This is a genomic window from Methylobacterium sp. J-070 (assembly GCF_022829385.1).
Taxonomy (GTDB): domain Bacteria; phylum Pseudomonadota; class Alphaproteobacteria; order Rhizobiales; family Beijerinckiaceae; genus Methylobacterium.
On the sequence record NZ_JAKSXX010000053.1, the window covers coordinates 1 to 52578 of the forward strand.

General features: G+C 68.8%; 63 protein-coding genes and 2 tRNA genes (1 of these 65 only partly in view). 30 read left to right on the forward strand and 35 right to left on the reverse strand.

The window, feature by feature from the left end:
- Positions 1–677: 677 nt before the first annotated feature.
- On the reverse strand, positions 678–944 hold the full coding sequence (locus MKL01_RS02985) for an Rmf/CrpP family protein (protein ID WP_409566190.1): 267 nt from the start codon (positions 942–944) through the stop codon (positions 678–680).
- Positions 945–1472: 528 nt separating this feature from the next.
- On the opposite strand from MKL01_RS02985, the gene MKL01_RS02990 reads away from it, so the two are divergent.
- Positions 1473–1637, forward strand: coding sequence for a Flp family type IVb pilin (locus MKL01_RS02990; RefSeq protein WP_243903750.1), 165 nt, complete (start codon positions 1473–1475; stop codon positions 1635–1637).
- A gap of 172 nt (positions 1638–1809) precedes the next feature.
- Here MKL01_RS02990 and MKL01_RS02995 read toward each other — a convergent pair whose 3' ends face one another.
- Together MKL01_RS02995 and MKL01_RS03000 are read right to left on the reverse strand one after the other, a co-directional pair.
- Positions 1810–4281 carry a hypothetical protein gene (locus tag MKL01_RS02995; RefSeq protein ID WP_243903751.1) on the reverse strand — a complete coding sequence of 824 codons (2472 nt, stop codon included), beginning with the start codon at positions 4279–4281 and terminating at the stop codon, positions 1810–1812.
- 120 nt (positions 4282–4401) lie between these two features.
- A complete protein-coding gene (locus MKL01_RS03000) occupies positions 4402–4992 on the reverse strand; it encodes a hypothetical protein (protein WP_243903752.1) in 591 nt (196 codons plus the stop codon).
- 201 nt (positions 4993–5193) lie between these two features.
- Here MKL01_RS03000 and MKL01_RS35610 point away from each other — a divergent pair, with 201 nt between their 5' ends.
- Positions 5194–5316: a hypothetical protein gene (locus MKL01_RS35610; protein ID WP_279604373.1), complete on the forward strand. Its 123-nt coding sequence runs from the start codon at positions 5194–5196 to the stop codon at positions 5314–5316.
- A gap of 10 nt (positions 5317–5326) precedes the next feature.
- Here MKL01_RS35610 and MKL01_RS03005 read toward each other — a convergent pair whose 3' ends face one another.
- The 4 genes from MKL01_RS03005 to MKL01_RS03020 form a co-directional block, all read right to left on the reverse strand.
- Positions 5327–5518, reverse strand: a complete 192-nt coding sequence (locus tag MKL01_RS03005; RefSeq protein WP_243903753.1) for a hypothetical protein — start codon at positions 5516–5518, stop codon at positions 5327–5329.
- Positions 5519–5747: 229 nt separating this feature from the next.
- A complete protein-coding gene (locus tag MKL01_RS03010) occupies positions 5748–6017 on the reverse strand; it encodes a hypothetical protein (protein WP_243903754.1) in 270 nt (89 codons plus the stop codon).
- Complete coding sequence (locus tag MKL01_RS03015; RefSeq protein WP_243903755.1) at positions 6004–6669, reverse strand: hypothetical protein; 666 nt, start codon at positions 6667–6669, stop codon at positions 6004–6006. The genes MKL01_RS03010 and MKL01_RS03015 overlap by 14 nt, the downstream gene beginning before the upstream one ends.
- Positions 6670–6680: 11 nt before the next feature.
- A complete protein-coding gene (locus tag MKL01_RS03020) occupies positions 6681–6872 on the reverse strand; it encodes a hypothetical protein (RefSeq protein ID WP_243903756.1) in 192 nt (63 codons plus the stop codon).
- Between the two features lie 232 nt (positions 6873–7104).
- Here MKL01_RS03020 and MKL01_RS03025 point away from each other — a divergent pair, with 232 nt between their 5' ends.
- From MKL01_RS03025 to MKL01_RS03035, 4 genes are all read left to right on the forward strand, one after another.
- Complete coding sequence (locus tag MKL01_RS03025; RefSeq protein ID WP_243903757.1) at positions 7105–7410, forward strand: hypothetical protein; 306 nt, start codon at positions 7105–7107, stop codon at positions 7408–7410.
- A 104-nt stretch (positions 7411–7514) separates the two neighbouring features.
- Complete coding sequence (locus MKL01_RS03030; protein WP_243903758.1) at positions 7515–7757, forward strand: hypothetical protein; 243 nt, start codon at positions 7515–7517, stop codon at positions 7755–7757.
- Positions 7758–7861: 104 nt separating this feature from the next.
- Complete coding sequence (locus tag MKL01_RS35615) at positions 7862–7990, forward strand: hypothetical protein (protein ID WP_279604374.1); 129 nt, start codon at positions 7862–7864, stop codon at positions 7988–7990.
- 192 nt (positions 7991–8182) lie between these two features.
- The gene (locus MKL01_RS03035) at positions 8183–8590 is read left to right on the forward strand and encodes a hypothetical protein (protein WP_243903759.1); all 408 of its coding nucleotides are present in this window, start codon (positions 8183–8185) and stop codon (positions 8588–8590) included.
- 402 nt (positions 8591–8992) lie between these two features.
- On the opposite strand, the gene MKL01_RS03040 is transcribed toward MKL01_RS03035, so the two are convergent.
- The 6 genes from MKL01_RS03040 to MKL01_RS03065 form a co-directional block, all read right to left on the reverse strand.
- The gene (locus MKL01_RS03040) at positions 8993–9670 is read right to left on the reverse strand and encodes a DUF3102 domain-containing protein (protein WP_243903760.1); all 678 of its coding nucleotides are present in this window, start codon (positions 9668–9670) and stop codon (positions 8993–8995) included.
- A gap of 160 nt (positions 9671–9830) precedes the next feature.
- Positions 9831–11333: a YfjI family protein gene (locus MKL01_RS03045; protein ID WP_243903761.1), complete on the reverse strand. Its 1503-nt coding sequence runs from the start codon at positions 11331–11333 to the stop codon at positions 9831–9833.
- Positions 11330–11623: a hypothetical protein gene (locus tag MKL01_RS03050; protein WP_243903762.1), complete on the reverse strand. Its 294-nt coding sequence runs from the start codon at positions 11621–11623 to the stop codon at positions 11330–11332. The genes MKL01_RS03045 and MKL01_RS03050 overlap by 4 nt, the downstream gene beginning before the upstream one ends.
- A 207-nt stretch (positions 11624–11830) precedes the next feature.
- Positions 11831–12046, reverse strand: coding sequence for a helix-turn-helix transcriptional regulator (locus MKL01_RS03055; RefSeq protein ID WP_243903763.1), 216 nt, complete (start codon positions 12044–12046; stop codon positions 11831–11833).
- A gap of 85 nt (positions 12047–12131) precedes the next feature.
- The gene (locus tag MKL01_RS03060) at positions 12132–12719 is read right to left on the reverse strand and encodes a hypothetical protein (protein WP_243903764.1); all 588 of its coding nucleotides are present in this window, start codon (positions 12717–12719) and stop codon (positions 12132–12134) included.
- The gene (locus MKL01_RS03065; protein WP_243903765.1) at positions 12716–13960 is read right to left on the reverse strand and encodes a tyrosine-type recombinase/integrase; all 1245 of its coding nucleotides are present in this window, start codon (positions 13958–13960) and stop codon (positions 12716–12718) included. Before MKL01_RS03065 ends, MKL01_RS03060 begins: the two co-directional genes overlap by 4 nt.
- A 412-nt stretch (positions 13961–14372) precedes the next feature.
- Here MKL01_RS03065 and hpt point away from each other — a divergent pair, with 412 nt between their 5' ends.
- The 7 genes from hpt to MKL01_RS03100 all read left to right on the forward strand — a co-directional run bounded on the left by hpt (position 14373) and on the right by MKL01_RS03100 (position 17880).
- Positions 14373–14939 carry a hypoxanthine phosphoribosyltransferase gene (gene hpt / locus MKL01_RS03070; RefSeq protein ID WP_243903766.1) on the forward strand — a complete coding sequence of 189 codons (567 nt, stop codon included), beginning with the start codon at positions 14373–14375 and terminating at the stop codon, positions 14937–14939.
- A 166-nt stretch (positions 14940–15105) separates the two neighbouring features.
- Positions 15106–15471 carry a response regulator gene (locus tag MKL01_RS03075; RefSeq protein ID WP_007567202.1) on the forward strand — a complete coding sequence of 122 codons (366 nt, stop codon included), beginning with the start codon at positions 15106–15108 and terminating at the stop codon, positions 15469–15471.
- A 125-nt stretch (positions 15472–15596) separates the two neighbouring features.
- Positions 15597–15947, forward strand: a complete 351-nt coding sequence (locus MKL01_RS03080; RefSeq protein ID WP_243903767.1) for a hypothetical protein — start codon at positions 15597–15599, stop codon at positions 15945–15947.
- 116 nt (positions 15948–16063) lie between these two features.
- Positions 16064–16441, forward strand: coding sequence for a hypothetical protein (locus tag MKL01_RS03085; RefSeq protein WP_243903768.1), 378 nt, complete (start codon positions 16064–16066; stop codon positions 16439–16441).
- 68 nt (positions 16442–16509) lie between these two features.
- A tRNA-Thr gene (locus MKL01_RS03090) sits at positions 16510–16584 on the forward strand.
- A 451-nt stretch (positions 16585–17035) separates the two neighbouring features.
- Complete coding sequence (locus MKL01_RS03095; RefSeq protein WP_243903769.1) at positions 17036–17281, forward strand: NepR family anti-sigma factor; 246 nt, start codon at positions 17036–17038, stop codon at positions 17279–17281.
- A gap of 2 nt (positions 17282–17283) precedes the next feature.
- Complete coding sequence (locus MKL01_RS03100; protein WP_243903770.1) at positions 17284–17880, forward strand: sigma-70 family RNA polymerase sigma factor; 597 nt, start codon at positions 17284–17286, stop codon at positions 17878–17880.
- A 21-nt stretch (positions 17881–17901) separates the two neighbouring features.
- On the opposite strand, the gene MKL01_RS03105 is transcribed toward MKL01_RS03100, so the two are convergent.
- The 9 genes from MKL01_RS03105 to chpT form a co-directional block, all read right to left on the reverse strand.
- A complete protein-coding gene (locus MKL01_RS03105) occupies positions 17902–18435 on the reverse strand; it encodes an isochorismatase family protein (protein ID WP_243903771.1) in 534 nt (177 codons plus the stop codon).
- A 5-nt stretch (positions 18436–18440) separates the two neighbouring features.
- Positions 18441–19457: an asparaginase gene (locus tag MKL01_RS03110; protein WP_243903772.1), complete on the reverse strand. Its 1017-nt coding sequence runs from the start codon at positions 19455–19457 to the stop codon at positions 18441–18443.
- Positions 19458–19599: 142 nt separating this feature from the next.
- A complete protein-coding gene (locus tag MKL01_RS03115) occupies positions 19600–20175 on the reverse strand; it encodes a hypothetical protein (RefSeq protein WP_243903773.1) in 576 nt (191 codons plus the stop codon).
- 210 nt (positions 20176–20385) lie between these two features.
- Positions 20386–21249, reverse strand: a complete 864-nt coding sequence (locus MKL01_RS03120; RefSeq protein ID WP_243903774.1) for a CheR family methyltransferase — start codon at positions 21247–21249, stop codon at positions 20386–20388.
- On the reverse strand, positions 21246–22439 hold the full coding sequence (cheB, locus tag MKL01_RS03125; protein ID WP_243903775.1) for a chemotaxis-specific protein-glutamate methyltransferase CheB: 1194 nt from the start codon (positions 22437–22439) through the stop codon (positions 21246–21248). Before cheB ends, MKL01_RS03120 begins: the two co-directional genes overlap by 4 nt.
- Before the next feature lie 73 nt (positions 22440–22512).
- Positions 22513–22905 (reverse strand): response regulator, encoded by a 393-nt coding sequence (locus MKL01_RS03130; protein WP_243903776.1) that lies wholly within the window; start codon positions 22903–22905, stop codon positions 22513–22515.
- An 11-nt stretch (positions 22906–22916) separates the two neighbouring features.
- On the reverse strand, positions 22917–23411 hold the full coding sequence (locus MKL01_RS03135) for a chemotaxis protein CheW (protein ID WP_243903777.1): 495 nt from the start codon (positions 23409–23411) through the stop codon (positions 22917–22919).
- 45 nt (positions 23412–23456) lie between these two features.
- Positions 23457–26171 (reverse strand): hybrid sensor histidine kinase/response regulator, encoded by a 2715-nt coding sequence (locus MKL01_RS03140; protein ID WP_243903778.1) that lies wholly within the window; start codon positions 26169–26171, stop codon positions 23457–23459.
- A 104-nt stretch (positions 26172–26275) separates the two neighbouring features.
- Entirely contained in the window at positions 26276–27004 is a 729-nt protein-coding gene (gene chpT / locus MKL01_RS03145) for a histidine phosphotransferase ChpT (RefSeq protein WP_243903832.1), read from the reverse strand.
- Between the two features lie 332 nt (positions 27005–27336).
- Between chpT and MKL01_RS03150 the strand changes: the two genes are divergently transcribed.
- Together MKL01_RS03150 and MKL01_RS03155 are read left to right on the forward strand one after the other, a co-directional pair.
- Complete coding sequence (locus MKL01_RS03150) at positions 27337–30339, forward strand: bifunctional [glutamine synthetase] adenylyltransferase/[glutamine synthetase]-adenylyl-L-tyrosine phosphorylase (protein WP_243903779.1); 3003 nt, start codon at positions 27337–27339, stop codon at positions 30337–30339.
- Entirely contained in the window at positions 30336–31211 is an 876-nt protein-coding gene (locus tag MKL01_RS03155) for a 3'(2'),5'-bisphosphate nucleotidase CysQ (protein ID WP_243903780.1), read from the forward strand. Before MKL01_RS03150 ends, MKL01_RS03155 begins: the two co-directional genes overlap by 4 nt.
- Here the strand turns inward: MKL01_RS03155 and MKL01_RS03160 are convergent.
- On the reverse strand, positions 31192–31701 hold the full coding sequence (locus MKL01_RS03160) for a YHS domain-containing (seleno)protein (RefSeq protein WP_243903781.1): 510 nt from the start codon (positions 31699–31701) through the stop codon (positions 31192–31194). The genes MKL01_RS03155 and MKL01_RS03160 overlap by 20 nt on opposite strands.
- Before the next feature lie 182 nt (positions 31702–31883).
- Here MKL01_RS03160 and MKL01_RS03165 point away from each other — a divergent pair, with 182 nt between their 5' ends.
- The 9 genes from MKL01_RS03165 to msrA all read left to right on the forward strand — a co-directional run bounded on the left by MKL01_RS03165 (position 31884) and on the right by msrA (position 37626).
- The gene (locus MKL01_RS03165; protein WP_243903782.1) at positions 31884–32504 is read left to right on the forward strand and encodes a DUF1134 domain-containing protein; all 621 of its coding nucleotides are present in this window, start codon (positions 31884–31886) and stop codon (positions 32502–32504) included.
- 94 nt (positions 32505–32598) lie between these two features.
- A complete protein-coding gene (locus tag MKL01_RS03170) occupies positions 32599–33321 on the forward strand; it encodes a hypothetical protein (RefSeq protein ID WP_243903783.1) in 723 nt (240 codons plus the stop codon).
- 143 nt (positions 33322–33464) lie between these two features.
- A complete protein-coding gene (locus MKL01_RS03175) occupies positions 33465–33767 on the forward strand; it encodes a 3',5'-cyclic-nucleotide phosphodiesterase (RefSeq protein ID WP_243903784.1) in 303 nt (100 codons plus the stop codon).
- A gap of 130 nt (positions 33768–33897) precedes the next feature.
- The gene (locus MKL01_RS03180) at positions 33898–34251 is read left to right on the forward strand and encodes a lipoprotein (RefSeq protein ID WP_243903785.1); all 354 of its coding nucleotides are present in this window, start codon (positions 33898–33900) and stop codon (positions 34249–34251) included.
- 129 nt (positions 34252–34380) lie between these two features.
- Positions 34381–35649: a diaminopimelate decarboxylase gene (gene lysA, locus MKL01_RS03185; RefSeq protein WP_243903786.1), complete on the forward strand. Its 1269-nt coding sequence runs from the start codon at positions 34381–34383 to the stop codon at positions 35647–35649.
- Entirely contained in the window at positions 35646–36503 is an 858-nt protein-coding gene (locus tag MKL01_RS03190) for a glycosyltransferase family 2 protein (protein ID WP_409566191.1), read from the forward strand. The genes lysA and MKL01_RS03190 overlap by 4 nt, the downstream gene beginning before the upstream one ends.
- Positions 36504–36515: 12 nt before the next feature.
- A tRNA-Ser gene (locus MKL01_RS03195) sits at positions 36516–36607 on the forward strand.
- A 9-nt stretch (positions 36608–36616) separates the two neighbouring features.
- Positions 36617–36958: a hypothetical protein gene (locus tag MKL01_RS03200; RefSeq protein ID WP_313901435.1), complete on the forward strand. Its 342-nt coding sequence runs from the start codon at positions 36617–36619 to the stop codon at positions 36956–36958.
- Positions 36959–37101: 143 nt separating this feature from the next.
- Positions 37102–37626, forward strand: coding sequence for a peptide-methionine (S)-S-oxide reductase MsrA (msrA, locus tag MKL01_RS03205; RefSeq protein ID WP_243903787.1), 525 nt, complete (start codon positions 37102–37104; stop codon positions 37624–37626).
- A gap of 162 nt (positions 37627–37788) precedes the next feature.
- On the opposite strand, the gene MKL01_RS03210 is transcribed toward msrA, so the two are convergent.
- From MKL01_RS03210 to MKL01_RS03250, 9 genes are all read right to left on the reverse strand, one after another.
- Entirely contained in the window at positions 37789–39189 is a 1401-nt protein-coding gene (locus MKL01_RS03210; protein WP_243903788.1) for an FAD-dependent oxidoreductase, read from the reverse strand.
- An 11-nt stretch (positions 39190–39200) separates the two neighbouring features.
- Positions 39201–40583, reverse strand: a complete 1383-nt coding sequence (locus tag MKL01_RS03215) for an FAD-containing oxidoreductase (RefSeq protein ID WP_243903789.1) — start codon at positions 40581–40583, stop codon at positions 39201–39203.
- A complete protein-coding gene (locus tag MKL01_RS03220) occupies positions 40583–41044 on the reverse strand; it encodes a DUF4126 domain-containing protein (protein ID WP_243903790.1) in 462 nt (153 codons plus the stop codon). The genes MKL01_RS03215 and MKL01_RS03220 overlap by 1 nt, the downstream gene beginning before the upstream one ends.
- A 195-nt stretch (positions 41045–41239) precedes the next feature.
- Entirely contained in the window at positions 41240–41755 is a 516-nt protein-coding gene (locus tag MKL01_RS03225; protein ID WP_243903791.1) for a DUF1993 family protein, read from the reverse strand.
- A gap of 444 nt (positions 41756–42199) precedes the next feature.
- Positions 42200–42748 carry a carbonic anhydrase gene (locus MKL01_RS03230; RefSeq protein ID WP_243903792.1) on the reverse strand — a complete coding sequence of 183 codons (549 nt, stop codon included), beginning with the start codon at positions 42746–42748 and terminating at the stop codon, positions 42200–42202.
- A 40-nt stretch (positions 42749–42788) separates the two neighbouring features.
- On the reverse strand, positions 42789–43274 hold the full coding sequence (locus MKL01_RS03235) for a hypothetical protein (RefSeq protein ID WP_243903793.1): 486 nt from the start codon (positions 43272–43274) through the stop codon (positions 42789–42791).
- Complete coding sequence (locus MKL01_RS03240) at positions 43271–44161, reverse strand: alpha/beta fold hydrolase (RefSeq protein WP_243903794.1); 891 nt, start codon at positions 44159–44161, stop codon at positions 43271–43273. The genes MKL01_RS03235 and MKL01_RS03240 overlap by 4 nt, the downstream gene beginning before the upstream one ends.
- 47 nt (positions 44162–44208) lie before the next feature.
- Positions 44209–44679, reverse strand: coding sequence for a MarR family winged helix-turn-helix transcriptional regulator (locus tag MKL01_RS03245; protein ID WP_243903795.1), 471 nt, complete (start codon positions 44677–44679; stop codon positions 44209–44211).
- A gap of 89 nt (positions 44680–44768) precedes the next feature.
- Positions 44769–46103, reverse strand: coding sequence for a DHA2 family efflux MFS transporter permease subunit (locus MKL01_RS03250; protein WP_243903796.1), 1335 nt, complete (start codon positions 46101–46103; stop codon positions 44769–44771).
- Positions 46104–46259: 156 nt separating this feature from the next.
- On the opposite strand from MKL01_RS03250, the gene MKL01_RS03255 reads away from it, so the two are divergent.
- Together MKL01_RS03255 and MKL01_RS03260 are read left to right on the forward strand one after the other, a co-directional pair.
- A complete protein-coding gene (locus MKL01_RS03255; protein WP_243903797.1) occupies positions 46260–46736 on the forward strand; it encodes a MarR family winged helix-turn-helix transcriptional regulator in 477 nt (158 codons plus the stop codon).
- Positions 46737–46820: 84 nt separating this feature from the next.
- Positions 46821–47825, forward strand: coding sequence for a nitrilase-related carbon-nitrogen hydrolase (locus MKL01_RS03260; protein ID WP_243903798.1), 1005 nt, complete (start codon positions 46821–46823; stop codon positions 47823–47825).
- Positions 47826–47978: 153 nt separating this feature from the next.
- Here MKL01_RS03260 and MKL01_RS03265 read toward each other — a convergent pair whose 3' ends face one another.
- The gene (locus MKL01_RS03265; RefSeq protein WP_243903799.1) at positions 47979–48890 is read right to left on the reverse strand and encodes a LysR family transcriptional regulator; all 912 of its coding nucleotides are present in this window, start codon (positions 48888–48890) and stop codon (positions 47979–47981) included.
- Positions 48891–49055: 165 nt separating this feature from the next.
- Here MKL01_RS03265 and MKL01_RS03270 point away from each other — a divergent pair, with 165 nt between their 5' ends.
- The 4 genes from MKL01_RS03270 (at position 49056) to MKL01_RS03285 (ending at position 51858) form a co-directional block, all read left to right on the forward strand.
- Positions 49056–49802 carry an SDR family NAD(P)-dependent oxidoreductase gene (locus MKL01_RS03270; RefSeq protein ID WP_243903800.1) on the forward strand — a complete coding sequence of 249 codons (747 nt, stop codon included), beginning with the start codon at positions 49056–49058 and terminating at the stop codon, positions 49800–49802.
- Positions 49803–49837: 35 nt separating this feature from the next.
- Positions 49838–50239: a DUF427 domain-containing protein gene (locus MKL01_RS03275; RefSeq protein ID WP_243903801.1), complete on the forward strand. Its 402-nt coding sequence runs from the start codon at positions 49838–49840 to the stop codon at positions 50237–50239.
- A 126-nt stretch (positions 50240–50365) separates the two neighbouring features.
- Positions 50366–51112: an SDR family NAD(P)-dependent oxidoreductase gene (locus MKL01_RS03280; RefSeq protein WP_243903802.1), complete on the forward strand. Its 747-nt coding sequence runs from the start codon at positions 50366–50368 to the stop codon at positions 51110–51112.
- Between the two features lie 191 nt (positions 51113–51303).
- Positions 51304–51858 carry a hypothetical protein gene (locus MKL01_RS03285; RefSeq protein WP_243903803.1) on the forward strand — a complete coding sequence of 185 codons (555 nt, stop codon included), beginning with the start codon at positions 51304–51306 and terminating at the stop codon, positions 51856–51858.
- Positions 51859–51893: 35 nt separating this feature from the next.
- Here MKL01_RS03285 and MKL01_RS03290 read toward each other — a convergent pair whose 3' ends face one another.
- The gene (locus tag MKL01_RS03290) at positions 51894–52295 is read right to left on the reverse strand and encodes a hypothetical protein (protein ID WP_243903804.1); all 402 of its coding nucleotides are present in this window, start codon (positions 52293–52295) and stop codon (positions 51894–51896) included.
- Between the two features lie 189 nt (positions 52296–52484).
- A protein-coding gene (locus tag MKL01_RS03295) for a LysR family transcriptional regulator (RefSeq protein ID WP_243903805.1) crosses the window boundary here: on the reverse strand, positions 52485–52578 show its final stretch. It continues 803 nt past the right edge of the window; the window shows 94 of its 897 coding nt (coding positions 804–897); its start codon lies off the right edge, out of view; its stop codon occupies positions 52485–52487.

The window sequence follows — 52578 nt, forward strand, 5'->3', positions numbered from 1 at the left end:
GGAACGGACTCTCGATCGCCGAGTTGCTCGGCAGGTTGGAGAGAGGGCGACATGCTGACAGGCAGCCTGCTGTGGCTCATCGGAGTGCCGATCCCCATCGTCATCCTGCTGTGGCTGTTTTTTCTACGTGGGCGGTAGCGCATGCCATCTAGAATGAGCATCCTGCTTGCTGCATCCGCCATGGCTCTCATGGGCACTGGCGGAACTGGCATGGCACGCGGCGGCGGCGCTACACCTCCTGGCGGGCAGCTGGCGGCAACCGCGCCTGGTGGGACAGAAGGTCTTGCGGGGCCCCGGAACGTCGCTGACGCCATTCGCAGCGGCCACGCCTACGGTTGGCACCACGACGCAAGTCGGAACTGGGTCCGCGATCCTCGCGACCGGTCTCGGGCGCTTGGGTATTAAGAGAAACGGCTATCTCCGGCTTAGCTCCACTGCCTCGAACAGGTTGTTGGAGGCATACATATCGCAAAGAGAAGCCCGCGCAGCGAACTGAGCGGGCTGAGTTTATCTCTCGTGAATACGGTATACGTCCGATCGGCTGGCTGGTTCCGCAGTCGTCGCTATCCCCGTCCGCCTTCGCCATCTGGCGCCCGTGGTTCTGCACGATGTCGCGGAAGAGGTTGCCGCTCACAGCCACCCAGCTATCCTGCCGGGATGCGCGCTGCCCTCGCTGTTCAGGCATCTGCTAGGGGCAAGTCGGGACCATCCTCGGTTGGCGTACCGTCGTAGCCTTCTAACCAAGCCTGACGCTCAGCCGACTCCACCGGATAAGGGCAACTGTCCTTCGGTCGACCGATCACCCGGGCGTGCGCGCCCTCGGCAATCGCTCCCACAGTGCTAGGTTTGCGCGTGTCCATAGATCCGACAACGCGGTGGGACTCAAAAAGGCGACGCGCCCCCCAAACTGAAGCGCGTCGCAAGTGGGCTCGTGGTCTCATCATCGAGCCGGTTGAATTGCCCGCAAAGTGCGGACCAATGGCTACTTCCCGCTTGGCGCCGCACCGCTGCCTGTCACGCCATTGCCGCCCGTGCTGCCGGCGGGAGCGCCCCGCGTAGCCGTGCTGGGACCGTTGCTGGTGCTGGGGCCACCCATCCGCATCATGCGAGAATGCTTCATGCGGCGCTTCTTCATGCGCACGTTCACGATTGCGTCCGTCGGTCCCGCGATAGCGGATGCTGGGCCTGCGGGGACCGCCGCGGCAGGCAGCGAGAGAGTGGCAAGGGCCGCTGCGGCGAGAGCAGTGAAAGCTAGGATGCGCATGAAAATCCTCCGTGCCTCGACGCAGGAGGTGCGCCTGGCCATCAGCAATCACCGCGGCGCAGCTTTGGTTCAACTATCCTCCGTCGGCCTCCGCCGGCTGCAGTATGTGGTTCGGTACCAAGTCGCGGCCAAACCAGACCTTCACGGTCCGTAAACGCGCCGACGCTATCACGGAAGTGTGAGCCTTGATCGGCGCAGGATCCGTGACATGCCTCAGCTGCTGAAGCGGTTCGTCCGTGATGAGACAGGTGCCACCGCTATCGAGTACGGCATGATCGCCGCTCTGATCGCCGTCGCCATCATCGTCTCGCTCAGGCTGGTAGGCTCGAGGCTCGGATCGAAGTTCAGCGCGATCTCGGGCAATCTAAATTGAGGCAGCTTCGGCAAGAAGAAGCCCGCGCCGACGGACCGGGCGGGCTGAGTGGCCATTGGGGTATCAAGAGGTCTCGAATAGCTCAGCCGTCGATTGAGTCGCGTCATCCGTTCGAAGGATCCCAGCGCCTCAATCTGCCTTCCGCATCTGCGCTCCGTTCTGGGTGACGGCGTCAGGCCCCGTCCGCCGATGCCATCGGCCGCCCACGCCGCAATACGATGTCCTTAAACAGGTTGCCGGAGGCGGAGGTCCGGACGTTCGTGTCCGGCCCTGGCCGCTGCACGACGACGCTAACCGACCCGTTGTTCTCGATGTGCGGGCCGCCGACGACACCAGCACGGGCGGCCGAGGCATCAAGGCGACCTTCGCCCTTCTGCATCGCCTCGAAGGTCTTGCGAGCCTTCTCCCGGGCCGCCCAAGCCTCACCGTCAGCTTGACCGCCGCGCAGGCGGTTGGCCTCCTCCATCGTCAGCCCAGGCGCATCCTTCATCGAGTTCGGCTTCAGCACCCGCGGCGCACCGTTCGGGAGGAAATCGCCTTCACTCGCGCTCGGCAGGCGTGCCGTCGCTCCTGAGCCGCTGGGCACGTAGCCAGAGTCGCCCCAGCGCGGATCGGCGTTCCTGTCCCCGTGGTAGCCCATCCAGTTGCGGAGCCAGCCACGGCCGTTCTTCGCCAAGCCCTGGGCGATCCAGCGCACCTGCGAGGCGATCGTCTTCGGGTCGCGAACGTCGAGGCCGGTCTCCTTCTCGAACTGGACACCGAGGCCGCGCCGTCGATTGAGCTGGAACGGCCCCCAGGACGACTCAAGGGCATCGTCCTTCTTGTCGTAGGCGGCGGCCGGATTGTCCCGGTTGTGCCGGTGGCCGGACTCCCCGGCTCGAATGCCCTCCATGATGCGTGGATCGATGCCGGCCGCACGGGCCTCGCGCTCAATCAGGGACGACAGGTTGCCCGCATCACTGCCGAGAGGCGTTCCGCTGCCGCCGATACCGGGCAGGCGCTGAGAACCACCGCCGCCGAGCCCAGGGATCCGCCCGTCCGGTCCGGTCGGCACTGTCGGACCACCGTCGTATCCGGGGACCTTCCGCATCAAATACTGCCTGAACTGCTCCCGCATCGTGCCGCGCATCGCTTCGGAGTATGGCGCGGTGCCGCCCGGCCCACCGAAGATCCTGGCGCCGCCGAGCGAAGCAGCCTGGATCCGAGCACCCCCGAACAGCTCATCCGCGTCCAGGCTCGATTTCTGAGCCGTGGCGTCCTGCTTGGTCTTCAGTTGCTCGCTCAATCCGTCGATTGATTTGCGCAGCCGTTCGGTCGAAGCGTCAAAGTCCTTCTGCCGCTGCTCCGGCGTGCGGGCTTTGAGCCGGCTCAATTCGGCCTCGGCGTCGGCCAGCTTCTTTTCGGCGACCTCCGGCGTGTCGAGCAGGCCCATGCGCTGCTGTGTCCGACCGATCAGGTGCTGAGACGCCTCCCGCGACACGTCTCGCAGCTTCCGCAATCGGTCGACGTTCTCCTGGGCGTTGATCTCGTCATCGCCGGCCATAGGGGCAAGCCTGCGGGCGAGCGGGCCACTGCCGCCATCCAGGTGCCGCAGCCCCTCGACCACCTTGCCCTCGTTGAAGCTTTTGATCGCCGCAGCGATCTCCTTCACGCCCTCGGCCAGTGGCTTCACCAGCATCGTCGTGCTGGTGAGCATCTGCTCAGCACTCTGACCGGCGGACTTCCAGTCGATCTTGTTCAGCTCGTCGCCGATGTCGTGCATGCTCTGGCGCAGGCCGTCGATCATCTCCTTCCGCTTTCCGGAGGCGATGTCGTCCATCCAGGTCGCAAACCGCTCAGCCGGTACCATCAGCTCGGACGCGATCGTTGTGCCGATGCGGCCCATGGACGAGCGCAGGTCAGCCAGCGCCCGCTCATACCGCTCCGCGCTCTCGACGGTTTTCGGGTCCAGCGGTCCTAGCTTCTCGGCGGTCTTGGCGTTCAGGTCCCGGATCGCCCCGAGGTGCTTATCGCCGAGGCGGCCCAGATCCATGTTACCGAACAGCTTCTCGGCGAAGCGACCGCGATCCACGGCGTTCGGGATCTGCTCCAGAAATTCCTCAGTCATCTTGAGGGCTTCGTCGTTGTTCGTCGTGCCCTTCAGCTTGATGGCGAACTGGGCGACCACTTGGTTCTGCGATTGCAGGAAGCCCATCGTCTCGCCGACGCCACGGCGAATGTCGCGCATGTTCTGCGAGAAGCTTTTTGCGGCGACTGAAGATGCGTCGCTTGACACGCCGAACTTGCCAGCCACCGACTGGAAGATGCGAAGCTGGTCCGCGGCCATGCCGGTTTCGCGACCGAGCTGCCCGAGGCTCGACAGGTTGCCGGAGAGATTGTTCAGCGCAGCGGCGATGCCCGCGACAGCAACGCCCGCACCGAGACCCGTGACCCCAAGTGCGGCGAACGCCGGGTTCAGTACGGTTTTAGCGGTGTTGGCAGTCGCCTGGGCTGCGGCCTCAGCTTTGTTCAACCCTTTCGCCAGAGCCTCGCCGTGCTTGGCGCCCTCACGGCTGGTGTCGAGAAGCTGTGCCCTCAAGGCTTTCAGGGGACCGGAGAACCGATCCACCACCTCAGCCTGCATGCGGAGCGCTTCATCAGCCATGGGCGGTCACCTTCTGCCACCGAGTGCCATTCCACCGGAGCTTGATCCCGAACAGCTCGCGGATCTCGCCGATGCGCGGCGGGTCGTTTGAGGGGATGGGCTGAGGGGGCGGCTGGTCGGTCATGCCGGCACCGCCAGTTCACGGGTTCCCCGGGCCTCGACCTGGGCGAGGAACGCCTCGCAAGCCTCCTCATCGAAGGCGGCTCCAACACGCCTGGCCAGGACGGGCCAGTCAGGACCGGGGAAGTCCGCCGTGCCGCACAGCTCGCCGACGGTGAAGCCTTTGGCAAACCCCTCGAACCCACGAGCCTCAAGGGCTTGTGCCGCCGCGTCGTCAAGGGCGCCCGCGACCATCACGCTGAGGGCGTAGGCAAGTTCTACCGTGGCCCCAGCCTCAACGGCACTTCGCGCCACGATGGCTTCCGCCCGCCCGATGATGCTGCGCGCAAGTGCCACCTCGGGCTCGTAGCCGTCGACCAGAAAGGCGTTCCGCATGAGGCGCGGCCGATCGGCAGCCAGCTTGCGCGCCCTGACCACGCCCTTGTCCTCGTAGGTCTGGCTCAACTGAGTCCGCTGGATCCAGTTAAGAGCATCCTCGCGGTTCAGTTTGCCGTCGGAACGTACTGGCAGGCCAGCCTTCACGTATTGGCTGACGCGGGCCTTAGAAATCTTCAGCTCGGCAGCAAGTGCAGCCTTAGTTGTGATCGCCATGAGTCGGACGCCAATTGTGAAGGGTTAAGTCGTTTTCAGCGCCTGCACCTAGACAGGTCATTTGCTCGGGCGGACCCTCGGCTTCCCCCCTCCCTAGAAGGGACCCAGGGACTTGCGTGACCGGGCACCCTCCCTGGACGATGGTCAGTGGCACTCCCTGTGCTGTGCTCGGTTGATCCTGCTGCAGCCAGGGATGGGACCATGCTCAAGGTGCTTCGCTTTCTCCGAGGCTGGTTCCTGCTCTCGATCCCGGTGGGTCTGTTCGTCGGCAGGTATATGAAGGCGGGCAAGGGACCGCCGGTGCTGGATGACGAGCGCCGGTAGCGGTGAGGTCTCACCGGACACCGGCTGATCGCCACGCCAGCCAGCGGGCGTCAGCCTCAGCGGCAGTCTCGTGCAGGAGGTCGGGCCTGATTGGAGCGCGCTCGGTGGTGCCGATGCCGTGAGCGTCACCCGGATCGCGGGGCGTGGTCTCGATGACCGGCACGTCGGGCTGCGCGGCGGTGTCGGGCTTGGTGGCTGCCATGAAGGCTCTCCGGACTGTCGGGTGAGGAGACCGCAGCGGGGTGACCCCTCCGCCGCGATCTCCCGGGATCCCTGCTTGGTCAGGGAGTGCAGTCGTGCCGGCCTTTGGATCCCCGGTTCCATGGCCATGGTCGTTCGGGGACAGGCTGGCTGCCGTTGTTGAGAGGACTGCGGCTCTCTCAATGGCGCGAGCAGGAGGCCCGTGAGGGCTTGGACCCGCGCAATCCGGATTAGGCGACGCGCTTCCAGCGGGAGCCGTCGGCCGCATACCGCTCAGCACCGACCGTGAAGGATGAGCCTGGCGTGTGCAGATCGCGCCGGGTCTGCTCGACTGCGGTTGATCGGGTCTGAGTACCGATGGCCTCGTCCTGGCGGTTCTGCGCTGACCAAGCGGCCACACGCTCGGCCTGGGTGGGCTTGCGCTCAGCGGCGGCCAGCTCGGGCTTGCGGAGGGCACGGCGGGCCCAGGCGCGGCCTTCCTCAATCTCAGTGCGGTTCATGGACGATCCTCCCATGGATCGGGGCGATCTCGCCCCAGATGTAGCCGGCGTCGGTGCCGAGGGCGGGCAGCCGGACGCGGCTGGCAATCGTGCTGTGCGGCTGGTCGGACCGGCCTTCAAAGCTGTAGCGGGGCTCACCGGGCGGGACCGGATCGGCACCGTCAGGCAAGGCATAGTTGGCGGCGTCGATCAGCGCGGCCCGCTCGCGGATCTTGGACAGCAGCGGCACGAGGCGCTGGGCCTCGGTGACGTACTCGGTCGCCAGCTTCTCGACCTCGTCGCTGGCCTTCATGGCCTTGCGATGCAGATCCTTGCGGCGCTTCTGCTCGGCTTCGTGTACGGCCTGGGCCGCAGCCTCGGCAGACACCGCGGCGGCGTGCTGGGCTGTGGCTTGATCCTGCCGAACCTTGGCCAGCGCGATGCGGGTGTCGAGGGCAAGCAGATCTTCCACCGAGCCGTTCACCAGAACGTCGGAACGGGAGTCTTCCAAGGTCTCGCGCTCGGCCTGAGCGGCATCACGCTCGGCGAGGATTTGAGCGGCGGTTCTCGGTGAGGCTGGCAGCACGGTCTTCAAGTCAGAACGACTGCGGCCGAGGCTGACGTAGGACGCGACGTGCCGGTCTTGGCGGATGTTTGCGATCGGGAGGTTCATGCCGGCGGGCCTCAAGCTGCACGAGCGAGTGCGGGAGCGGCCGGCGGGGTGCGGGGGCCGTCGTCCGGGCCGAGCCGAACACCATGACGGGCGAGATGCGCGCGCAGGCTCTGGCGCGTGAACTCGGACATGGTCTGGCCGCGCTGGCGGGCGGTGGTCTCCACGGCTCGGGCGAGGTCGGTCTCGACCTTCAGCCGGAGCAAAGCATCTCGACGAAGAGGGTTAATCATGGTGTGGCTACGCCTCGCTCACTGCGTAGCCAGAACTCTGGTTCGCCTATGCCAACTGAGCAAGGGTTCGCCGCGGCAGCACAAGCCGGCCGAAAGCGAATGCTGTTGTCCTTAGTTGTCCACTGTTGCCCTATGTTATATCCCGTCCAGCCAATTCATGCTAATATGCCGCACTACCGGTGCTGGTTTTTGCGTTGGAATGGCCATGATTGAGCAAGCCCCACGGGTCGCGAGAGAGTTTCACGTTGGTCCGTTCGGAGACCGTTATGCACTGACGCGAGATCTCAAAACTGGGCAGCCCTACGTGCTACACCGCGCCCGCGATGACGAGCCGGAGGTCGAGCTGGACCTCGGGGCCTTCCTCGTCCTGTTCCAAGGTCAGGAACGGGATAACCTGCTGCGGCTGATCGCGTCGCTGCTGCCTGATGATGAGGTAACGATGCGCGATGCCACCAATGTCGTTCGACCGCCGCGGTTCATGTCGCGGTGGATGTCGGCTCGGCCCGCCTGAAATCCGTTGGCCGATTGAACGATACCTCTCCACAATTTGGGGGACGATAGCGGCGGTCCTCAGCGATAGAACGCGCATGCGTATCCCGGCAGAGGCCCTTTCTAATGAGGCTCGATCTCGACCTTCCTGGCAGCTGGATCATCGATCCCGAAGACGTGGCACTGCGCATCGGTGTGAGTCCGGCTGCCCTGAAGCGCTCCGTCGTTGAGGGAAACGCCAGGCTGCTGATTGTTCCCGGAAGCTGGGTGGGTGCGGGTAGCTCACGCGTCACCGTTCACCTGTACGACGGCGGATGGCAGGGCACGTTCGATCGGAGCGGGCAGCTTGTGGCTGATCACGTCTGGTAATCGACGCCCTCAATGCGGATCCCGTGGCCATTCGACACGCGCGGATTGAAACCGGACCTTTCGGAGCGGACGTCGCTTTCACGATACGAGAGCGAGAAATTCAGATGCCCATTCATCATGACAACCACGCTCCGAGCGGCTGGAAAACCTTGATCGTCGCCGCAACGGGCGCGTTCGGCTTCTTCATGATCGTGTGGATGCTCTACCTGGCCAACTCAGCTTCTGGGCAATAGCGCTTAGTTTCATCCCGTCACCACCACGCTGCTAGGCGCCATCAGATCGAGTCGCGCCTGCCAGCGCCCGCTCCGCGCCGACGCGGAATGCCTCGATCTCGGCGGGCGCAGCTGGCAGCTCGACCCTCTGCTCGGCGGGCATCATGACAACACCGTGGAACTTTGCGCCGTCGAGCGCGTGCTACGTAAGTCATGATGCGGCGATATCCGCTGCTCTATCTGGTAGATCTGATGAATAGCATCAAAAGACTGTTTTCTCAGTTCGGCGAATTTATGTCGGCTAGACCTGGTCAGATGGAAAACCGTCAATTGCTTGTTTCTGAAGATGGTAGAGGTTACGGCGCAAAGCCGGCCAAAACGCCCAAGGACTTCACCGGCGACTATCGCACGGCGACCGATATGCTGAGGGAGCGGATCAACAAGCGCTTCCCGGATAACTTCCATGCTCGGGTCGGATCGAACGCGAACAGCATGCGGGATTTCGGCGACGAGCGTGCCGGTGCGATCGATGCCTCGTCAGCCGCAATAGCTGCGGCTCTGCGCAACGGTGCGACGGCCAAGCAGGCAGCCGATGCGGGCGCGGCCAGCGTCGGCATTTGAGTGGATAGACGTGTGTCAGCGATCAGCCTTCGCGTACTCGGCCTGTTCAGCGGGCGCCATTGCGGCGCCAGGGAACTTTGTGCCCGCTCGCGGGTGCTAGGTATGAGAAGAAACCTCGCCCGCAGCCCTTTTTTCGGAATTTCCCATGAATAACATCAAAGGTTTGTTTTCGAAAGTTGCCTCCTTTGTATCGGCGAGGACGACCCCGCAGAGAGGTCAGAATACGTTGACGACCAGAGAAGGCAGGGTGATTGGCGGAGACGCCAGCGGCGACTCTAATAATTCTGCAAAAATGACTTTTTGATCGCAGCCGCGATCACTCAAGCACGATCAACGGCAGTTAAGCAGACCGCGGATGCCGGCGCGCTCTGCGTCGGCATCGCAATAGCGGCTTGCGGGCGGCTAGGGCCGAGCCTCTGCTGCCCGGCGCTTCCGATCCTCCTGCGCGTCCCCGAGTGCGATGGCGATGTCGCTGGCCGGCACGTGCTTGAGCCTCGGAATGAGTTCGAGAAGCATCGCGCGCGGGATCGCTGCGACGATCAGCTCAGCGGCGCGTCTACCAGCTTCCTTCCGATCCGCATCGGTCAGATGAGCGTAGTGCTTCGTCCAGACGCTCCGGATGATGTCGTTCCGCTGCGGCTTAGTGATGTAGCCAATGCGGAATAGCTCGCGGGCCGCTCCTTCCTGCCAATCAGGGTTGTCCTTCGCCTCATCCCAGACCTGCTTCAATACGCTGAAGTCATGCTCGGCCTGAGGCGATAGGGGCTTCCTAGCCGCCGCGGCGCGCTTCGGTCCGGTGGCCTCGCCCGCCGCCTCCCGCATGCTCAAACCCGCAACGCGTTGCGCTTTTGCCAAGTCGCCTTCGACGTGCCGGGCGATCCGCATGTAGAGCTGCGCCGTCCTGGGCGAGACCGTCGTGTTCAGCCGGAGCCAGGCGTCCCAACCTCCGTGCGGTGTCGTCTCCTTGGCCTGGGCGAGCAGCCGACCGCACTCGACGGCGTAGCGGGCGCCCTCGCGCTTGGCAGCCTCGACACCGGCATGGGCGGCGTTGATGGCGCTGGCGATATTGGACTGGGTCATCTCCATCCCTCCGTTGCTCACGAAACCGGGTTCAAAAATGCGGTTTTGCAGATGCCCCGTGCGAAACTTGCGAAATCTGCGAAAGTCCGTGGGCTCAGAGCGTGAACTTTCGCAGAATTCGCAATCTTCGCAGGGGGCATGCGGATTTTTGAAAAGTCGCTCATCCCCGCGAACCCCTGCCGGAAATCCTGATCAGGCGCGGCCGCTCGCTTACTTCCTCGACGAGGTTGTGCTCGATCAGGGTGCGGACCGCGGCATCGGCTTCCTTCTTCGTGCGGGTCGGTGCCGGGCCGAGCCGCAGCACGTCGCTGAACTTCACCGCCACCTCGTTGCGGTTGCCGAGCCAGTCGAGCAGGGCTTGCGCCCGGAGTAGCGCGGGATCAGTTCGGCACGCCTGCTGAAGCCGCAGCGCCTCGTCGGTGTACCAGGTTGTCAAGCGCACCGCGGAGGCCATGATCTCGGCCGAGATCTCCAGGGCGTGCTCGTCCGCCACGATGGCCAGCACTCCGGCGATCCGGGCAGCATGCTCGGCGGCCTTGGCGGCGAAGTCGCGGATCGGACGGAAGTCACCGCCGGCACCGCAGCGCTCCTCGATCCAGTTGTAGAAGTCCCGCCACCGATCCTCGGCTGCGCTGCTCATCGCAAGCTCGCGCGGCGTCAGACCCTGCACGCGATCCGCCTCTGGCGCCTTCTCCAGCAGGTTCAGCATGCAGGCGTGGTAGCGCCGGATCTGATCGGCATCGTCCGTGGTCACCGCCCGGAACAGGCGCGTGCCGGCGATGCTGTCGGGAGCCGCCACGAGGATGCGCGACAGCAGGCCCTGGTCCCGCAAGACCGGATCCGACAGAAAGGCCGCCGCCGCGTCGGGCTGCACCATCAGATGCATGGCCAGCCGGCGCCCCTTCAGGATCGACACCCCGTCGAGAGCCCGCACCCGCGTGACGGGCTTGCCATCCCACAGGATGGAGAAGCCGGCGGCCGTGCGCAGGCGGTTCTCGGCCGCCATGCCATGCCCACCGGTGAACTGGCCGCCCTCTGCCGTGAACACCCCGAGTGCGGGCGGCATGCTGGGCCAGCCTTTCACCAGCCCTTCGAAGGTCGGCTCAGCGGAGGTGAGCACGGGCCGCACTGGTGCCTGCGGTTCGGGCCCGAGGTCCGTCAGCAAGACTTTGCGGGCCTCAAACACCAGCTTCCGATCGCCCTCGATCTTCTTCTTCTCCGCTGTCCATGCGGCATGCGTGACCGTCCAGTCCTGATAGTCGCGGCCGTGCATCTCCTGCAGCGCATCCTCACGCCGGGAAACCGACCACAAGGCCTCGTTGTCGGTGGTAGTCTTGCGGTCCCCGGAGAAGGCGCTGCTGACGAGATAGAGGCTGAGCGGACGGCGCTGCCCATAGGGCATGCGCACATCGGCATGGGCCTGTGCGGCGAGCGAGGCAGCGGCGAGCACCGACTGGGCGGCGATGGCGGACGGCGCCTGGACCTTGCGGGCGATGGCGCGGGCGGCCTGACCCAGGATCGGACCGAGGGCGTCGAGCGGGTACGGTTCGGCGGGCGGTAGCGGCGGGAACAGGGGCAGCGGCTCTGGACGCGCCGGGCCAAGATTGTCCTGTTCGATAGGACGTGACCGTTCCAGCTCGACGGCAAATTCCTGCGCTCTCATACGCACGCCTCCGAATTCGAATGAGGATGGGAGACGGGCGCTGGCTTCCGCCGTTGGTGTTCGCGCTCGGTTTGATCGGCAAGGTCGCCGAGCAGGTTGAGAGCGGCCCTGAATTCGGCCGCGCAGCACTTGAGCGTGTAGCGAAGCCCGGCATCGTCGCGCAGGGCAGCGTAGTCGCCGGCCATGTTGGCGCGCATGCTGACGAGCGCCATCAGCTCGGCGATATGGGCCCGGAGCTTGTCCGGGTCGCCGTAGGCGTAATCGTCGGGATTGAGGGGGGAGGCGCTCATGCGCCCCTCCGCCAGTTTTCAGGCAGCTCGAAGGCGTGGGCTGCGTAGACCGCGGCGACGGCGGGGCTGCATTTCAGGCGCGCGGTGATCCGGCGCGCTTGAAGGTCGACGTGGTGTGGGTTATCTCTGAGATCGTCAGCCCCCAAGCAGACATTTCCCAGAGCCCTCGGCGTACCAGCGCCGGGGGTTCTGACGTTGTAAGTCAAGTTATGCGGCCTCCTTCCGTGAAGCCTGCCGGACCTCGAAGGCCTGCAGATCAGAAAGCCGCCAGTAGCGGCGTCCATTGATGCGGATCGGCTGCGGGAAGCCGAGGCAGTCGTCCTTCAGCCACCGGAAAATCGTCATGTCGCTGACCTGATAGCGGGCCAGGACTTGGGCCGCCGGCAGCATGTCTTCGGGAGATCGTTGGGTACGTGCGTTCATTGCGCCGCTCCTTTGAGGAACACGCTGTCTATTGATGCCAGTTGTTGGACGGTGTCAGCCGGGAATGGCCGGAAATGGTCGGAAACTAGTCGACCGGCTGCCCTGTTTTAAATGCCAAGTAGAGGGGTCCCAGATGCTCCTTCAGCTGAGTATCACCTGGACAGTCGTCCCCGAACCAATCCTCAATGTAGCGAACTAAGTCAGCTTGCTTTTTTGGAACGCCTTCGTGGTGCATCCAGCGCGCCGCTTCGATGAGGCACTTCTCCCAGTCGAAGTCACCGCCGCGCCCGCCACGGCCTTTCCGCTTTGCGCTTCGGCTATCTGCAATCGCCACTTCTCTGTGCTCAGACATGGGCCAAACTTCGGCGACCTCACCACGCGATAGATAAACAAAACAGTTCCCGAAGGACGCGAAGGGATGTCCTGGTTTGAAGCCTGGATGAACTCGCCCTGAGATGGGCGGCATGATCCTTATCTCATTCCAAGTCGATTTATCTAAATCCATCCACTTATCTGTCTTGCCGGATGGATCGATAATCCGGAGCATCGATTGGACCCTGCCATCGCGCAGGGCCGAATTGATCTCAAAGGCAGCTATAGATGCAGATCCTGTTCTCGCTTCAACTAGTTTGAACGCATCTGACAGCAGACATGCATCTTGAATGGATGTCATGGTCTGCGTTCTCCAGAGAGCGAAGCAACATATGCCGCCCAAGCCTCCAGCGCTGCGCGCTTCTCCGGCCCGTAGCTATGCCGATTATAGACAGCTGCTACACCGCTGATGGTGCCGTTACGGTGGTTCAGCACGGCCTCAACGACATGCGGTTCGATACCGAGTCGCGCCATGCCGGTGGCTGCTGTGCGACGCAGATCGTGGAACCGCCAAGGCTCTATCTGAACGGTATCAGCATCGGAGCCGTCGGTTTCAGCGTCGGCGCGCGCCAGCGCGAGCATAGTAGCGTCGACTCGGCTCTTGGCCTTACCGAAGCCGGAAATACCGGTTTTGCCCGTCGTGCTGATGAGATACCCGGCCTGTCCTGCCACTCGCGGCATCGAACCCAGAATAGCTTGGACTGCGGCGCTCAACGGCACATCGTGAGCTTTGTCGTTCTTCGCCCGCTGGCTCGGGACCGTCCACAGCGCGCCGCCTTCGCGCAGCTCGACCCGCCGCATCTTCGCGACCTCGTCTCGGCGCTGAGCCGTCAGCAATAGGATCTGCACGAACGGACCGAACGGCCAGCCGATCGACGCGCAGGCCCGCCCGAGCAGGCGCAGTTCGTCGTCGCTCAGGACCCTGTCGCGGCTCGTCTCAACAGCCGGCGCTTTGATCCGCACGCACGGGTTCGCATCAATGACGCCCCGATCGGCGGCCCAGTTGAACAGCTTGGACAGCGCCGCCAGCGTCCGGTTGGCCGCCACTGGCGTTCCGGCATCCACGATCCCGTCGAGGAGGCCGATCACGTCGCGACGGCCGATGTCCTGGATCTTCCGGCCGTCCCAGACCGGCAGCACCTTGGTTCGCAGAATGCGGATGGTCTCCTCGGCCGTGCGTGGCCGGTTCCGAGGTTTCACATGCCGCTCGATGAAACTGTCGATCACCGAGCCGATCAGGTCGCGCGTCGGCAAGGGTGCGGCAACCTTGCGTTCCGCAACCGGGTCCTGCCCTAGTGACACGGACTGGAGTGCCGCCCTCCCCTCGGTTCGAGCTTTGGCCAGATCGAGAGCCGGGTAAGCGCCGAGAGTGAGTTTCCGGGTCCGGCCATCATGCCGGTATCGGACCGCCCAGCTTTTTGCGCCGGACGGCTGGATGATGAAGTACAGGCCCGGCAGCGTCGCGTCCGGGATCTCCAACCGGCGCGCAGCGTCCGGTTTCAGGCGTTCGATGGCTTGCACGGTCAGGACTCGCGCTGCCACTCTGGTGATCCTCCAGGGTAACCAGGGGTAACAGAAACCGGGCGTTATGCCCTGTTACCCAGTGTTACTAACGAAGCATCACAATGGCAGTTTTTGCTAGGTCTGGCAAAGCCGTTGACCGATCCCGAACCACCTGAATGTTAGGGCTTGTTTTGCTCCCTAACCAGATTGTGGATCTGGGGGTCCCCCGTTCGAGCCGGGGCGGTGGTACCATCCCTTCAGCACGACATGCGCACAAGCGGTGCCCGGGCTCGGCGGCGTGCCCGGCGCGGGCCCGGCCCGGGGCGTGGGACGATCCGTCGTCGATCCTCGGCCGCGCGAATGCGATGTTTCCCCCGGGCGCCGCGGACGCTATGACCGTCGCCGGCCGCGGCGGATTTCGTCCCGCGGCCGGGCTCCCGGGACACGTGAGATGAGCATCCCTGAACGGCGCGTCCGAACCCTGTTCGACGAGGCGACGATCGCCAAGCGCAACGACGAACTCGCCCAGGAGATCCTGGCCGCGCGGCCGGAGAACCTCCTCGTCGTGGCGGTGCTCAAGGGCAGCTTCATGTTCGCCGCCGACCTGCTCCGGGCGCTCCACCGGGTCGGGCTCGCGCCGCAGGTCGAGTTCGTGCACCTGTCGAGCTACCGCACCGGGACGGTCTCCTCCGGGCAGGTGGAGATCCTACGCGACGTCCAGAGCGAGGTGCGCGGGCGGGATGTCCTGCTGGTGGACGACATCCTGGAGTCCGGCCGGACCGTCGTCTTCGCCAAGGACCTGCTGGCGGCGCGGGGCGCCCGGCGGGTGCTCACCGCCGTGCTCCTGGAGAAGCCGGGCAAGCGCGCCGTGACGATCGACGCGGACTTCGTCGGATTCCTCTGCCCCGACGTGTTCGTCGTCGGCTACGGGATGGACGCGGCCCACGCGTTCCGCCAACTGCCCTTCGTGGGCGTCGTCGACTACGGCAGCGGCGACCCGGACCTGTTCGATCCGTGACAAGCCTCCGGCGGCGCGGCATATTCGCCCCACGTCCCGCCGCGGCGGATGTTTTCAGAATGTGACATCTTGACAGGCGCCGGATCCGTCGGTGTCAGTCGTTCACCATGAGCCCGAAGCCGTGACGGCGGGACGCTCGCAGGATCGAGGACGTTTACGGGACCCCATGGCGCGCATCCTGCTGGTGGATGACGAAGAGACTGTCCGGGGCTTCCTCAAGCGGGGGCTCGAGATCGACGGACACGCGGTCGTCACCGCCAACGACGGCAGCGACGGCCTCGACCGCCTCAACGAGGCGGATGGCGGCTTCGACCTCATGCTCACCGACATCCGCATGCCGCTCATGGACGGCATCGCGCTGGCGCTCGCCGCCAAGCGCGATTTCCCGGACCTGACGATCCTGCTGATGACCGGCTTCGCCGACCAGCGCGAACGGGCCCGCGGGCTCGACGCCATCGTCACCGACGTGCTGACCAAGCCGTTCTCCCTGGCGGATCTGCGCGCCACGGTGAGGCGGGCGCTCGCCGCCTGAAGCCGGCGCCCTGCCCCCGGCCGACACGATCCACGTTCAGGCCCGTTTAATCATCCCCCTTAGGCCAAGCTTCACGAAGGCGTGGCACGGTTCGTCCGATCAGATCAGACTGAACGCAGTCCGCCATGCATCGCCGCCGCCGAGACTTCGATCGCCAAGGGATCGTCGCGCCCTACGATCCTTCGGACCGGACCCACTGGGAGCCGGAGGACACGTGGCACGGGGATGAGGACGAAGACGATGCGCGCCGTCCGCGCAGAGGCGTCCTCGGGCGGGTGGCCTCGCTCGTGAAGCTGACCGCCCTGGGGCTTCCGGTGGCGCTGTTCCTCTACGGCAGCTTCGCGGATTGCGGCGGGCGCCCGGCGACGGGCTGGCTCGGGCTCGTCGGCGCCGGCGCCTGCGCCCGGCACGAGATGCTCGGCACCGTCCTGTCGATGCAGGACAGCTTCGCCCTGCTGAAACGGCTCACGGATTGAGCCCCGCTCCCCGCACCCGGAGACCGGTTCGGCGCGGGGGCCGCGTCGAAACCCAGTTTTAAAAGACCCCCGCAGCCCGATCGATCCGCCGCCGCACCGATCCCTCCGAGTCCGCCATGTCCAGCCAACCGCGCTCCTCGCCTTCGTCCGGCCCGGATTCCGACGCCATCGAGGAAGCCCAGTTCCGGGCGCGGATGGCGCGGCTCGGCCCGGACACGGGACGGGGCCGCGGACGCCGGGGTGCCCGGCCCGGACAGGGCCGGGGCTTCCGGCTCGGCTGGACGGGATGGCTCGTCGTCAACGGGCTGGTCGTGGTCCTGGCGGTGGTGGCGGTGCTCGCGGTGCCGCCGACCCTGGCCTGCCGGCATCAGGATCGAACCATCGGGTTCTACGCCGGCGATTCGGTCGACCGCTGCATCTGGCGGGGCATGGCCGACCGCCTCGATACCGCCGACCAGCGCCTGAAGCGCCTGATCCGCGGCTCCGGCCGCTGAGAGATCTCGGCTCCGCGCGGCCCGCGGGTTGAGCGGCGGCACGGCGGCTGGTAGCAAGCCTGTCGCGGGCCGGTGTAGCACAGCGGTAGTGCAGCGGTTTTGTAAACCGAAGGTCGGGAGTTCGATCCTCTCCACCGGCACCAGCCCTTCCCGGCATGTCTAATGACACGCCACCGCCGGTTCGCCGGGCGGGGGCGAGCCCGTTACCGGCCTGCGCGGCGCGCCCGCGGTGATACGCGTTCACCCCTGCTTCGGAGGCCGGTCGCGCCCCCCTCGGGCTCGACGCCGAGGCCCGGACCCCGGTCGGCGCTCACCCGTCGTTCATCCGGCGGGATGCATCGTCGCTACGGCCAAGCTCATCCGAAGTATTTCTGAATTGTAACCGATACGAAAACTTGGTTTTTTACAGTCAAGCTCGCGTCTCGCGAGATTAAAATTGGCTGAATGCGTAATTCAGAACCGATTAAATCCTCCAGGCATACCAGCGGTGCCGGAAGGCGATGAGACGCGTCTTCGCGGCGGCCGGTCCCAGGATCGGCGCGGTGAAGTGCGGGGCCCCGCGGGGCCGCATCGCGCACGGTACGAGGCGCGACCATGACGGGGACCAAGGCGGAGCGGGCGACCGAAATCCCCACCGGGGCGGCGGATGTGACCGGGCCGGCTGCCGGCCGCCCGCCCCGGCCCGCGGGGCCGCCGGACGGGACGATCGGCGAGGCGGCGCGGGCCCGGATCGGGCGCGGCCTGCGCCTGCACTACGCCGAAGTCCTGGCCCTGCCGATCCCGGATCGCCTCCGGACGCTGCTCGATGACCTCGCCGCCTGCTCCGACACGGAGGCCTAGCCATGACCCTGTTGCTGCACGCCGCTCCCGCGGGGAGTGGATCCGGACCGGCCCCTGTGGGGGCCGATGCCGAGATGCGCGACCTCCTGCTCGGGGCGATCCCGGCCCTGCGGGCCTTCGCGTTCTCGCTGACCTACGATCTCGACCGCTCGGACGACCTCGTGCAGGACACGCTGGTGCGCGCCTGGATCAACGCCGCCAGCTTCCGCCGGGGGAGCAACCTCACGGCGTGGCTGTTCACGATCCTGCGCAACCTGTTCTACTCGGAGCAGCGCAAGCGCAAGCGCGAGGTGGAGGATGCCGACGGGGTGCATGCCGGCCGGCTGACCGCCCTGCCGGAGCAGGAGGTCCGGATGGAGATGGCGCAGTTCCAGAGCGCCCTGAACCGCCTGCCGCCTGCCCAGCGCGAAGCGCTGGTCCTGGTCGGCGCCCAGAGCTTCACCTACGAGGAGGCCGCGGCGATCTGCGGCGTCGCCGTGGGCACGATCAAGAGCCGGGTCAGCCGGGCGCGGATGCGCCTGATCGAGGTCCTGGGCATGGACGGCACCGACGATATCGGGCCGGATGCGCAGACCCGGGCGGCGCTGAGCCGGGACTGACCGCGCCCGGAGGCGGCCGGCTCACTTGATCAGCCTGACCACCTCCCGGAACCGCCTGTGCCGGGCAGTGCCCAGCCACTCGAACACCACCATCTCGGTGGTGACGATCTCGGCGCCGTGGGCCGCCATCCGGGCCAGCGCCGCGTCGCGGTTCTCGGTCCGGCGCGAGCCCACCGCGTCGCGGACCACGTAGGCCCGGCGGCCGGCCTCCAGGAGCCCCAGCACCGTCTGCAGCACGCAGATATGCGCCTCGCAGCCTGTCACCACGCAGTCACGGCCTTCGCGCAGCCGGTCGAGGAAGCCCGGTGCCTGCGCGGCCCCGAAGCTCATCTTCGGGAAGGCCGCCCCGGGCTCCGGGGCGAGGTCCGGCACGGTCGGGCCGAGGCCCCCGGCATTCTGCTCGGTGAACAGGACCGGCACGTCGAGCAGCCGCGCAGCCTCGGTGAGGCGGCCGGTCTGGGCGATCACGTCCGCGCCCCCGGCGATCGCCGGCATCAGCCGGACCTGGACGTCGACGACGAGGAGGAGCGAGCGGGTCGGGTCGATCAGCGGCATCGGCGTCAATAGGTGGCGAACAGGCGCGCCACCGCCTCCGGCTCCGTCGTGACGGTGAGCGCCAGGGCGAGCAGGATCCGGGCCTTCTGGGGCGTCAGGTTGTCGGCGCTCAGGATGCCGCGGCTGCGCAGGCGGGTGGTCAGGGGGACCACGCCGCTCCCGGCCCGGGTCGACATCACCACCACCACCCCGGCGGCGGCCGCCGCCTCCAGGGCGTCGGCCTCGCCGGGCGGGGTCATGCCCGGGGCCAGTCCGGCCGAGACGAGGCCGCGCGCCCCCGCGGCCCGGAACGCCCGCACCGCGGTGCCGTCGGCATCGGCGTAGCCGTAGGCGATGTCGACCCGCGGCAGCGCGGCCAGGGCCCGGATGTCGAAGGGCGTGCCCGGCGCGGTCGCGCGCTCCGAGCGGCGGTAGTAGCGGACGCTGTCGCCGTCGACCTGGCCGAGCACGCCGAAATCCGGCGTCCGGAAGGTCTGGAGCCGGGCCACCGAGGTCTTGGTCACCTCGCGGGCCGCCTGGATCTCGTCGTTGAGCACCACGAGGACGCCGCGCCCGCGGGATTCGGGGGCCGCCGCGGTGCGCACGGCCGCCACGAGGTTGAGCTTGGCATCGGTGGAGAGCGCGCTCATGGGCCGCTGCGAGCCGACCAGCACCACGGGGACGTCCACCGTCAGGGTCAGGCTGAGGGCGTAGGCGGTCTCCTCCAGGGTCGCGGTCCCGTGCCCGATGACGATCCCGGCGAGATCCGCATGCGCGGCGTGGAGGCGCTCGCAGAGGAGCACGAGGTCGCGCCACTCGGCGAAGCCGATCGCCGGGCTCGGAACCGCCCGGAACGGGACCGGTATCACGGCGGCGACCGCCGCCAGTTCGGGGACCGCCTCCAGGATGCCGCCGGCCTCGAGGCGCCGGTCGGTGGCGGTGTAGTCGAGGATGTCGAGGGGATCGCGCCCGAGCGACGAGATCGTCCCGCCCGTTCCGATGAACGCCACCTTGGGCAACCCGGCCTGCTGTCCTGCCGCCATCCCCGCCTCCATGCCGAGCCTCCCGCCGGTTCCGGCTCCGCGAACGCAGCCGGCACCGTGATGCCGTGCCGTGCGGCCCGGGTCGACCCCGGTCGGCGCAGGCAAGCGATGCGCCGGGCGTCAGGTCGCGCGGAGGGGAGCTTCAGCTCTGGAAGTCGAACAGCAGCGCCGCGCTGGTGGTGGCGGTGCTGGTGCCGGCCGCCCCGTAGCCGGCGCCGGCCGACTGGCTGCTCTGGAGTTGGTGGACGAAGGTCGCGAGCAGGTCGTTGGTGGTGGCGGTGCCGGAACGCGACGGGCTCGACGCATCGGCGGCGGCGCCCGGCGGGGGACCCGAAGGCGTGCCGTCCCCGCGCGAAGTGGCGGAGGCCTCGGTGCTTCGGCCGTGGCTGGCGAACAGGGCCTTCAGCTCCGTGGCCTGGTCGTCGGTGAGGCTGCCGCCGCTCACCTGATCGGAGATGAGGCCGTCGATCCGGTCCTGCAGGGTGGAGGGGTCGAGCCTCGCCTGGGTGGCGCCGGCCGAGCTGGACCCGGCGCGATCCGCCGACAGGCTGGAATCGATCGACGCGACGGCGCCGGTCAGCGCGGTGGCGTCCGCACCGCTGAGGGTGCCGGCCGAGACGGCGCGGCTGATCGTGTCCGACATCCGCGCCCCGGGGCTGTCCTGGGCTGACCATCGCGGTGCGAGGGGCTGCGACGGCGCGGTGGAGACGGTACTCATGGGGGCGCTCGGGTCACGGAAGGGCCGGGTTCGCCCGGCGGCGGGTCCGTGTGCAAATTACCCACGCGCTCGTTAAGGCCGTGTTTCGTGCGACGGCCGAATGCGCGGCAAGCGCCCGCGCCAGGCCGCGTCGAGGCGGGCCGCCTGTCCGAGGCATCGTCCGGCCGCGGCTTTCCGCGACCGGACGGGCCCGGCGCGGGCCGCGCGCCGTCAGACGTTGGCGGCCATGCGCAGCGGCGGCGCCGTGTCGGCCGGGCGGGCGGCCTCGGCGTGACCGTAGAGGCCGCGGTGCTTCGGGTGCGGGCTGAGCCGGTCGGTCAGGCCGATCACCGTCTCGGCCGCCCCGAGCAGAAGTGCGCCCTCGGGGGCGAGCTGGGCGGCGAGCCGCGCGAGGACGTCGGATTTGGTCGGCGCGTCGAAGTAGATCAGCACGTTGCGACAGTAGATCACGTCGAACTGGCCGAGCGACGAGAAGCTGTGCAGCAGGTTGAGCTGGCGGTAATCCACCATGGAGCGGATGCTCTGGGCGATCTGCCACTGCTCGCCGACCTGGGTGAAGTACTTGATCAGCCACTGCACCGGCAGGCCGCGCTGGACCTCGAAGTGGCTGTAGAGCCCGAGCTTGGCCTTCTCGATCACCTCGGTGGAGAGATCGGTGGCCACGATCTCGACCTGCCAGCCGGAGAGCCGCGGCGCCGCCTCCTGCAGCAGCATCGCGAGCGAGTAGGGCTCCTGTCCGGTGGAGGAGGCCGCGCACCAGATCCGCAGCCGGCGCCGGGCGGCGTTGCGCAGCAGCGCCTCCGGCAGGAGCGTGTCGCGGAACAGGTCGAACGGGATCCGGTCGCGGAAGAAGAAGGTCTCGTTCGTGGTCATCGCCTCGACGGCAGCCCGCTCGAGCGCGCCGTTCTGGCCGAGCTTGAGCGCCCCGATCAGGTCCCCGAGGCTCGCCATCCCGAAACGGCGGCAGATCGGGGTCAGCCGGCTCTCCACGAGGTAGCGCTTCTCGGCGGTCAGCGCGAGGCCGGAGCGCTGCTTGAGGAAGCCGCGCAGGTATTCGAACTCGAGCTCGGTCATGCCGGCTGACCCGTGATCATGGCGCGCAGCGCCGTCGCGAGCTCGGGGAGCGGCAGCACGGCCTCGGCGAGGCCGGCCCGGGCGACGCTGCCCGGCATGCCCCAGACCGTGCTGGTGGCCTCGTCCTGGGCCAGAACCGGACCGCCGGCCTCGGTGAGCGCCCGGGCGCCGTGGGTGCCGTCCGATCCCATGCCGGTGAGGATCACCGTCGCGGTGGCGGCCCCGAACACGACGGCGGCGTCCTTGAACAGCACGTCGACCGCGGGACGGCAGAAATTGACCGGCGGCCCGTCGGTGAGCTTGATGACCGGGCCGTTCGGCCCGGCGGCGAGCCCCATATGGCGGCCGCCCGGGGCCACGTAGATGCGGCCCGGCTCGATCCGCTCCTCCGCCTTGCCTTCGGCCGCCTGAACGCCGGTGCGGGTGGTGAGATGCTCGGCGAACACCGCCGTGAAGATCGGCGGCATGTGCTGGACGATCAGGACCGGCAGGCGGCGCAGGGCCGCGGCGCCGATGCCCTCCAGCATCTCGCCGACCGCCCGCGGCCCCCCGGTGGACGAGCCGATCAGGAGCGCCCGGGGCTGGGTCCGGCTGCGGACCTTCGGCCGCAGGGTGAACGGGGTCGCCGGGCGGGGCGAAGCCGGGGCCGGCTGGGCCGCCGGCGCCGGGACGGGCGCGACCGGATGGCCGCCGGGGGCGGAGACGGGCCGCCGCGTCTTGGCGCGGGCCGAGCCGAACACGCGGACGCGCTCGATCAGCTCGATCCGGAACGTGTCCGAGGTGGTGACGCCGCGGCTGCTCTCGGGCTTGGCGATGTAGTCCACCGCGCCGAGGGCGAGGCATTTCAGGGAGATGTCGGCGTTGCGGGTCGTCAGCGTCGACATCATGACGACCTGGACGCTCGGGCTCATGGTGAGCATGCGCGGAAGCGCGGTCGTGCCGTCGAGCTCCGGCATCTCGATGTCGAGCAGGACGACGTCCGGGTCGTGCTTGGCCATCAGCTCCAGGGCGATCCGGCCGTTCGAGGCGGTGCCGACGAGCTCGAAGCCGGCCTCGCCGATCCAGCGGGCGACGAGGCCGCGCACCACGGCGGAATCGTCGGCCACCAGCACCCGGATCGCGGCGGCGGACGCGGTCGTGCTCTGGGTAGGCGTGGTGCGCAGCGGGGCGACCGCGGGACTCAGGGCCATGATGCTTGCCTCGGATACGGGTCGCGTGTGCAGGGGGCGTCGAGATTCGGGGCGTCGAGATCGGAGCGCGGGGTCAGGCCGCGTCGGCGAGGAGGCCGACCTGCTCGAGCTTGGCCGTAAGGATGTCGCGGTCGAAGGGCTTCATGATGTACTCGTCCGCCCCCGCCCGGAGCGCCCGGGCGATGGCCCCGATGTCGTTCTCGGTGGTGCAGAACAGGACCTTCGGCACCTCGCCGCCCTCGCTGCGGCGCAGGGCCTGGAGGAACGCGTAGCCGTCCATGTTCGGCATGTTCCAGTCGAGCAGGATCGCGTCCGGCATGCCGGCCGCGCAGGCTTCGAGGGCGGCATTGCCGTCCTCGGCCTCGCTGACGTTCATGCCGAGGTCCTCGATGATCCGCCGGGCGACCTTCCGGATCACCGCGGAATCGTCCACCACGAGGCAGGTCGTCTGGTGCGGCGCTTTCATCGCCCTCTCCCTCAAGCCGCCTTGGCGCCGGCAGCCGTGAAGCCGAGGAGCGCGTCCACGTCGAGAATCACCAGGAGCCGCCCGTCGAGCCGGTGGACGCAGGTGGCGAGGTTGCGGAAGCGCGGATCCAGGTTGATCGGGACCGCCTCGCGGCTGTCGGCGCCGAGCTTGAGCACCTCGCCGACGCCGTCGACCACGAGGGCGAAGGTCTCGCCGGCCTGCTCCAGGCCGATCGCCATCTTGGGGTCGACCTTGCCGTCCGCCGCGGCCTCGGCATCGGGCAGGCCCAGGCGGCGGCGCAGGCTCATGGCCGTCACCACGCGGCCGCGCAGGTTCAGGAGGCCGACGATCTCGGCGGGCGCCAGGGGCACCGGCGTCACGCCCGAGGGGACGAACACGTCGTGGACCCGCTCGATCGCCAGCCCGAACAGGGTCTCGCCGACATAGACCGTGACGAAGTCGTCGGTTGCACCGGTCTCGGCGCCGTTGGCATTGGCAGCCTGCATCAGAACTCTCCGGATTCGATCGTCATAGGGCGGGCGGCGCGGGGATCAGGCGGCTTTCGACACGGCGGCGGCGTTGATCTCGGCGAGCGCCGCGATCAGGCCGCTGCGGTCGAACTTCGCCACCAGATCGTTGATCGCCAGGGACCGGGCCCGCTCCACCGCGTCGGCACCGATCGCGCCGGTGAGGCCGATCACCGGGAGGCCCGCGAGCCGCGGCTCGGCGCGGCGCATCGCGGCGACCAGGTCGAAGCCGCTGCGGACCGGCATCTCCAGGTCGGTGACCACCACCTCGATCTGCGGGTCGGCCTGGAGGGTCGCCAGGGCCGCGTCGGCGCTCGCCGCGGTGACCACCCGGTAGCCCGCCGCCTTCAGCACGGGGCTCAGCATGTCGCGGAAGAACGCCGAGTCGTCGACCAGCAGGATCGTGGAGACCTGCTCGGGCCGCTTCATGCCGCGCGCCCAGTCGTCGTAGGCCAGGGGCAGGAAGTGAGCGATGTTGATGATGTCGGTGGCCCGGCCCCGCAGCACCGCCGAGCCGATCAGGTCCGAGCGCTCGGCCGCGATCTCGATGTCGAGGCGCTCCTCGACGATGTCGACGATCTCGTCGACCACGAGGCCCATGGCGCGCTCGCCGTCGGAGAACACCACCAGCGCCTGGGTGCCCTCCGACTTGATCGTGATCGCCGGGTCGGCCGGGACCAGGGGCATCAGGCGCCCGCGGTACTGGATCAGCGCGCGGCCGCCGAGCCACTCCACCTTGGCGCACTCGATCTCCTCGAGGCGCGTGACCAGCGAGAGCGGCACCGCCTTGAAGCTGCCCTGACCGCCCTTGAACACCAGGAGGGTGGTCTTGGCGTCGGCCACCTCGGTCTCCTCGTCGACGTCGGATTCCGCGTGGCCGCCGCTGCCCTGGATCCCCTGCGCCACCTGCCGCGCCACCCCGTTGGGATCGACGATCAGCACCACGGCGCCGTCGCCCAGGATGGTGTTGCCGGCAAACATCGGGATGTGCCGGAGCTTCACCGACATCGGCTTCACGACGATCTCCTCCGTGTGGAAGACCTCGTCGACGAGGATGCCGAAGCGCTCGCGCCCGACCTGGGCGACCACCACGAAGCCCGCCTGCTCGGTCTCCGCGCCCGCGGCCGCCTGCCCGAGCAGGCCGGTGAGCGACACGATCGGCAGCAGCCGCTCGCGCAGGCGCAGCACCGGCGCGCCGTTGATCCGCTCGACCCGCTGGGCCCCGGCATCGACCCGCACCAATTCCAGCACCGCCACCTGCGGCAGGGCGAAGCGGTGCTCGCCGGCGCGCACGATCAGCGCCGCCACGATGGCCAGCGTCAGCGGGATCTTGATGGTGAAGGTGGTCCCGCGGCCCGCCGTGGTGGCGATGTCGATCAGGCCGCCGATGGTCTCGATGTTGGTCTTGACCACGTCCATGCCGACGCCGCGGCCCGACACCGAGGTGACCGCCGCCGCCGTCGAGAACCCGGCGTCGAAGATGAACTTGGCGACCTGCGCGTCGGTCATCCGGTCGACGTCGGCCTGAGACGCGATCCCGCGCTCCACCGCCTTCTTGCGGATCGCCGCGAGGTTCAGCCCCTTGCCGTCGTCGGCGATCTCGATCGTGATCGTGCCGCCCTCGTGGTAGGCGGCCAGCCGGATCGTGCCGCGGGCGGGCTTGCCCGCCGCCACGCGATCGGCGGTCGATTCGAGGCCGTGATCCGCGGAGTTGCGGACCATGTGGGTCAGCGGGTCCTTGATCACCTCGAGGACCTGCCGGTCCAGCTCGGTCTCGGCGCCGACCATCACGAGCTCGATCTGCTTGCCCAGCTCGGCCGAGAGGTCGCGCACCACGCGCGGCAGCTTCTGCCACGCGTTGCCGATCGGCTGCATGCGCGTCTTCATCACGCCGTCCTGCAGCTCGGCCGTGACGTGGGACAGGCGCTGCAGCGGGACCTTGTAGCTCGAATCCTCGTGCCGGCGGGCGATCTCCAGGAGCTGGTTGCGGGTCAGCACCAGCTCCGAGACCATGGTCATCAGGTGCTCGAGGGTGTCGACGCTCACCCGGATGGTCTGGTTCTTGGTGGCGGCGGCGGTCGCCTCGCCGTTCTCGGACCCTTCAGCCTTCTCGGCGCGCGCCGGCTCGGCCTCGCCGGGGGCGGGCTCGGCCCGGATCGCGGCCTTCGGCGCCTCGTGCACCGCCGCCTGGATCGGCGCCGGGGGCGGCGCGGCGAAGTCCGATTCGTCCGGCCCCGCGGCGGCCAGGAACGCGGCCTCCAGATCCTCGAGGGACACTTCGCCGGGCTTCAGCTCGCGGACCACCGGGTCGGGCAGCACGATCTCGGGCGCCGGCGGGGGCGCGGCGGCCGGCATCGGCGCCCCGGACCCTTCGGCCATGCGCTCCAGGGCGGAGATCAGGTCATCGTCCGAGCCCGCCGGCTCCGTGCCGGTGGCTTCCAGATCGGCGAGAATCGCCTTGAGCCGGTCCAGGGTCAGGAGAATCAGCGTGACCGAGGCCGAGGTCGCCGGCAGCCCGTCGCGGAAGCGGCCCATCAAGGTTTCGGCGGCATGCGCCAAGGCTTCCAGACGGGGAAGACCGAGGAAACCACAGGTTCCCTTGATGGTGTGCACTAAACGGAAGATGTTCCGCAGGATCGTCTCGTTATTCGGATCCTGTTCGAACCGAACGAGCTCTGCATCAACCGTGTCGAGATGCTCCCCGCTCTCGGTCAGAAACTCGCGAAGCAGGTCGTCCATAAGCGCTACTCGTTACGCGGGGAAGGTCTCGCGCAACCTACTTACTCGCGCGGGGTTAGGGAAGCGTTTCCGTCCCGTCCCCGCGCCGGAGATTTCCAGGATTTTTACGCGCCGGTGGTGTCCGAAGCCTCTCCATCGGCCGCATCGGCGGCCGCGATCACTGTCGGGACGGCCCGGATGGTCACTTCATCATCCTGGATGGCGAATCGAACATCCATGGCGGCGGCCCGCGCCACGAGGCCGGCGTAGAACGGCAGGATGGCGTGGGCATCGACGGTGCCGCTCTCGGGCCGGCCGGCCATGAGTTCCTCCACGTGGGGGGGAATGCGGGCATGGGAGCCCTTGGCCCTGAACACGAAGGTGGGCGCCTCGGCCTCGCCCGTGACGGCGACGTCGATGACGCCGCCCCGCGGGATCGCCGAGGTCGCGATCATGACGAGGTTCAGCAGGAGCTTGACCTTGTTCTTGGGGAACAGGGCCTGCGGCGCGCTCCAGGTCAGCTTGGTCTTGTCGTCGGAGAACATCCCCTTGGCGACGCCCTCGGCATCGGCGAGGTCGATGGAGGCGCCGGCCGATCCCGCCGCCCCGAAGGCGATCCGGGCGAATTTCAGCCGCGCCGAGGCCTGGCGGGCGCTCTTGCCGATGAGTTCCAGCGCGAAGGTCCGCATCGATTCGTCCTGGTCGTCCTCCAGGACTTCGAGACCGTTCACGATGGCGCCGACGGGACTGATCACGTCGTGGCAGACGCGCGAGCAGAGCAGGGCCGCGAGATCGAGGCCGTCGAGGTTCAGGATCGGCGAGTTCGGGGACGACGGGGAGTTCGGGGACGACATGGAGTTCGGGGACGACATGGGGCGCTCCGGGCGGGCGGATCTGGGTTCGGACGTCTGCGGGCGGGGATCCCGACTGGGCTGCCGGTTCCCGGCCGCCCGATCCGGCGATGGGATCGCCCGGAGAGATGTGCGCGGCCTGCAGGCCAGACCGGGGGCGACGGCCGGTCCGCACGGATAGACGCCACGTTCGGCTTTGAAAAGCGTTACCGGGATCGATGCGGCGCCGGGACGGCGGCCGATTCGGGCGGATCCGCCGTCCCGGGCGGGTCCGGACGGACGCGGGCCGGATCGGCTATCATGTGGTCCCTCAGCGAGCGGAGCGAGGCAATCCGGTGCACCCGGCCCCAACCCTGCGCGACAGCCTGAACCCCCGCCCGAGGCTCGCCGACCCGGACGCCGCGCGGGCCCGGCTCGCCGAGATCGCGCCCGCCTTCCCGGCGGGCTTCCTCACGCCCGCCTGCCGCGACCTGCTGCTCGGCCTCGCCGACCATTCGCCCTTCCTCTGGCAGGCCGTCCGCCGGTCGCCGGACCGCCTCGTCGCCCTGCTGGAGCAGCCGCCGGACGCGGCCAGCCGAGACATCATCGCGCGGCAGCGCGCGGTCGGGGCGTCCTGCGGGGCAAATCCCGACCTCGCCGAGGTCGGCCGCCGGCTGCGCGGCAACCGGGAGGCGCACGCCCTCCTGGTCGCCCTGGCGGATCTCGGCGGCTGCTGGGACCTCGATACGGTGGTCGAGGCGCTGTCCGCCTTCGCCGACGCCTCCGTGAGCGCCGCCACCGAGGCGCTGCTCCGGCAGGGCATGGCGGCCGGGCGCTTCACGCCGCCGGATCCGGACAGGCCGCAGGACGGGTCCGGGCTGATCGTCCTGGGGCTGGGCAAGCTCGGCGGCTGCGAGCTGAACTATTCGAGCGACATCGACCTCGTCGTCTTCTACGAGGCCGGGCCCGCCGCGGCCGCGACGGGCGGGGATCCGAAGCCGTTCTTCGTCAAGCTCACGCAGGGCTTGGCGAAGCTCCTGTCCGACCGGACCGCGGACGGCTACGTCCACCGCGTCGACTACAGGCTCCGGCCCGACCCGGGCTCCACCGCGGTGGCGCTCTCCACCGGCTTCGCCTTCGACTACTACCAGACGCTCGGCCAGAACTGGGAGCGGGCGGCCTTCATCAAGGCCCGGCCGATCGCCGGCGACATCCCGGCCGGCACGGCGTTCCTGGCTGAACTCGCGCCGTTCATCTGGCGGCGGCACTTCGACTTTCCGGCCATCGCCGAGATCCACGCCCTGAAGCGGCAGATCCACCTGGTCCGCGGACACGAGACCGTCGCGGTCGCCGGCCACGACATCAAGATCGGCCGCGGCGGCATCCGGGAGATCGAGTTCTTCGTCCAGACGCAGCAGCTCGTCTTCGGCGGCCGCCAACCGGCCCTGCGGGGCCGGCGCACCGTCGCGATGCTCGCCGGCCTCGTGGCGGAGGGCTGGATCGACGAGCGCGCCCGGGACGAGCTGACCGCGGCCTACGACTTCCTGCGCACCCTCGAGCACCGGGTCCAGATGGTCCGGGACGAGCAGACCCAGCGCCTGCCCGCCGGGACTGAGGCGCTGACCGCGCTCGCGCTGTTCTCGGGCTTCCCGGATCTGGCGGCGTTCGAGGCGGCGCTGCTTCACCAGGCCGGGCGGGTCCAGGCCCATTACGCCCTGCTGTTCGAGGCCGAGGCGGCCGCGGACGACGCGCTCGTCTTCGGCGAGACCGAACCCGAGCCCGCGACCCTGGCGCGGCTCGGCGCCTTCGGATTCAGCGATCCGGCGCGGGCCTGGGAGACCGTGCAGGGCTGGCACCTCGGGCGGCGCCCGGCGCTGCGGACCGGCCGGGCGCGGGAGATCCTCGCCGAGATGCTCCCCGCCCTGCTGCGGGCGCTGGGTGGCACCGCCGACCCGGACGGGGCGCTCCTGACCCTCGACCGCGCCTTCGCGCGGATGCCCGCCCTGGCCGAACTCCTCGCGATCCTGCGCTCGCACGAGCGCCTGCGCCTACTCTTCGCCGACATCCTGGGGACCGCGCCGCGCCTCGCCGACACGGTGGGCTTGAGCCCGCACGTCCTCGACACCGTGCTCGACGCGGATTTCGTGACGCCGGCCACGGACCCCGCCGAGCTCGGCGCCCAGTACCGGAGGCTGGTGGGACAGCCGGCCAGCCACGAGGACGTCCTCGACCGCTGCAGGGACGCCACGCGGCAGCTGACCTTCGTCACGGGCGCGCGCCTCCTGTCGGGAATCCTCACGCCGCGCCAGGCCGGGGAAGCCTACACGGCCATCGCCGAGGCGACCGTGGCCCTGAGCCTGGAGGCGGAGGAACGCCGGTTCGCCCGGGACCACGGCGCGGTGCCGAAGGGACGGTGCTGCGTCCTGGCGCTGGGCCGGCTCGGATCCCGGCAGCTCAGCGCGGAATCCGACCTCGACCTCGTGTTCCTCTACGATTTCGATCCCGAGAACCGCACGAGCGACGGCCCGCGCCCCCTCGACGCCGTGGTAGCCTACAACCGGCTGGCGCAGCGCCTCTTCGCGGCGCTCACCACCGCCACCCGGCGCGGCCGGCTCTACGCGGTCGACCTGCGGCTGCGGCCCTACGGCAGCCACAGCCCGCCCGCCGTGCAGCTCAGCGGCTTCGCCGGCTATCACCGGAACGAGGCGGAGCTCTGGGAGCACATGGCGCTCGTCCGTGCCCGGGTGGTGGCCGGCGACGCCACCCTGGGGGCGGAGGTCGCGGCGGTGATCGCCGGGGTGCTCGGGCGCCCGCGCGATCCTGCCGCCGTCTGCGCCGAGGCGGGGGCGATGCGCGCCCTGGTCGCCCGCGAGCGCGGCCATGGCGGTCCCAGCGACCTGAAGCTCGCGCCGGGCGCGCTGTTCGATCTCGACTTCCTAGCCCAGGCCCTCGTGCTGAGCCACGCCCGCGACTGGCCCGCCTGCATCGGCCTCGGCGCGGAGCCGGTCTTCCGGGGGGCCGCGGCGCGCGGCCTGCTGCCGGAGGCGACCGCCGGATCCCTCGCCGAGACCTACGGGTTCCTCGATGCGGTCTACCAGTGGCAGCGGCTCGTGACGGCGGACCCCGCCGCCGCACCCTCCGAGACCGCGGCCCGGCAGATCGCCAAGGCCGTGGGCCTGCCGGACGCCCGCAGCCTCGCGGCGGAGCTGCGCCGCCACCGGCGCCGGAGCCAGGCCCTGCTCGCCCGGATCCGGCGCGGGGTGAGAACGCGCGCAGATGACGGAACCGGTCCAGACCCGAAAACCATCGACATTCCGCCCCCGCTCGGGCAATCAGAGCGGTCTCGGGAGGGATCATGACGGGCGCGGCGACGATCTCGGGGCCGGAGCGCGAGCGGATCGCCGCGGCGCTCGCCGAGATCGCCTGCACGGCCGGCGAGATCCTGCGCCGCTACCATCGCGGCCCCTGCCCCCATGCCCTGAAGCCGGACGGTTCGCCGTCGAGCGCCGCCGATGTCGAGGCCGAGGACCTGATCGTGGCCGCCCTCGCCGGGCGCTTCCCCGGGATCCCGATCGTCGCGGAGGAGCGCGCCCAGGGCGGCACGGCGCGGCCGGCCGACACCTTCTTCCTGGTCGACCCCCTGGACGGAACCCGCGATTTCCTCGCGGGGACACCGGATTACTCGGTCAACATCGCTCTGGTGGCGGGCGAGCGCCCGGTGGCGGCCGCGCTCGCGGCGCCGGGGCTCGGCCGCGTCTGGTGGGCGGCTACCGCAACGGTCGAGGCCCCGGTGGTTGCGGGACGGCCGGGCGCCGGGCGGCCGGTGCACGCCCGCGCGGCGCCGGCGGCGGGACTCCTGGCTCTCGGCAGCCGGCGGCACGGCGATGCCGCGACCGCCACCTGCCTCGCCAGCCTGCCGGTCCTGGAGACGCGCCAGATCGGGTCCGCCCTCAAGTTCGGCCTGATCGCCGCCGGCGAGGCGGACATCTACGTCCGGTGCGGCCCGACCATGGAATGGGACACGGCCGCCGGCGACCACATCGTGGCGGCGGCCGGAGGCTGCGTGGTGGTGCCGGGCGGCGGCCCGATCCGCTACGGGCGGTACGAGGCCGACCATCGCAACGGCCCCTTCGCGGCCCTGGGCGACCCGACCCTGGCCGACCGGCTCGCCCTCCCCGCCTGCGAGACGGGCGGCCCGGCGGCGGCGCGGCTCAGCGCGGCGCCTCCGTGAGGGGGACGTCCTGCAGGCCGCGCAGGCCCGGCCAGGCCGCCTCCGCCTGCCCGGCCAGGCCGGGATCCGCCAGGAACCGGGCGCGGCGCTGCGCATCCCGGAACAGGTAGAGGCGCTCGCCGATCACCGCGAACGTCAGGGGATCGGCATCCACCAGGCGGCCCTCCAGGATGCCGGCCGCATCGTAGCCGCCGAGCCGCGGGGCGTAGGCCGGCGGATCGTCCCGGAAGGCCGCGCGGTTGGCGCCGCTAGCGAAGCGCCAGACCCGCCCGCCCCAGGACAGCTCGAAGCGCGCCGAGCCCGCCGAGGGTCCGCCGTCCAGGAAGTAGCTGACCGGATCGAAGCCGTTGAGGGTGAGCAGCGCGATCCGCGTCCCGGCCGGCTCCGCCCGCGCGGGCAGCCCTCCCGCGAGGGCCGCGAGGAGGACGGCGCAGGCCAGCCCCCGCCTGCGCGGCGCGGGGGGTGCGGGGTCGGGACGCGTTAACCACATCTTGCGAATTCCCTCAGAAGCTGGTCCGACTCATCCGCCCGGGCCCCGCCGACCGAGGCCCGGATGGACGACAGCTCCCAGGCCGCTCCGGGCCGCCGGTGCGGCCGCGGCCGATCCGGCGGGACGCGAGCGGCGCAGGTCCATCGCACGAACCGTTAATCGAACCGGGCGAGGAGACAACGATGACGGCACGAGACGATCGCGGCACCGACCGCCGCCACCTGCTGCGCGCAGGCCTCGCCCTGGCCCTCGGCGCCCCGCTCGGCGGCCTCGCCGCCGCGGGCGCGGCCCTGGCCCGCGGCGAGGATCTCGACACGCCCGAGACCTTCCGGCCCGGCGAGGTCGTGGAATCGGGCCACCGGTTCTTCGGCACCGTGTCGCGCGGCCTGGCCCTCACCGTCGAGGAGGCGGGCCGGCGCTGGGGCGAGCCGAACGGCTACATCCTCGGCCAGGAGGGCGGCGGCGCGGTGGTGGCGGGCGTCCGCTACGGCGAGGGCACGCTCTACACCCGCAACGCCGGCCAGCGGCGCATCTACTGGCAGGGGCCGTCGGTGGGCTTCGACGTCGGCGGCGACGGCGCACGCACCATGATGCTGGTCTACAACCTGCCGAACGTGCGCGACCTGTATCGCCGCTTCGCCGGGATCGACGGCTCGGCCTACCTGGTGGGCGGCTTCGGCATGACCGCGGTGGTGAACGACCGGATCATCGTGGTGCCGATCCGCAGCGGCGTCGGCGCGCGGCTCGGCATCAATGTCGGCTATCTGAAGTTCACCCGCGAGCCGACCTGGAACCCGTTCTGATTGACCGGCGGGATCTGATTTCGCCCTCGCGGCCGACCTGGGCTAGAGTGGGACCGGGCCGGGCCGTCCGGCCGCATGCGCGGGTTGTGCCCTCGTGATCGAAACGGTGATGATCTTCGTGCTGGGCTTCCTGGCGGCGAGCCTGTGCGGCCTGCTGCTGCTGCCGGCCGTCAACGCCCGGGCCGCCCGCCTGGAGCGCCGCCGGGCCGAGGCCCGCCTGCCCCTGTCGCCGGCCGAGATCGCCGCCGAGCGCGACTTCCTGCGCGCGCAGTTCGCCGTCCAGCAGCGCCGCCTGGAGCGTCGGGTCGAGACCGTGGAGGCCAGGCGCCAGGCCGACATGGCGGCGATCGGCGCCGGGACGATGCGGGCCGCCGCCCTGGCCCGCGACGTCGCCGCCCGCGAAGCCGAGATCGCCCAGGCCCAGGCCAAGACCCGGGAGCTCGAGACCGAACTCGCCGTCGTCCGCGAGGACGGCACGGCGAGCCTCGCGACGCTCCTGGCCCTCGAGGAGGCGCACGCCGATCTGCTCGACAGCCTTCTGGCCCTGCGGCAGGGCGCGTCCCCTGCGGGCGACCTCGACGCGGGGGCCCTGGCGGCCGAGCGCGACGACCTGCGCGCCAGCCTGAAGGCGGCCGAGGACGCCCTCGCCCTCACGCTGGCGGACCGGCAGGCGGAGCGCCCTGCGGACGGACAGGCCGGGATCGAGCGGGAGAACGCCGATCTGCGCCGGCGAATCGCGGACGTCGCCGACGCGCTCACGAGCCCCGGGCGGCTGCCGCGGGCCGCCTACCCGGTTGCGCAACCGGAGCGTGTCTGAGCCCATGACCATCCGGGAGCGGGCCGTCGCGGGGCGGCCCGGGCCCGAACTCTCCGGGGATCGCCTTGTTTCGACCACGCAAAGGCATCATCGCAGCCGGGACCCTTCCCGCACGTTTCACGGTCAAGACGGTACGGATACCCATGCGCCTGAAGCCGATCATCCTCGCCCTCGCGGCGGCCTCCGCCCTGACCTTGCCGGCCTCGGCGCAGCAGTCGAAGCGCGGCAACGAAACCCTGAAAAAGTACTGCACCGGCGATTATCTGACCTATTGCGGCAACCTCGCCCCCGATGATCCCGCCACCGACGCCTGCTTCCAGAAAAACTGGAAGAAGCTCAGCGAGAACTGCCGCCGCGCCATCGATGCCTACGAGGCCGAGCAGGGCCAGAACGCGCCGGCCAAGGGCCGTCAGGGCGCCCAGGGCAGCAAGGAACGCCGGGGCTGACGGCGGACCCCGGTCCCGTGAAGGTCCGTCCTGTGGCGCCCGCGCGCTCGCGCCCGGGCGCTGCAACGGCTAAGGTCGCGCTCCCGCCGGCCCTCGCGTGCCGGCGCCGAGCCCGCCGGACCCTCGCGCGATGTTGTCGACTCCCCTCCTGAAACTCCTGGCCGCGTCCGGCCTCATCGCCCTGGCGGTCTCCGCCTGCGGGCGACGCGGCGCCCTCGAGCCGCCCCAGACGTCGGCGCCCGCCGCGCCGGCCTCCGCGCAGGCGGGCTCGGACACGGTGAACGGCCGCAGGACCCTGCCGGTCTCGGTGGGCCTCGGCGGCGGCGCGCCCGAGCCGGACGCCGCCGCGGTCCGCGCGGGCGACGAGCTGTCGTTGGCGGCGGTGCCGCCCGGCGGCACCGATGCGCCGGTGGAGACCAGCCGCGGCGCCCGGCGGGGCTACCGCGTCCCGAAGGAGCCTTTCCTTCTCGACCCGCTGCTGTAGACGGCAGGAGCGAAGCGCCACCCGGCACCGCCTCGCGGTGCGGAGCCCGGCCGGCGAGGCGCCGGCTTCGGCGGCCGGGTGCTTCAGGGGACGCGGCGCGCCCGGGCGCGCAGACGAGACACGGCCGAGATGCATCATTTCCAATACCGCGACGGGCGCCTGCACGCCGAGGACGTCGACCTGACCGGCCTCGCCGCTGTGGTCGGCACCCCGTTCTACTGCTACAGCACCGCCACCCTGGAGCGGCATTACCGCGTGTTCGCGGAGGCCTTCGCGGGCGACGACGCGCTGGTCTGCTTCGCCATGAAGGCGAATTCGAACCAGGCCGTGCTGCGGACGCTGGCGGCCCAGGGCGCCGGCATGGACATCGTCTCGGGGGGCGAGCTGCACCGGGCGCTGGCGGCCGGGGTCGATCCCGGGAAAATCGTCTTCTCGGGCGTCGGCAAGACCCGCGCCGAGATGGAGGCCGCGCTCAAGGCCGGCATCTACTGCTTCAATGTCGAGAGCGAGCCGGAGCTCGCGGCCCTGTCGGCGGCGGCGGTCGGCCTCGGCGTCACGGCGCCGGTCTCGATCCGGGTGAATCCGGACGTCGATGCCGGCACGCACGCCAAGATCTCCACCGGCAAGTCCGAGAACAAGTTCGGCATTCCGATCAACCGGGCACCCGCGGTCTATGCCGCCGCCGCGTCGCTGCCGGGCCTCGCGGTGCACGGCGTCGACATGCATATCGGCAGCCAGATCACCGATCTCGCGCCCTTCGCCGACGCGGCGCGCCTGCTCGCCGGCCTCGCCCGGCAGCTCCTGGCGGCGGGCCATCCCCTGCGCCACATCGACTTCGGCGGCGGCCTCGGGATCCCCTACCGCGACGACAACGCCCCGCCCCCGGACCCGGCCGCCCTGGCGGCGACGCTCCGGCCGCATTTCGCCCCGCTGGGTCTGAGGCCGGTCTTCGAGATCGGCCGGATGATCGCCGGCAATGCCGGGATCCTGGTGACCCGGGTGCTGTACGTGAAGCGGACGGAGGGGCGCACCTTCGTGATCGTCGACGCGGCGATGAACGACCTGATCCGCCCGACGCTGTACGAGGCGTATCACGGCCTGCGCCCGGTCATCGCGCCGGGTCCCGACGCACCGCGCCTCGTCGCCGACGTGGTCGGCCCCGTCTGCGAGAGCGGCGACTATCTCGCCCTCGGCCGCGAGATGGCGGCCGTGACGGCCGGCGACCTGATCGCCGTCATGAGCGCGGGCGCCTACGGGGCGGTCCAGTCCTGCACCTACAACACCCGGCCGCTGGTGCCGGAGGTGCTGGTGCGGGGCACGCGCGCCGCCGTGGTCCGGCCGCGGGTCGAGGTCGAGGCCCTCGTGGCCCTCGATCGCGTACCGGACTGGCTCGCGTGACCCCCGGGGCCGCGGCGGGCGCCCCACCGGCGGGTGATCGCCGAGCCGGGAGCCTGCCGCTCTCGATCTTCCTCATCGCCCACAACGAGGCGGACCGGATCGGCGCGACGATCCGGGCGGTGCGCGCCCTGAGCGACGACATCGTGGTGGTCGATTCCGGCTCCACCGACGGCACCCCGGCGCTCGCCACCGCGCTGGGCGCGCGGGTGATCCACAATCCCTGGCCGGGCTACGGCCGGCAGAAGCGCTTCGCCGAGGAGCAGTGCCGGCACGTCTGGCTCCTGAACCTCGACGCCGACGAGGTCGTGCCGGAGGCGCTCGCCCGGGAGATCCGCGGCCTGTTCGCGTCGGGGGAGCCGCGCCGGCCGGCGTGGCGGATCGGCATCGCCGAGGTCTTCCCCGGGGAGGCGCGCCCGCACCCGCTGGCCTACCGGCTGACCCCGGTGCGGCTCTACCGGAAGGACCGGGGGCGCTACGCCCCCTCCCCGGTCCACGACCGGGTCGTGCTGGAGCCCGGGGTGAGGCCGGGGCGGCTCCGGGGCGTGATCCACCACTTCTCGGTGCGCTCGCTCGGCGACCAGCTGGACAAGCTCAACCGCTATTCCGACCGGCAGGCGGACGACCTCGCGGCCCGGGGGGTGACGATCCCGGGCTGGCGGGTGTTCGTCGAGCTGCCGGGCAACTTCCTGAAGGCCTATCTCGGCCGGCGCCACTTCGTGCGCGGCACCTACGGCTTCCTGACCGCGATGAACTACGCGATCTCGCGCCACCTGCGCGTCGCCAAGCACTACGAGCGCCGCCGCCTCGCCGCCGCCAGCCGGGATCGGGTTGACCCGTCCGATCCGACCTTCTAGAGCCAGAGCGCCGGAGACGTGGCCGAGCGGCTGAAGGCACTCGTTTGCTAAATGAGCATGCCCCGAAAGGGGTATCGAGGGTTCGAATCCCTCCGTCTCCGCCAAATAGCCCATTGAAATCATTGATATATTCCGCCTTCTGGCGGACCCTGGACGTCACACCGCCCCGTGACAGCCAGGACCTCGCCCGGCCGCACGACGGGGCGACCGTCGTCGTGCCCCGCCACGCTCCGCATCCGGACAGCCTGCCATCTCGGCACGCCGATCTCGACTGGTGCGACGCGTCCGACCTGTCGGGGCTGATCGAGGAGCGTGGCCCGGACCTGTGGGCTCACGGCCACGTCCACCGGCATGCCGATTACCGGGTGGGGCGCACCCGCATCGTCTGCAACCCGCGTGGGCATGCCGACGAGGGGACCGACTTCATCCCCGACATAATCGCCGAGGTCGAGTAACCATCACAGACAGCAGTGCGCGCCGTAAGACCGATGACATCGACCAAAACACACTCCCGCCGGTGGCGAGACGATAGGGTAAAACGCCGTTCCATCCCCATCTACGAGGCGTAGGGGCGGATCGCTCCGATGGGGAAGCGACAATGAGCGGCGAGAAGGCGGTGCTGGCAGGCGGCTGCTTCTGGGGCATGCAGGACCTCATCCGACGCCAGGAGGGTGTGATATCGACCCGCGTCGGCTACACGGGCGGCGACGTGCCGAACGCGACCTATCGCAACCACGGCTCGCACGCCGAAGCCATCGAGATCACCTACGATCCGGCCAGGACGAGCTTCCGCCGCATGCTGGAATTCTTCTTCCAGATCCACGATCCCACGACGCTGAACCGGCAGGGGAACGACCGGGGTGCAAGCTACCGCTCGGCGATCTTCTACGGGGACGATGACCAGCGGCAGGTGGCCGAGGACACCATCGCCGATGTCGACGCCTCCGGCTTGTGGCCCGGGAAGGTGGTCACCGAAGTGGTTCCGGCGGGTCCGTTCTGGGAAGCGGAACCGGAGCATCAGGACTACTTGGAGCGCCGCCCCGACGGGTACACCTGCCACTTCGTCAGACCACAGTGGGTGTTGCCAGTCAGGTCTCCGGCCACTCAGGAAAGCCGAGGCTGATCGCGCGATCAGCGAGCGACCGGACGGTTCGACCTCCGTCCGGCGCCGGAGGAAACGGGATAAGGGCGCCGCGCATCACCACCCCGTCAGCCGACGGGATCCGCATGCGCCAGCCGGAGACGCAGGAGCCGTAGCAGGCGACCTGCCATAGCCGTTGGGCGCTCAGGCTGCCTTGGAAAGTATCCCGGGCTCGCTCACGGTTGCGAAGAGCAAGTTGAGGCCCTCCGCCAGGGTGGGGTGAGCCAGGATGCCGTCGCGCAGGGCCGTGTAGGGAAGGCCGCCGAGCATCGCCATCTGCACCGTCGCCACGACCTCGCCAGCCTGGGCGCCCAGCATCGCGAACCCAAGGATGCGGTCGTCGTCGCCGACGAGCGCCTTCATGAAGCCCGTCCGCTCCGAGAGCGTGCGCGCCCGAGGGACGGCATCCATTGCGAGCCTCGCCAAGCGGTAGGGGATGCCGCCTTGCCCTGCCTCGCGCTCGCTCAGGCCCACTCGGGCGAACTCGGGCTCGATGAACACGCTGTACGGCACCAGCCGGCCTAGCGTCGTCCGGTCCCCGCCGACGATGCCGCTTTTCGCCACCCGGTAGTCGTCGAGCGCGACATGGGTGAACATCGGGCTGCCGGCGACCTCGCCCAGCGCCCAGATGCCGGGCGCGCTGGTGGCCAGGCGCTCGTCGACCTCGATGAAGCCGCGCGCATCGAGCGTCACCTCGGCGATGTCGAGCCCGATATCCCTGGTCATCGGCTCGCGGCCGGCCGCGACGAGGATGTGCGAACCCGTGAGGCTGCGGCCATCATCGAGCCGGACAGCGACGGTCTCGCCGGAACGGCCGGTGACCCCGGCGGTCCGGGCCTCCAGGGTCAGATGGATACCGTCAGCCAGAAATAAGTCCCGGATCGCGGACGCGACGTCGATGTCCTCGCGCCCGGCTAGCTGAGGCCCATGCTCGATGATGGTCACTTCGGCCCCGAGATGCCGGAAGGCCTGTGCCATCTCCATGCCGATGTAGCCGCCGCCGACCACCAGCAAATGCGCCGGCAGAACGTCGAGCTTCAGCGCCTCGACATGGGTGAGCGGCGACGCCTCGCGCAGGCCCGGCACCGGCGGGATGGCGGCACGCGTTCCGAGGTTCAGGTAGATGCGTTCCCCCGTGAGCCGACGCGTGCCGCCCTCGGCCGCAACCTCGATCACCCGGGGCTCGATGAACCGACCCCAGCCGAGCACGAGCTCGAACCCACTCGCGGCGAACGCCTTGGCGTTGACCTCGACCATGCCGGCCACGATCTCCGCGGTACGGGCGGCCACGCGGTGCATGTCGATGGCGGGCTCGTCGGGCTGCACGACCCCGAACTCAACCGCGCGCCGGGTCAGGTGCGCGACCTGGGCGCTGCGGACCAGCGCCTTCGTCGGGATGCAGGCGATGTTGATGCAGGAGCCGCCGATCATCCCGGCCTCGACCACGGCGACGCGCTTGCCGGCCTTGGCCTGGTCCATCGCCAGCGTCTTACCGGCCTTGCCGCCGCCCAGGATCAGGATGTCGTAGCGTTCGACCGCGTCCATGATGGCCTCCTTCACTGACCGAGTGGCTTGAGATCCCCCAGGACGGTCGGGATCAGCTCGGACACGGTGGGGTGGATCGGCACCGCCCATTGCAGGGTCGGTGCGGTCGCGCCCGCGTTCATCATGTCGAGGATGCCGTGCACGGCCTCGTCGCCGCCGGTGCCCAGGATCGCCGCGCCCAGGATGGCCTGGCTCCCGGCATCCACCAGCACCTTCATGAACCCCTTGGTCTCGCCCTTCTCCACGGCGCGGCCCACCCGGGTCATCGGCCGCGTGCCCATCAGCGCCGGGCGGCCGCTCGCGCGCACCTCGGCTTCGCTCATGCCGACGCGACCTAGAGGCGGGTCGATGTACAGGGCGTAGCCCGGGATGCGGTCGCTGACCCGGCGGCTCGCCCCGTCGAGGAGGTTGGCGGCCACGATCTCGAAGTCATTGTAGGCCGTGTGGGTGAAGGCGCCTCGCCCGTTGCAATCACCCAGCGCGTAAACGCCCGACACGGTGGTCTGGAGGCCGTCGTCGACGGTGATGTAGCCGCGGGCGTCCGTGGCGATGCCGGCCGCTTCGAGGCCGAGATCCTCGGTGTTGGGCTGGCGGCCCACGGCGAGCAGCACGTGTGAACCGACCACCTCCGGCTCGCCCTCGGTGCAGTTCACCCCGACGGCGACCCCGTCGGCGTGGGGCGCGAACCGGATGCATTCGGCGTCCAACCGCAGGGCGATGCCCTCGTCGCGCAGGATGCCGGCGACCGCCTCGGAGATGTCCAGGTCCTCACGGCCGACCAGCCGCGGCCCCATCTCCACGACGGTGACCTGGCTGCCGAAGCGGCGATAGGCTTGGGCGAACTCCAGGCCGATGTAGCTGCCGCCCACCACCACGAGGTGCTCGGGCACCGTATCGAGCTGCAGCAGCGTCGTGTTGGTCAGGAACGGTACGGCATCGATGCCCGGCAGGGCGGGTACGTGCGCCCGGCCCCCGACGTTGATGAAGATGCGCTCCGCCTCCAGCACCTCGTCGCCGACCGCCACCGCATGCCCGGATACGAACCGGGCCTGTCCGGTGATGACGGTGCAGCCCTCCATGCCGCGAAGCCACCCCTCGACGCCGGCCCGCGCCTTGGCGGAGACGCCCTGCTGCCGCGCGGCGACCGCCCGGGCGTCGATGCCCACGGGTCCCTGAAGCACGACGCCGTACTCGGCGGCGCGGCGGGCGAGGTTGGCTGCGTAGGCGCTCGCCACGAGGGTTTTGGTCGGCATGCAGCCGGTGTTCACGCAGGTGCCGCCGAAGAGCTTGCGCTCGATCACCGCGACCCGCTGGCCGGCGGCGGTGAGGCGTCCGGCCAGCGGCGGCCCGGCCTGGCCGGCGCCGATGACGATGGCGTCGAACCGGCGCCCCATCACAGCGCCCCCAGGATGAGCGCGCCGCCCAGGACGGCGACCGCATCCTCGATGAGGGCGGCCGACCGGTCCTTGCCGAAGGAGGCCGCGAGGCGTCCTCGCACCTCGGCGCCCCCGAGGGTCCCGATCACGGCGCCGACGACGCCCGCCACGAGCCCTCCGACGAGCTGCCCGGATGGGATGCCGATTGCCGCTCCGCTCAGGGCGCCGCTGAGTAGCCGGGGGGCAAACTGCATCGGCACCTTGCGGCTCGGGGTGCTCGGCAGTTGGTCGGTGACGAACTCGCCCAGGGCCAGGACCGTGAACACGTAGGGCGTGAACCGATAGCCCAGGAAGGCGAGCCAGGAGCCGTCGAGGTTGAGCAAGCCCAGCGCGGCCGCCCAACTGGCGATGGCCGGAGCCGTGAAGGCGCGCAGTCCGGCGATGACGCCGACGAGCAGTGCGAGAAGGAGCATCGTCATGGGTCGGTACCTCCGGGTTCAGATGCAGGTTGCGGACCGCCAAGCCCCTCCGTCGATGCGGCGGCATGACAGGACGCCCGCAGTCGATGGATGCGGGACGCGGGAGGTCACCGGAGACGGCCGACCTCTTTCCATGACGGTCTCAGGAGTTCCGCGGAGGGCCGGCCGAAGGGAGACCCAGCCGTGGCGGCCATCTCAGGTGCGGTCGTGCATGCCGAGATAGTCGATCTTGCCGAGGGGGACGCCGAGGTGACGCAGGATGTCGTAGGCGGTCGTGACGTGGAAGAAGAAGTTCGGCAGCGCGAAGGTCAGAAGGTAGGCGTCGCCTGACAGCGTCGCCTTGAGCGCTCCGCCACCGAACGTGATCTCCCGCGCCTCGCTGCCCTCCAGCGCCTCGGGGGTGACCGTCTCCAGGTAAGACACCGTTCGCGTGCACCGGAGGCGCAGATCCTGGAAGGTCGTCTCCTCGTCCGCGAGGGACGGACCCGACCCGCCGGTGAGGCGCGCGGCCGCGTACTTGGCCGTGTCGCTCGCCCGCTGCACCTGACCCGAGAGGGGGAACATGTCGGGCGCGAGGCGGGCCGCCACCATGGCGGCGGGATCGACGCCCGCGTCGCGGGCATGGGCCTCGCCCTTGGCGAGCAGGTCCGACAGCACACCGAGCCCGCGGGTGAGGACGGGGACCGAGGCTTGGTACATCGAGAGGGGCATCGCTGTGTTCTCCGCTGTCAGGACCGTTGACGCCAGCAAACGCGACCTCGAATGCTGGCCTCAGCCCTCGGGCCGAAGCTGTGCCGGGGGGACGACCGGGTCGATGGTCCCCTTGGCGACATCGTACACCAAGCCGGAGACCATGAAGCCACCGGGAAGGTTGAAGCGACCGAACCGAGAGGCGCCTGCTGGTCTCGATCCCTATCGTACTCGGCCCGTTCGAGCTCCCGACATGCCTGTTGGGTCGACGTCCGCCTTCAAGGCGGCGCCGTCGGTGGCCCCAGTGGCATCGCCGACCAAAACCTCGCGCTGCATCGTTCAACCCTCTCGCCTTTGCCTCGGCCCTTGCCTCGTCTCGGGCCCTGCGTGAGCTCACCTCGGGGACGAGTGACTGAACTCATGGACGAAGAGGGCCCGGCCTTCGATGCGCCGACATGATCCCGGTCAGGCGTCGGCTTCCGGCCGCAGCCGTCTGGACGGAACGACGATGTCCGTGCGCCCGGTCGCGACGTCGTAGACCACCCCCGTGACGACGATACCCGCGGGCAGTCGCAGGTTGGCCTTCAGGGCCGCAACGTCCACGGCCACGGCTTTGTAAGGGTCGGTGACGGCCAGATCGTCGAGGGTGGCCTGATCCACTCGCAGGTACTCGGCGATGAGGTCGGGCGCCAGCCGGAACGCGATACTGATGCCGCAATCGGTATGGTGGAGCTTGATCAGGTTCCAGCCCTCGCCGATATCCTTGCCGGCGCCCTGGGCCACCTTCCTGAGGATCGCCATCGTCTGGAGCGTCGTCATGTCGATGCGGCCGGCGACGTTCCGGATGACGACAGCCTCGCCGGGCTTGAGATTGAAGACGTCCGCGGGATCGACCCGAGGGTCGACGCAGCCGACGATGATCGTCTTCATTGACGGCAGCATCTTCAGGTCCGCGGAGAAGGTCCTCTCGGCAAAGTCTTGATTGCGTTGCGTCAGCGTCTCGATGAATTCCATGATGCTCTCCTGGTCCCGTCGGGTCTGGCTGAAGGGAGACTCACTTCGCGGGATCCTTCGCGGGATCAGCCAGGAGCATGCGAAGTGGGCTGATGGGTCCGAGGGGGATGAGCTGGAACTTCATCAGTCCGGCCGGCCCGAAAGGCAGCTTTTCCAGGAGAGCCTTCGCCTCGCCGGGGTCGGTGACGTTCATGAGGAACACCACCCCGCTCTGGTCCTGCTTCACGAACCATTGGTCGATCTTGCTGTCCAGGTAGAGGCGTACTGTCGCCCGCACCTCGTCGGGCAACACCTTCTGCCACTCCGCCGGTGTGGCAGTCGCGGTGAAGCTGCCTATGGCGAGAACCTTGGTCGTCGGCACGGGTGCGGGAGCCCGCGAGGACATCGGTTCCGGAGCGGCGGGCCCTTGGGCCTGGGCGGCACTCGGGAGCGTCGTCAACGTGGCCAGTGCGAGCAACGCGATCCCTCGTCCGATGCCGGGCCCAGTGCCAAGGCCCTTGAGTGAGCGTCCGACGCGGCGGCTCATGACAGCATCTCCGCAGCCACGAGGGCAGGCTCGTCGAGCTGCAGCCAGTGCCCGGCCGGAAGCAGGCTCAGCGAGGCGTTCTTCAGGTAGGAGCCGAACTCGCGCGCATTATCCGCGGTGAGGTAAGGGTCGTTCTCTCCCCAGATGATCTTCACGGGGACGTCGAGTTTCCCCAGCTCCGGGATCCGTGCCGCATTGCGGTCGAGCTCGTCGAAGAATTGCGCTGTCATCTGCACGAAGGCCGGTCCCGCGCCGTCCTGGCGGAAGTTCCTGTCGATGACCGGGCCGAGGAAGGCGTCGTAGTGCGCCTTGTGCTTGTCCGCGAGGCTGTTCTTGAACGCCTCGCGCTGGAAGTTCACGATCCAGCCGAACTGCTCCGGGCTCTGGATGATGGCCCCGGCCAGCGCCGCGAGAGGGCGCGTGCCGAATAGCGTGATGAGTTCCGGCCACCGTGCGGACGGTGACGCGGCGAAGGCGGCGTTGAGGATGACGAGGGCCGCGGTCTGGTCCGGATGCTCGATGGCGAAATTCAGCGCCGCGGCACCGGAAGAATCGTGTGCGACCGGCACGATCTGGCCGAGCCCCAGCTGGTCGACGACCGCTTCCAGGTCGCCGAGCTGCTGCCGGAAGCTGTAGTTCGCGGCTTCAGGCTTCTCCGACTGACCGAAGCCGAGGAAGTCGAAGGTCACCACGCGGCGGCCGGCGGCGACGAGATGCGGAACGAGATCGTCGTAGATGTGCATGTTGTCGGGAAAGCCGTGCATGAGCACGAACGCAGGTCCGGCACCGGCATAGTCACGAGCATGGACGATCCCCTGCTGTACTTTGACCGGACGCTCGACGAAGGCCGGACCGCCGTCCGCTTGGTGATGTGATGGCTGGGTCATGATGCATGCCTCTCCGAATAGTGCATGTACAACATAGCGCGTAAAACTCAGGCTCCTGCCGGGTCGGACAGGATACCGTTGGCGATGGCCATCACGGCGTCGGTACCGCCCTGACCGAGCACCACCTTGGCCTCTGCCTGAGCCTTGCGCCAAGCCGGCGCCGCCCTGATCAGGAGAGCCCTACCGGCCTCGGTCAGGACGAGGGGTCGGATCCGGCCGTGTACGCGGGTCGGATCTTCCTCCGCCCAGCCATCGGCCAGGATAACCTTGAGATTGCGCGACAGGGTCGAGCGATCCTGACGATGATACCGCCCGATCTGCGCCCGACTGGCGGGTTCGAGCTTGCCGATGACGACGAGAAGGACGAATTGCGCGGCGCCGATCCCGAAGGGTTGCAGCGCCTCATCGTGGATGGCCGTGATGACGCGCGAGATGAGACGGGTCCGCATGAGCACGCAGGTGCTGCCGATCTCCTCGATGAGGTCTAGCTCTGCGCCCTGGGGGTTTCCTGTTTCCATTCAAACCATATGATGCATATGCATCATTGCGTCAAGTGATCGGCGCCAAATTTGTCCTGCAGTCCATAGACCGCTTCGGGACACGCTCCTCAGCCTTTTCGGTCCTCCACCATCCAACCGGCGGCACCGGCGGCGATGCAGGCCACGACGTTCGCGACGACGGCGACGTGGAAGGCATCGATCAGCTTGGAGCCACGGGCGGCGAGGATGCCACCGATCAGGCTCGTGGCCACGAGACCACCCGCACGGGCAACGGCGCTGTTGAACCCCGAGGCGGAGCCGCTGTGGCGCTCATCGACGGCCCCGAGCACCGCGGTCGTGAGCGGTGCCACGGCACAGGCCATGCCGAGCGCCGCGACGACGAGGCCGGGCAGAACCGTCGACCCGTAGCCAGTGTGCTCGCCGATGCGCAGAAGCAGCAGGAACCCGGCCGCAACGACCAGGGGACCTGCCGTCAAAAGGGGCCTGGACCCGATCCGGCCCGCGAGGCCACCGAGAACTGGCGATGCGATGGCGATCACGAGCGGCAAGGGCAGGAGCGCCGCCCCGGCGGCCGTGCTTGAATACCCCGACGCCTCGATCAGGATGTACGGCAACAGGACAAGCATGGCTCCGAGCGCCCCGTAGAGGAGGAGCGTCAGCATCGTGAGGCCGGCGAAGGACCGCGTGCTGAACAGGGCAAGCGGCATCATGGCTCGGTCCCCCTGACGTCGCTCCCACAGGACGAAACCGAGGAGGAGCGAAGCGCCAGTGGCGAGAAGCGCCAGAGCCTCCCTGGCGAAACCCGCATCACCGGAGCCCGCGATGAGGCCCCAGGTCATCGCGCCGAGCCCAAGCGTCGCCAGGATCGCACCGCCGATATCGAGGTGGCCGTCGTCGGCGGCGCGGTCGGCCGTGACGTAACGCGAGGCCAGGAAAACGGCACCGCAGGCGAGTGGCAGGTTGACGAGGAACATCGCCCGCCAGCCGATCCCGTCGATCAGCCAGCCTCCGAGGACCGGACCGATGGCCGCAGTCGCCGCACCAGCCGCGGACCAAGTGCCCACCGCGCGGCCGCGTGCCTCCCCGGTGAACGTGTCGCTGAGGATAGCTAGGCTGTTCGGTAGGAGAAGCGCGGCTCCGACACCCTGACCGAGGCGGGCGGCGACGAGGATCGCGAGGTTCGGTGACAGGCCGCAGGCCACGGAGGCGACCGCGAACAGAAGCACCCCGAGGATCAGGGTTCGACGGCGTCCGATCCGGTCGCCGAGCGCCCCGCCCAGGAGGAGCAATGCGGTGAGCGGCAGGAGGTAGCCGTTAATCACCCATTGCAGACCCGACGCGCCGCCAGCGAGGTCCCGGCCCAGCGCGGGCAGGCCGACATTCACCACCGACCCGTCCACGAAGGCAAGGCTCGACGCGAGAATGCAGGTTGCCAGTGTCAACCGTGGGTGTGCCGTGAGTTCGCTCGAACGAGTGCCTTCGAATCTGGCGGGTGGCGATGTGTGCAAGGAGGAATCCTATCCGTGAGGAGGTGCGGGACTGCGGCGTATGGCGATGCTTGAGCATGGACCGATAACTCGCTTGACACGTTGGTGCATATGCATCATCTGGCGCTCATGGGAAGGCGAGCTGGCCTCGTTGGCGGTAAAAAGGCGCTCGCGGAAGTCGCGAGCCACTGCGTCGCGACGCGGGCTCGGCTTCTCTCCCGGGTGCTGACTGGCATCTATGACGACGCCTACCGCCCCTTCGGGGTCAATGCTCCGCAGCTGATCCTCCTCACGGTCGTCTCGCGGATCGGGCCGGCGAGCCGCGCGGAGATCGGCCGCTTCAACCATCAGGATCGCTCCACCCTGTCCCGCAACCTGGCCCCCATGCTCTCGGCCGGATGGATCCAAGAAATCGAGCGTGCGGGTAAGGGGCGTGCAAGGCCCCTCGCCATCACCGAGCGTGGCCGACAGCTGCTCCTTTCCACCGTCCCCGCCTGGCGCTGCGCGCAGGCTGAGGCGGTGGCGATCCTCGGTGAGGCCGCTGCCGCCGCCATCACGGAGATCGGCGACAGCCTCATTAAGGCGTAAGCGCGCGGTGTATGTTGCATATACACCTTTTGTGCGTGTTGCTCTTCTAAGGCAGGCCCCGAACCAAACCGGAGAACGAACGTCATGACCATCGTCAAAGCCGCCGCTGTCCAGCTCAGCCCCGTGCTCTACAGCCGGGAGGGCACGGTCGACAAAGTCGTCAAGAAGATCCTGGAACTTGGCCGGAAGGGCGTTCAGTTCGCGACCTTTCCCGAGACCGTGGTTCCCTACTATCCCTACTTCTCGTTCGTTCAGTCGCCATACGAGATGGGTGCGGAGCACTACAGGCTGCTCGAACAGTCCGTAGAAGTTCCGTCGGTGACGACCGTGGCCATCGGCGAGGCCGCGAGGCAGGCCAAGATGGTCGTCTCCATCGGCGTGAACGAGCGGGACGGCAGGACGATCTACAACACCCAGCTCCTGTTCGACGCCGACGGCTCGCTGGTCCAGCGCCGGCGTAAGATCTCTCCGACCTACCACGAGCGCATGGTCTGGGGCATGGGTGACGGTTCCGGCCTGCGCGCCGTCGACACCGCCGTGGGTCGGGTCGGCCAGTTGGCCTGCTGGGAACACTACAACCCGCTGGCGCGATACGCGCTCATCGAGGACGGCGAGCAGATACATTCGGCGATGTATCCGGGCTCCTTCGCCGGCGACCTCTTCTCGGAGCAGATGTCGGTCAGCATCCGCATGCATGCCCTTGAGGCGGCCTGTTTCGTCGTCAACGCGACCGCATGGCTCGACTCCGACCAGCAGGCTCAGATTCTCGCCGACACCAAGACGACCGACCTCGGCCCCCTCTCAAGTGGGTGCTTCACGGCGATCATATCGCCCGAGGGCGAGTTCATGGGCGGGGCGCCCCTGCGCGAGGGTGAGGGGGAGGTCATCGCTGACCTCGATTTCTGGCAGATCGACAAGCGCAAGCGGCACATGGATGCGCGCGGACACTACAGCCGTCCGGACCTCCTGAGCCTGATGATCGACCGGACACCACGTCGTCATGTCTACGAACGGGACGACCGTCCCGGTTTCGTTGAACGCCACGCGCCGGCATCATCGGTAATCAACAATACTGCCGAGAGCGTCTGAGCCGCCCGCGTGGTCTACCACACGGCTCCGCACCAAGCTTAATGGGGCACGTTCCAAACCTGTGCGCCCTTCGTGAAGATCGCAAAGAGTGGTTCTGCAATGGGTTTCGACCGTGAGGCCGGGACCGCGAACTTTCAGCGGTTGGCCCCAGGGTCACGCCGGCGGTGGTCTTGTCGCTAGAGCGACGAGGTCGGATACCCGTGAGAGGAAGAGTTTGAGAACTTCCGGCGCATGCTCCCGGCGGTACCCGAGAACGAGATCGATCCCCGGAGGCTCCCCATCCGTGCTCAGGGGGCGGCTGATGACCGACCAGGGCAGGAAGTTGCGCGCGTACGCTGGCAGCAGCGCCACGCCCCGGGTGGATGAGACGAGCGACATCGCCATCGAGAGGTTGTCGACTTCGTGCGCCGGCGTGAGGTCGAGGCCGAACTGCGCGAGGTAGTCGTCGATTATGGTCCGCAAGGTCGGGGCGTTCCGGGCCACGATGATGAACGGGTCGTCGACAAGATCCTTGAGGCTGACCGCGTCCCGCTTCGCGAGGCGATGGTCGCTGGGAAGGACGACCACGAGCGGGTCCGTCGCGAGCGTCACGAAGGCCAGGTCCGGCATGTCGGCCTCGCGCCGCATGAACGCGACGTCGACCTTCCCCTGCATCAGCGCAGAGGCGAGGTCCGGCGAGGCCTGGCTTGAGATGGTGACGTCGACCTCCGGCAGCACGTCCCGCAGGACGCTGATCGCCCCTGCCAGCCAGTCGACCTCGTAGCCGGTCAGGAAGCCCAACACGAAGGTTGGCTTCACCGGACGGGCCGCTCGAACCGCCGCCTCCTTGGCAGCCTCTACCTGCGCGAGGGCGAGGCGGGCATGCTCCAGGAAGGCGCGGCCGGCCGCGGTCATCTCCACGCCGCGCACGCTCCGGGTGAGCAGCGGCACGCCGATCTCATATTCCAAATCCCGGATCTGCCGGCTCAGGGAGGGCTGGGCCGTGTGCAGTCGGTGCTCGGCAGCCAGCGTGAGGCTGCCTTCTTCGGCGACCGCCACGAAGTAGCGCAGGTGCCGCAGCTCCAAAACTCGGCTCCATGCCTACGAGGTATGCCCACAAACCTACAAAGTCTTTTCCGAACACGCCAGGGCCACTTAGCTGAATCCTCGCAGGCGGCGGTTCTCACGCCGCCAAGACCGGAACGAAGTGCCTCGTGCACGGACCGTTCTCGGATCAGATCGAGGCACACCATGAGCAAGCAAGTCGTTTTGATCACCGGCGCTCTCACCGGCATCGGTCGTGCCGCTGCCCTGGGCTTTGCCAAGAGCGGCAGCACCGTCGTCATCTCCGGTCGGCATGAGGAGGCTGGCCAAGCCCTCGTCGCTGAGCTGAAGGAATTCGGCACGGAAGCCGCCTTCATCAGGGCGGACGTGCGCCGTGATGAGGAGGTCGCAAGCTTGGTCGATCAGGTTGTCGAGCGTTTCGGACGCCTGGACGCGGCGGTCAACAACGCCGGCACCGAAGGGCGGCCCGGACCGGTGACCGAGCAGGATGCGGAGAGCTACGCAACGACCTTCGACACCAATGTCCTCGGCACGCTGCTCAGCATGAAGCACGAGCTTCGCGTCATGCAGGCACGGGGCGCCGGCAGCATCGTCAATATCTCCTCGACCTACGGCCATGGTGGAGCTGCCGGGGCCTCGATCTACGCGGCCAGCAAGCACGCGGTGGAGGGCCTGACGAAGTCGGCGGCCCTGGAGGCGGCGGGGTCTGGCGTCCGCGTGAACGCGGTGGCTCCGGGCCCGACCGACACCGGCATGCTCGACCGCTTCACGGGCAGCGCCGAGCGCAAGGCCGGCCTCGTCTCGGGCGTGCCGCTCCGGCGCGTGGGTGACCCTGACGAGGTCGCGAACGCCATCGTGTTCCTGGCCTCGGACCAGTCCTCGTTCACGACCGGCCAGATCCTGTCCGTGGACGGCGGCAAGTCCGCCGCCTGAGCACGACCCGAAGGTGCGAAGCCCAGGAGGCGAACATGGACCAGACACGCTCTGCCAGCGGCAAGCCGATCAAGGTTCCCGGCCCCAGCCACCCCATCGAGATCGCGACGAACCCGAACCGCGTGGTGGTCACGGTCGCCGGCCGGGTCATGGCCGACACCAGAAACGCGCTGACCCTGCGCGAGGCGGCCTATCCGGCGGTGCAATACATCCCCCGCGAGGATGTTGACATGGCGCTGCTCGCGCGCACCGAGCACGCCACTTACTGCCCGTACAAGGGCGACTGCGCCTACTTCAGCATCCCGCTCGGCGGCGAGCGCTCGGTGAACGCAGTCTGGTCCTACGAGGCTCCCTACGAGGCTGTCGAGGCGATCAAGGACCACGTCGCCTTTTACTCCAACCGCGTCGACGCCGTCGAGGAGCGGCCGGGGTCATAGACCCTCACCCCTCCTCCTTTCTGACTGCAGCAAACCCTCTCGAAGAACCGGCACCGCACCGCCGACGCCCTCGCGCCAGCGGAGGCGGTCGGCTGCGCAATCGCCTCCCTCGATAGAAGACTTGTCATGACAAACCTCACCGGCAAGACCGCCCTCGTCACCGGCGGCTCGCGCGGCATCGGCCGTGCCGCCGCCCTCGCCCTCGCCAGCGCCGGCGCACAGGTGCTCGTCCACTACGGCCGTGCCGAAGCCGAGGCCGACGCAGCGGTGGCCGAGATCCAGGCCGCTGGCGGTCGCGCCGAGAAGATCGGCGCGGACCTCTCGGATCCGCAAGGGGCCCACACCCTGGCTGCCCGGACGCGAACCATCGTCGGGGACCGGCTCGACGTGCTCGTCGTCAACGCTGGCATCTCCAAGGCCGTGTCCATCGAGGAGACCACGGTCGCCGACTTCGACGCGCTGTTTGCGGTCAACGTGCGGGCGCCATACTTCCTCGTCCAGCAGCTCCTGCCCATCCTCGGCACCGGCTGCAGCGTGATCTTCACCGCCTCACTCGGCGCGCGCGCCGCAGTCCCCAACCTCGCGGCCTACGCGGCCAGCAAGGGCGCCGTCGCCACGCTCGTGACGCAACTCGCTGCGGCGCTCGGCGGCCGCGGCATTCGGGTGAACGCCGTCGCGCCCGGCGTGATCGACACCGAAATGTCGAGCTTCGCCAAGACCGAGAAGGGCCGTGGCTTCATCCTCGGCATGCAGGCCCTAAAGCGCATCGGCAAGCCCGACGATGTCGGAGGGGTCTTCGCCTTCCTCGCCTCCGACGCAGCCCGCTGGATGACCGGCGACACCGTCCACGTTGACGGCGGCTCGAAGCTTTGAGGTGCGCAGGAACGATGCCCGCCGCGCTTGCGAGGTACAGCGAACCCGGAGTCCCGCCTATTGCGGCCGCCGTGTCGAACGCGGTGTTCGTCCCAACGGGCCACTGTAAGAAATGTCACGCTTGGTACCCATTCTTGGACGTCCGAGATGGGTGGTTTGCGGACGTCCAGCGCGCTGCCACACTCGATCCGATGGACGACGCGATCACGACCGCCTTCACATCCCTGATCGGTCTGCCCTGTTGGGGCGTCCAGCGGGGGCACGGCAGCATGCTCACCTTCGAGTTCGGTCCGCCCTACCTCCGGATCAGGGAGCCCTACGTCTCAAACTCGCCCGCGGCCTGGATACGTGAGCGGGCCGCGCGGCGGCGCATCCGACCCTGCGGGGCGTGGCACCTGTTCATCTTCTGCTGCCACTGGCGCATCGCCGTCTCCGGCGAGGTGTTGGCGGAAGACGAGAGCCCGGTCGATCAGATCGAGGCCGCGGTACACGCGGTGGATGGACAGAAGCTGACGATGTTCGCGCTTGATGCCGTCACCTGCACGACGACGTTCGCGTTTGATCTTGGGGCCAGCCTGACGACGTGGCCCTACGCGGACGAGATCGACGAGCCGTGGTCGCTATATCAGCCCGAGGGGCAGGTCCTGGCTTATCGAAGCGACGGCTGCCGCAGCCTCGGTTCGGCCGACGAGGACCCCGACCGCCACGTCTGGATACCCGTCGATCAGGACGTGCGTGTCCCTTAGCGCCGGGTCGTCCGAGAAGGGTGTGAACCGGCCGCTCACCGGTCAGTCCGTACATCCGCGAAAGTCTTACTGACGCGAACCAGAGTGACCACGTCGTCCGTCTCAACCTCACACCACGAACTATCGATAGCCCGGAGTATCACCCAAGGCGTGCCATCTCCGTCGTCGTAGGCAGAGAACTCGCCCCAGATGACCTGTTCCACCTGACCGAAAATCTGACCCAACACGACGCCGGAAACACGCTTTAAAGATTGGCAGAGCGCCTCAAGATGAATTGCCCCTTCGCCCGTAGCGGAGAGGGTTTCGTTGAAGCGGGCGACCCCGGCAACCTGCCATGAGGCCCGGATCGCGCGCTCACCGAGCATCGGCAGTACAAGGCGAGGATCAACTACAGCGGCGTGCTGCGGCTCAAGGTCATGGATTTGTAACGTCGGCATCGTCCAGCCCCCGCGTGAGGCTATTCTGGCATGGTGCTGAGCGTCTGCAATGGGTGGTTTTCTGCCCATCCGCTCTTGGACGCGGTTGCATCGAAGCGGACAATGCCGCAGGGGCCGCTCGCGACCCGTCTCGGACGCCGAGAAGGTCCGCTTGTGGGTGCATAGCCACTGCACGGGGTCCGCCACGCGTCAGTCGCTAACTGGACTCAAACCGGCGAGCAGGGGAGCGTGCGCCACAAGCCTGCGGAACAGGAAATCGTTGAACAGCCGCACGCGCTTCGTC

Excerpts from the sequence above, each read along its gene's own strand:
- MKL01_RS03280 (WP_243903802.1), top strand. The coding sequence starts at position 50,366 with ATGACAAACCTCACCGGCAAGACCGCCCTCGTCACCGGCGGCTCGCGC.
- MKL01_RS03135 (WP_243903777.1), bottom strand. The coding sequence starts at position 23,411 with ATGCAGGCTGCCAATGCCAACGGCGCCGAGACCGGTGCAACCGACGAC.
- MKL01_RS03155 (WP_243903780.1), top strand. The coding sequence starts at position 30,336 with ATGACGGGCGCGGCGACGATCTCGGGGCCGGAGCGCGAGCGGATCGCC.
- lysA (WP_243903786.1), top strand. The coding sequence starts at position 34,381 with ATGCATCATTTCCAATACCGCGACGGGCGCCTGCACGCCGAGGACGTC.
- cheB (WP_243903775.1), bottom strand. The coding sequence starts at position 22,439 with ATGGCCCTGAGTCCCGCGGTCGCCCCGCTGCGCACCACGCCTACCCAG.
- MKL01_RS02995 (WP_243903751.1), bottom strand. The coding sequence starts at position 4,281 with ATGGCTGATGAAGCGCTCCGCATGCAGGCTGAGGTGGTGGATCGGTTC.
- MKL01_RS03235 (WP_243903793.1), bottom strand. The coding sequence starts at position 43,274 with ATGAGCCGCCGCGTCGGACGCTCACTCAAGGGCCTTGGCACTGGGCCC.
- msrA (WP_243903787.1), top strand. The coding sequence starts at position 37,102 with ATGAGCGGCGAGAAGGCGGTGCTGGCAGGCGGCTGCTTCTGGGGCATG.
- MKL01_RS03085 (WP_243903768.1), top strand. The coding sequence starts at position 16,064 with ATGTCCAGCCAACCGCGCTCCTCGCCTTCGTCCGGCCCGGATTCCGAC.
- MKL01_RS03255 (WP_243903797.1), top strand. The coding sequence starts at position 46,260 with ATGCATCATCTGGCGCTCATGGGAAGGCGAGCTGGCCTCGTTGGCGGT.
- MKL01_RS03140 (WP_243903778.1), bottom strand. The coding sequence starts at position 26,171 with ATGGACGACCTGCTTCGCGAGTTTCTGACCGAGAGCGGGGAGCATCTC.
- MKL01_RS03050 (WP_243903762.1), bottom strand. The coding sequence starts at position 11,623 with ATGAGCGCCTCCCCCCTCAATCCCGACGATTACGCCTACGGCGACCCG.
- MKL01_RS03160 (WP_243903781.1), bottom strand. The coding sequence starts at position 31,701 with ATGTGGTTAACGCGTCCCGACCCCGCACCCCCCGCGCCGCGCAGGCGG.
- MKL01_RS03165 (WP_243903782.1), top strand. The coding sequence starts at position 31,884 with ATGACGGCACGAGACGATCGCGGCACCGACCGCCGCCACCTGCTGCGC.
- MKL01_RS03290 (WP_243903804.1), bottom strand. The coding sequence starts at position 52,295 with ATGCCGACGTTACAAATCCATGACCTTGAGCCGCAGCACGCCGCTGTA.
- MKL01_RS03080 (WP_243903767.1), top strand. The coding sequence starts at position 15,597 with ATGCATCGCCGCCGCCGAGACTTCGATCGCCAAGGGATCGTCGCGCCC.
- MKL01_RS03005 (WP_243903753.1), bottom strand. The coding sequence starts at position 5,518 with ATGGCAGCCACCAAGCCCGACACCGCCGCGCAGCCCGACGTGCCGGTC.
- MKL01_RS02985 (WP_409566190.1), bottom strand. The coding sequence starts at position 944 with ATGATGAGACCACGAGCCCACTTGCGACGCGCTTCAGTTTGGGGGGCG.
- MKL01_RS03060 (WP_243903764.1), bottom strand. The coding sequence starts at position 12,719 with ATGACATCCATTCAAGATGCATGTCTGCTGTCAGATGCGTTCAAACTA.
- MKL01_RS03215 (WP_243903789.1), bottom strand. The coding sequence starts at position 40,583 with ATGGGGCGCCGGTTCGACGCCATCGTCATCGGCGCCGGCCAGGCCGGG.
- MKL01_RS03025 (WP_243903757.1), top strand. The coding sequence starts at position 7,105 with ATGATTGAGCAAGCCCCACGGGTCGCGAGAGAGTTTCACGTTGGTCCG.
- MKL01_RS02990 (WP_243903750.1), top strand. The coding sequence starts at position 1,473 with ATGCCTCAGCTGCTGAAGCGGTTCGTCCGTGATGAGACAGGTGCCACC.
- MKL01_RS03245 (WP_243903795.1), bottom strand. The coding sequence starts at position 44,679 with ATGGAAACAGGAAACCCCCAGGGCGCAGAGCTAGACCTCATCGAGGAG.
- MKL01_RS03270 (WP_243903800.1), top strand. The coding sequence starts at position 49,056 with ATGAGCAAGCAAGTCGTTTTGATCACCGGCGCTCTCACCGGCATCGGT.
- chpT (WP_243903832.1), bottom strand. The coding sequence starts at position 27,004 with ATGTCGTCCCCGAACTCCCCGTCGTCCCCGAACTCGCCGATCCTGAAC.
- MKL01_RS03035 (WP_243903759.1), top strand. The coding sequence starts at position 8,183 with ATGATGCGGCGATATCCGCTGCTCTATCTGGTAGATCTGATGAATAGC.
- MKL01_RS03115 (WP_243903773.1), bottom strand. The coding sequence starts at position 20,175 with ATGAGTACCGTCTCCACCGCGCCGTCGCAGCCCCTCGCACCGCGATGG.
- MKL01_RS35610 (WP_279604373.1), top strand. The coding sequence starts at position 5,194 with ATGCTCAAGGTGCTTCGCTTTCTCCGAGGCTGGTTCCTGCTCTCGATC.
- MKL01_RS03000 (WP_243903752.1), bottom strand. The coding sequence starts at position 4,992 with ATGGCGATCACAACTAAGGCTGCACTTGCTGCCGAGCTGAAGATTTCT.
- MKL01_RS03030 (WP_243903758.1), top strand. The coding sequence starts at position 7,515 with ATGAGGCTCGATCTCGACCTTCCTGGCAGCTGGATCATCGATCCCGAA.
- MKL01_RS03075 (WP_007567202.1), top strand. The coding sequence starts at position 15,106 with ATGGCGCGCATCCTGCTGGTGGATGACGAAGAGACTGTCCGGGGCTTC.
- MKL01_RS03040 (WP_243903760.1), bottom strand. The coding sequence starts at position 9,670 with ATGACCCAGTCCAATATCGCCAGCGCCATCAACGCCGCCCATGCCGGT.
- MKL01_RS03110 (WP_243903772.1), bottom strand. The coding sequence starts at position 19,457 with ATGGCGGCAGGACAGCAGGCCGGGTTGCCCAAGGTGGCGTTCATCGGA.
- MKL01_RS03180 (WP_243903785.1), top strand. The coding sequence starts at position 33,898 with ATGTTGTCGACTCCCCTCCTGAAACTCCTGGCCGCGTCCGGCCTCATC.
- MKL01_RS03130 (WP_243903776.1), bottom strand. The coding sequence starts at position 22,905 with ATGAAAGCGCCGCACCAGACGACCTGCCTCGTGGTGGACGATTCCGCG.
- MKL01_RS03230 (WP_243903792.1), bottom strand. The coding sequence starts at position 42,748 with ATGGAATTCATCGAGACGCTGACGCAACGCAATCAAGACTTTGCCGAG.
- MKL01_RS03095 (WP_243903769.1), top strand. The coding sequence starts at position 17,036 with ATGACGGGGACCAAGGCGGAGCGGGCGACCGAAATCCCCACCGGGGCG.
- MKL01_RS03225 (WP_243903791.1), bottom strand. The coding sequence starts at position 41,755 with ATGCCCCTCTCGATGTACCAAGCCTCGGTCCCCGTCCTCACCCGCGGG.
- MKL01_RS03285 (WP_243903803.1), top strand. The coding sequence starts at position 51,304 with ATGGACGACGCGATCACGACCGCCTTCACATCCCTGATCGGTCTGCCC.
- MKL01_RS03220 (WP_243903790.1), bottom strand. The coding sequence starts at position 41,044 with ATGACGATGCTCCTTCTCGCACTGCTCGTCGGCGTCATCGCCGGACTG.
- MKL01_RS35615 (WP_279604374.1), top strand. The coding sequence starts at position 7,862 with ATGCCCATTCATCATGACAACCACGCTCCGAGCGGCTGGAAAACCTTG.
- MKL01_RS03240 (WP_243903794.1), bottom strand. The coding sequence starts at position 44,161 with ATGACCCAGCCATCACATCACCAAGCGGACGGCGGTCCGGCCTTCGTC.
- MKL01_RS03105 (WP_243903771.1), bottom strand. The coding sequence starts at position 18,435 with ATGCCGCTGATCGACCCGACCCGCTCGCTCCTCCTCGTCGTCGACGTC.
- MKL01_RS03055 (WP_243903763.1), bottom strand. The coding sequence starts at position 12,046 with ATGAACGCACGTACCCAACGATCTCCCGAAGACATGCTGCCGGCGGCC.
- MKL01_RS03045 (WP_243903761.1), bottom strand. The coding sequence starts at position 11,333 with ATGAGAGCGCAGGAATTTGCCGTCGAGCTGGAACGGTCACGTCCTATC.
- hpt (WP_243903766.1), top strand. The coding sequence starts at position 14,373 with ATGAGCATCCCTGAACGGCGCGTCCGAACCCTGTTCGACGAGGCGACG.
- MKL01_RS03120 (WP_243903774.1), bottom strand. The coding sequence starts at position 21,249 with ATGACCGAGCTCGAGTTCGAATACCTGCGCGGCTTCCTCAAGCAGCGC.
- MKL01_RS03100 (WP_243903770.1), top strand. The coding sequence starts at position 17,284 with ATGACCCTGTTGCTGCACGCCGCTCCCGCGGGGAGTGGATCCGGACCG.
- MKL01_RS03015 (WP_243903755.1), bottom strand. The coding sequence starts at position 6,669 with ATGAACCTCCCGATCGCAAACATCCGCCAAGACCGGCACGTCGCGTCC.
- MKL01_RS03275 (WP_243903801.1), top strand. The coding sequence starts at position 49,838 with ATGGACCAGACACGCTCTGCCAGCGGCAAGCCGATCAAGGTTCCCGGC.
- MKL01_RS03010 (WP_243903754.1), bottom strand. The coding sequence starts at position 6,017 with ATGAACCGCACTGAGATTGAGGAAGGCCGCGCCTGGGCCCGCCGTGCC.
- MKL01_RS03210 (WP_243903788.1), bottom strand. The coding sequence starts at position 39,189 with ATGGACGCGGTCGAACGCTACGACATCCTGATCCTGGGCGGCGGCAAG.
- MKL01_RS03260 (WP_243903798.1), top strand. The coding sequence starts at position 46,821 with ATGACCATCGTCAAAGCCGCCGCTGTCCAGCTCAGCCCCGTGCTCTAC.
- MKL01_RS03175 (WP_243903784.1), top strand. The coding sequence starts at position 33,465 with ATGCGCCTGAAGCCGATCATCCTCGCCCTCGCGGCGGCCTCCGCCCTG.